The sequence below is a fragment of the Yinghuangia aomiensis genome (genome assembly GCF_039542225.1).
In the GTDB taxonomy this organism is placed as follows: domain Bacteria; phylum Actinomycetota; class Actinomycetes; order Streptomycetales; family Streptomycetaceae; genus Yinghuangia; species Yinghuangia aomiensis.
This window is the reverse complement of the sequence record NZ_BAABHS010000019.1, coordinates 113886-170201: the sequence shown is the minus strand read 5'-3', so window position 1 is coordinate 170201 and position 56316 is coordinate 113886. Positions and strand designations below refer to the sequence as shown.

The 56316-nt window shown below is 71.1% G+C and carries 56 protein-coding genes and 1 tRNA gene (2 of these 57 running past the window's edge); 35 read left to right on the top strand and 22 right to left on the bottom strand.

What is annotated here, in order from left to right; genetic code table 11:
- A protein-coding gene (locus tag ABEA93_RS42175) for a PP2C family protein-serine/threonine phosphatase (protein ID WP_425585096.1) crosses the window boundary here: on the bottom strand, positions 1–261 show its 5' portion. Its footprint begins 369 nt before the window's first position; the window shows 261 of its 630 coding nt (coding positions 1–261); the start codon lies at positions 259–261; its stop codon lies off the left edge, out of view.
- 813 nt (positions 262–1074) lie between these two features.
- Between ABEA93_RS42175 and ABEA93_RS25865 the strand changes: the two genes are divergently transcribed.
- Positions 1075–1833 (top strand): GntR family transcriptional regulator, encoded by a 759-nt coding sequence (locus tag ABEA93_RS25865; RefSeq protein WP_345678165.1) that lies wholly within the window; start codon positions 1075–1077, stop codon positions 1831–1833.
- A 59-nt stretch (positions 1834–1892) separates the two neighbouring features.
- On the opposite strand, the gene ABEA93_RS25860 is transcribed toward ABEA93_RS25865, so the two are convergent.
- The 3 genes from ABEA93_RS25860 to ABEA93_RS25850 are packed head-to-tail and all read right to left on the bottom strand — an operon-like array spanning position 1893 to position 4484.
- Positions 1893–2357, bottom strand: coding sequence for a cytidine/deoxycytidylate deaminase family protein (locus ABEA93_RS25860; protein ID WP_345678164.1), 465 nt, complete (start codon positions 2355–2357; stop codon positions 1893–1895).
- Positions 2354–3004, bottom strand: coding sequence for a RibD family protein (locus tag ABEA93_RS25855; protein ID WP_345678163.1), 651 nt, complete (start codon positions 3002–3004; stop codon positions 2354–2356). The genes ABEA93_RS25860 and ABEA93_RS25855 overlap by 4 nt, the downstream gene beginning before the upstream one ends.
- A gap of 55 nt (positions 3005–3059) precedes the next feature.
- Positions 3060–4484, bottom strand: coding sequence for a helix-turn-helix domain-containing protein (locus ABEA93_RS25850; protein ID WP_345678162.1), 1425 nt, complete (start codon positions 4482–4484; stop codon positions 3060–3062).
- Between the two features lie 428 nt (positions 4485–4912).
- Here ABEA93_RS25850 and ABEA93_RS25845 point away from each other — a divergent pair, with 428 nt between their 5' ends.
- The 18 genes from ABEA93_RS25845 (at position 4913) to ABEA93_RS25760 (ending at position 18326) form a co-directional block, all read left to right on the top strand.
- Positions 4913–5356, top strand: coding sequence for a hypothetical protein (locus ABEA93_RS25845; protein WP_345678161.1), 444 nt, complete (start codon positions 4913–4915; stop codon positions 5354–5356).
- A complete protein-coding gene (locus ABEA93_RS25840; protein ID WP_345678160.1) occupies positions 5353–5550 on the top strand; it encodes a hypothetical protein in 198 nt (65 codons plus the stop codon). The genes ABEA93_RS25845 and ABEA93_RS25840 overlap by 4 nt, the downstream gene beginning before the upstream one ends.
- 127 nt (positions 5551–5677) lie before the next feature.
- Positions 5678–5995 (top strand): hypothetical protein, encoded by a 318-nt coding sequence (locus tag ABEA93_RS25835; protein WP_345678159.1) that lies wholly within the window; start codon positions 5678–5680, stop codon positions 5993–5995.
- A 126-nt stretch (positions 5996–6121) separates the two neighbouring features.
- Complete coding sequence (locus ABEA93_RS25830; protein ID WP_345678158.1) at positions 6122–6634, top strand: hypothetical protein; 513 nt, start codon at positions 6122–6124, stop codon at positions 6632–6634.
- Positions 6635–6739: 105 nt separating this feature from the next.
- A complete protein-coding gene (locus tag ABEA93_RS25825; RefSeq protein ID WP_345678157.1) occupies positions 6740–7612 on the top strand; it encodes a DUF2637 domain-containing protein in 873 nt (290 codons plus the stop codon).
- Positions 7612–7929, top strand: coding sequence for a WhiB family transcriptional regulator (locus tag ABEA93_RS25820; protein WP_345678156.1), 318 nt, complete (start codon positions 7612–7614; stop codon positions 7927–7929). The genes ABEA93_RS25825 and ABEA93_RS25820 overlap by 1 nt, the downstream gene beginning before the upstream one ends.
- 35 nt (positions 7930–7964) lie before the next feature.
- Positions 7965–10283, top strand: coding sequence for a cell division protein FtsK (locus tag ABEA93_RS25815; RefSeq protein ID WP_345678155.1), 2319 nt, complete (start codon positions 7965–7967; stop codon positions 10281–10283).
- A 141-nt stretch (positions 10284–10424) separates the two neighbouring features.
- Positions 10425–10709, top strand: a complete 285-nt coding sequence (locus ABEA93_RS25810; RefSeq protein ID WP_345678154.1) for a hypothetical protein — start codon at positions 10425–10427, stop codon at positions 10707–10709.
- 26 nt (positions 10710–10735) lie between these two features.
- Positions 10736–10999: a hypothetical protein gene (locus ABEA93_RS25805; protein WP_345678153.1), complete on the top strand. Its 264-nt coding sequence runs from the start codon at positions 10736–10738 to the stop codon at positions 10997–10999.
- The gene (locus ABEA93_RS25800; RefSeq protein WP_345678152.1) at positions 10996–11646 is read left to right on the top strand and encodes a hypothetical protein; all 651 of its coding nucleotides are present in this window, start codon (positions 10996–10998) and stop codon (positions 11644–11646) included. Before ABEA93_RS25805 ends, ABEA93_RS25800 begins: the two co-directional genes overlap by 4 nt.
- A 31-nt stretch (positions 11647–11677) precedes the next feature.
- Positions 11678–12385, top strand: a complete 708-nt coding sequence (locus ABEA93_RS25795) for a DNA polymerase III subunit beta family protein (RefSeq protein WP_345678151.1) — start codon at positions 11678–11680, stop codon at positions 12383–12385.
- Between the two features lie 18 nt (positions 12386–12403).
- Positions 12404–12679, top strand: coding sequence for a hypothetical protein (locus ABEA93_RS25790; RefSeq protein WP_345678150.1), 276 nt, complete (start codon positions 12404–12406; stop codon positions 12677–12679).
- Between the two features lie 27 nt (positions 12680–12706).
- Complete coding sequence (locus tag ABEA93_RS25785) at positions 12707–12907, top strand: hypothetical protein (protein WP_345678149.1); 201 nt, start codon at positions 12707–12709, stop codon at positions 12905–12907.
- Between the two features lie 87 nt (positions 12908–12994).
- Positions 12995–13474: a hypothetical protein gene (locus ABEA93_RS25780; RefSeq protein WP_345678148.1), complete on the top strand. Its 480-nt coding sequence runs from the start codon at positions 12995–12997 to the stop codon at positions 13472–13474.
- Complete coding sequence (locus tag ABEA93_RS25775) at positions 13471–15045, top strand: DNA cytosine methyltransferase (protein WP_345678147.1); 1575 nt, start codon at positions 13471–13473, stop codon at positions 15043–15045. Before ABEA93_RS25780 ends, ABEA93_RS25775 begins: the two co-directional genes overlap by 4 nt.
- Positions 15042–15965 carry a hypothetical protein gene (locus tag ABEA93_RS25770; protein WP_345678146.1) on the top strand — a complete coding sequence of 308 codons (924 nt, stop codon included), beginning with the start codon at positions 15042–15044 and terminating at the stop codon, positions 15963–15965. Before ABEA93_RS25775 ends, ABEA93_RS25770 begins: the two co-directional genes overlap by 4 nt.
- 1 nt (position 15966) lies before the next feature.
- Complete coding sequence (locus ABEA93_RS25765; RefSeq protein WP_345678145.1) at positions 15967–16326, top strand: hypothetical protein; 360 nt, start codon at positions 15967–15969, stop codon at positions 16324–16326.
- Positions 16323–18326 (top strand): DUF3987 domain-containing protein, encoded by a 2004-nt coding sequence (locus ABEA93_RS25760; protein ID WP_345678144.1) that lies wholly within the window; start codon positions 16323–16325, stop codon positions 18324–18326. The genes ABEA93_RS25765 and ABEA93_RS25760 overlap by 4 nt, the downstream gene beginning before the upstream one ends.
- 379 nt (positions 18327–18705) lie before the next feature.
- Here the strand turns inward: ABEA93_RS25760 and ABEA93_RS25755 are convergent, their stop codons facing one another.
- Positions 18706–19134 (bottom strand): hypothetical protein, encoded by a 429-nt coding sequence (locus tag ABEA93_RS25755; RefSeq protein WP_345678143.1) that lies wholly within the window; start codon positions 19132–19134, stop codon positions 18706–18708.
- A 252-nt stretch (positions 19135–19386) separates the two neighbouring features.
- Here ABEA93_RS25755 and ABEA93_RS25750 point away from each other — a divergent pair, with 252 nt between their 5' ends.
- Both ABEA93_RS25750 and ABEA93_RS25745 read left to right on the top strand, forming a co-directional pair.
- Positions 19387–19623, top strand: a complete 237-nt coding sequence (locus ABEA93_RS25750) for a helix-turn-helix domain-containing protein (protein ID WP_345678142.1) — start codon at positions 19387–19389, stop codon at positions 19621–19623.
- The gene (locus ABEA93_RS25745; RefSeq protein WP_345678141.1) at positions 19607–20785 is read left to right on the top strand and encodes a site-specific integrase; all 1179 of its coding nucleotides are present in this window, start codon (positions 19607–19609) and stop codon (positions 20783–20785) included. Before ABEA93_RS25750 ends, ABEA93_RS25745 begins: the two co-directional genes overlap by 17 nt.
- A 77-nt stretch (positions 20786–20862) precedes the next feature.
- Here the strand turns inward: ABEA93_RS25745 and ABEA93_RS25740 are convergent.
- A tRNA-Pro gene (locus tag ABEA93_RS25740) sits at positions 20863–20936 on the bottom strand.
- A gap of 226 nt (positions 20937–21162) precedes the next feature.
- Positions 21163–22059: a metallophosphoesterase gene (locus tag ABEA93_RS25735; RefSeq protein ID WP_345678140.1), complete on the bottom strand. Its 897-nt coding sequence runs from the start codon at positions 22057–22059 to the stop codon at positions 21163–21165.
- A 178-nt stretch (positions 22060–22237) separates the two neighbouring features.
- On the opposite strand from ABEA93_RS25735, the gene ABEA93_RS25730 reads away from it, so the two are divergent.
- Complete coding sequence (locus tag ABEA93_RS25730; RefSeq protein ID WP_345678139.1) at positions 22238–22693, top strand: GatB/YqeY domain-containing protein; 456 nt, start codon at positions 22238–22240, stop codon at positions 22691–22693.
- Positions 22694–22911: 218 nt separating this feature from the next.
- Here ABEA93_RS25730 and ABEA93_RS25725 read toward each other — a convergent pair whose 3' ends face one another.
- Positions 22912–25236: a transglycosylase domain-containing protein gene (locus ABEA93_RS25725; RefSeq protein WP_345678138.1), complete on the bottom strand. Its 2325-nt coding sequence runs from the start codon at positions 25234–25236 to the stop codon at positions 22912–22914.
- A gap of 356 nt (positions 25237–25592) precedes the next feature.
- Between ABEA93_RS25725 and ABEA93_RS25720 the strand changes: the two genes are divergently transcribed.
- Complete coding sequence (locus ABEA93_RS25720) at positions 25593–25919, top strand: WhiB family transcriptional regulator (RefSeq protein ID WP_345678137.1); 327 nt, start codon at positions 25593–25595, stop codon at positions 25917–25919.
- A 292-nt stretch (positions 25920–26211) separates the two neighbouring features.
- Here the strand turns inward: ABEA93_RS25720 and bagB are convergent, their stop codons facing one another.
- The 4 genes from bagB to ABEA93_RS25700 all read right to left on the bottom strand — a co-directional run bounded on the left by bagB (position 26212) and on the right by ABEA93_RS25700 (position 30765).
- Positions 26212–27429, bottom strand: coding sequence for an ATPase BagB (bagB, locus tag ABEA93_RS25715; RefSeq protein ID WP_345678136.1), 1218 nt, complete (start codon positions 27427–27429; stop codon positions 26212–26214).
- The gene (gene bagA / locus ABEA93_RS25710) at positions 27426–28439 is read right to left on the bottom strand and encodes an ATPase BagA (protein WP_345678177.1); all 1014 of its coding nucleotides are present in this window, start codon (positions 28437–28439) and stop codon (positions 27426–27428) included. The genes bagB and bagA overlap by 4 nt, the downstream gene beginning before the upstream one ends.
- Before the next feature lie 120 nt (positions 28440–28559).
- Positions 28560–29864 (bottom strand): kynureninase, encoded by a 1305-nt coding sequence (gene kynU / locus ABEA93_RS25705; protein ID WP_425585094.1) that lies wholly within the window; start codon positions 29862–29864, stop codon positions 28560–28562.
- A gap of 10 nt (positions 29865–29874) precedes the next feature.
- Positions 29875–30765, bottom strand: a complete 891-nt coding sequence (locus ABEA93_RS25700; RefSeq protein ID WP_425585093.1) for a tryptophan 2,3-dioxygenase — start codon at positions 30763–30765, stop codon at positions 29875–29877.
- 176 nt (positions 30766–30941) lie between these two features.
- On the opposite strand from ABEA93_RS25700, the gene ABEA93_RS25695 reads away from it, so the two are divergent.
- The 5 genes from ABEA93_RS25695 to ABEA93_RS25675 all read left to right on the top strand — a co-directional run bounded on the left by ABEA93_RS25695 (position 30942) and on the right by ABEA93_RS25675 (position 34033).
- On the top strand, positions 30942–31409 hold the full coding sequence (locus ABEA93_RS25695) for an Lrp/AsnC family transcriptional regulator (RefSeq protein WP_345678135.1): 468 nt from the start codon (positions 30942–30944) through the stop codon (positions 31407–31409).
- Between the two features lie 10 nt (positions 31410–31419).
- Complete coding sequence (gene sp36 / locus ABEA93_RS25690; protein ID WP_345678134.1) at positions 31420–31587, top strand: Sp36 family protein; 168 nt, start codon at positions 31420–31422, stop codon at positions 31585–31587.
- Positions 31584–32057 carry a RidA family protein gene (locus ABEA93_RS25685; protein ID WP_345678133.1) on the top strand — a complete coding sequence of 158 codons (474 nt, stop codon included), beginning with the start codon at positions 31584–31586 and terminating at the stop codon, positions 32055–32057. The genes sp36 and ABEA93_RS25685 overlap by 4 nt, the downstream gene beginning before the upstream one ends.
- Positions 32058–32156: 99 nt before the next feature.
- Complete coding sequence (locus ABEA93_RS25680; RefSeq protein ID WP_345678132.1) at positions 32157–33002, top strand: NUDIX hydrolase; 846 nt, start codon at positions 32157–32159, stop codon at positions 33000–33002.
- 203 nt (positions 33003–33205) lie between these two features.
- Positions 33206–34033: an MBL fold metallo-hydrolase gene (locus ABEA93_RS25675; protein ID WP_345678131.1), complete on the top strand. Its 828-nt coding sequence runs from the start codon at positions 33206–33208 to the stop codon at positions 34031–34033.
- A 57-nt stretch (positions 34034–34090) separates the two neighbouring features.
- On the opposite strand, the gene ABEA93_RS25670 is transcribed toward ABEA93_RS25675, so the two are convergent.
- The gene (locus ABEA93_RS25670; protein WP_345678130.1) at positions 34091–34765 is read right to left on the bottom strand and encodes a Crp/Fnr family transcriptional regulator; all 675 of its coding nucleotides are present in this window, start codon (positions 34763–34765) and stop codon (positions 34091–34093) included.
- A 285-nt stretch (positions 34766–35050) separates the two neighbouring features.
- Here ABEA93_RS25670 and nth point away from each other — a divergent pair, with 285 nt between their 5' ends.
- The 3 genes from nth to ABEA93_RS25655 all read left to right on the top strand — a co-directional run bounded on the left by nth (position 35051) and on the right by ABEA93_RS25655 (position 37965).
- Positions 35051–35854, top strand: a complete 804-nt coding sequence (nth, locus tag ABEA93_RS25665; RefSeq protein ID WP_345678129.1) for an endonuclease III — start codon at positions 35051–35053, stop codon at positions 35852–35854.
- Positions 35851–36663, top strand: coding sequence for an NUDIX hydrolase (locus tag ABEA93_RS25660; RefSeq protein WP_345678128.1), 813 nt, complete (start codon positions 35851–35853; stop codon positions 36661–36663). The genes nth and ABEA93_RS25660 overlap by 4 nt, the downstream gene beginning before the upstream one ends.
- 111 nt (positions 36664–36774) lie before the next feature.
- A complete protein-coding gene (locus ABEA93_RS25655; RefSeq protein ID WP_345678127.1) occupies positions 36775–37965 on the top strand; it encodes a MarP family serine protease in 1191 nt (396 codons plus the stop codon).
- Positions 37966–38285: 320 nt separating this feature from the next.
- Here ABEA93_RS25655 and ABEA93_RS25650 read toward each other — a convergent pair whose 3' ends face one another.
- The 7 genes from ABEA93_RS25650 to ABEA93_RS25620 all read right to left on the bottom strand — a co-directional run bounded on the left by ABEA93_RS25650 (position 38286) and on the right by ABEA93_RS25620 (position 47825).
- Positions 38286–39206: an alpha/beta fold hydrolase gene (locus ABEA93_RS25650; RefSeq protein WP_425585092.1), complete on the bottom strand. Its 921-nt coding sequence runs from the start codon at positions 39204–39206 to the stop codon at positions 38286–38288.
- 143 nt (positions 39207–39349) lie between these two features.
- Positions 39350–39769: a phage holin family protein gene (locus ABEA93_RS25645; RefSeq protein WP_345678125.1), complete on the bottom strand. Its 420-nt coding sequence runs from the start codon at positions 39767–39769 to the stop codon at positions 39350–39352.
- A 106-nt stretch (positions 39770–39875) separates the two neighbouring features.
- Positions 39876–41402, bottom strand: a complete 1527-nt coding sequence (gene nhaA / locus ABEA93_RS25640) for a Na+/H+ antiporter NhaA (protein WP_425585095.1) — start codon at positions 41400–41402, stop codon at positions 39876–39878.
- A gap of 72 nt (positions 41403–41474) precedes the next feature.
- Positions 41475–42149 (bottom strand): organomercurial lyase, encoded by a 675-nt coding sequence (merB, locus tag ABEA93_RS25635; RefSeq protein WP_345678123.1) that lies wholly within the window; start codon positions 42147–42149, stop codon positions 41475–41477.
- Complete coding sequence (locus tag ABEA93_RS25630) at positions 42146–43018, bottom strand: GNAT family N-acetyltransferase (RefSeq protein ID WP_345678122.1); 873 nt, start codon at positions 43016–43018, stop codon at positions 42146–42148. Before ABEA93_RS25630 ends, merB begins: the two co-directional genes overlap by 4 nt.
- Before the next feature lie 135 nt (positions 43019–43153).
- Positions 43154–45163 (bottom strand): acetate--CoA ligase, encoded by a 2010-nt coding sequence (acs, locus tag ABEA93_RS25625; protein WP_425585091.1) that lies wholly within the window; start codon positions 45161–45163, stop codon positions 43154–43156.
- A 238-nt stretch (positions 45164–45401) separates the two neighbouring features.
- Entirely contained in the window at positions 45402–47825 is a 2424-nt protein-coding gene (locus ABEA93_RS25620) for a SulP family inorganic anion transporter (protein WP_345678120.1), read from the bottom strand.
- A 473-nt stretch (positions 47826–48298) separates the two neighbouring features.
- Here ABEA93_RS25620 and ABEA93_RS25615 point away from each other — a divergent pair, with 473 nt between their 5' ends.
- Positions 48299–49609: a polysaccharide deacetylase family protein gene (locus ABEA93_RS25615; protein ID WP_345678119.1), complete on the top strand. Its 1311-nt coding sequence runs from the start codon at positions 48299–48301 to the stop codon at positions 49607–49609.
- 79 nt (positions 49610–49688) lie between these two features.
- Here the strand turns inward: ABEA93_RS25615 and ABEA93_RS25610 are convergent, their stop codons facing one another.
- Positions 49689–50690 carry an ATP-binding protein gene (locus ABEA93_RS25610; protein WP_345678118.1) on the bottom strand — a complete coding sequence of 334 codons (1002 nt, stop codon included), beginning with the start codon at positions 50688–50690 and terminating at the stop codon, positions 49689–49691.
- 211 nt (positions 50691–50901) lie between these two features.
- Here ABEA93_RS25610 and ABEA93_RS25605 point away from each other — a divergent pair, with 211 nt between their 5' ends.
- Positions 50902–51738, top strand: a complete 837-nt coding sequence (locus ABEA93_RS25605; RefSeq protein WP_345678117.1) for a Fic family protein — start codon at positions 50902–50904, stop codon at positions 51736–51738.
- A gap of 470 nt (positions 51739–52208) precedes the next feature.
- Here the strand turns inward: ABEA93_RS25605 and ABEA93_RS25600 are convergent, their stop codons facing one another.
- A complete protein-coding gene (locus ABEA93_RS25600; RefSeq protein ID WP_345678174.1) occupies positions 52209–53027 on the bottom strand; it encodes an HAD family hydrolase in 819 nt (272 codons plus the stop codon).
- 935 nt (positions 53028–53962) lie between these two features.
- Here ABEA93_RS25600 and ssd point away from each other — a divergent pair.
- Both ssd and ABEA93_RS25590 read left to right on the top strand, forming a co-directional pair.
- Entirely contained in the window at positions 53963–55069 is a 1107-nt protein-coding gene (gene ssd / locus ABEA93_RS25595) for a septum site-determining protein Ssd (RefSeq protein WP_345678116.1), read from the top strand.
- A gap of 774 nt (positions 55070–55843) precedes the next feature.
- A protein-coding gene (locus ABEA93_RS25590) for a TadA family conjugal transfer-associated ATPase (RefSeq protein ID WP_345678115.1) crosses the window boundary here: on the top strand, positions 55844–56316 show its 5' end (the start). It continues 664 nt past the right edge of the window; the window shows 473 of its 1137 coding nt (coding positions 1–473); its start codon is at positions 55844–55846; its stop codon lies beyond the right edge, outside the window.

Sequence of the window (56316 nt, the reverse complement as noted above, 5' to 3'; positions counted from 1 at the left end):
GAAGATCCCATAGGAACACATCGCCATCCAAAGTTCGGACAGGTCGAGCAAAAGCAGATTGACGCGTTCCAGGACCTGGTGGGGCTCCATGCCCATAGAAGCAAATGCGCGGAGACCGGCACGAAGCTGCCCCATAAGGAGCACTGCGCTCACACCTCGTCCTGCAACGTCACCAACAACCAGCCCAGTGCGCCCGTTTGACAACGGGATTACATCGTAGAAGTCCCCACAGGGACCGCTGACGCCAACCTTGTATGTCATGGAAACCGACAAGCCCGGAGTTGGACCCATGGTGGAGTGCAGGAGAGATCGCTGCATCATGGTCGGCATCGAACGCGCATGGTTCGCGGTGTTGCGAAGGTATTCAAGTTCGCGGACGTCAATGAGAGCAGATTCGTGATCGAGCGCCGGTGCGGCGGGATCCGGCGCAGGGGGATCCGCTGCCGCTACTGCTACAGCACTCCACAAATCCTTGAAGCGATCGTGAGCTTCCTCCGGGCTCGTATTCCTCGTGCGGCTGGCCAGTATTTCAACGAGGACCTCCAGGGTGGACCACTTAGGCAGCCTTGGTTTAGTGAAAGCGTTATGGATGGTACTTGTGGATAGACCAGGCCCGCGCCCGGCCAACCGATGCATCACGTCCAGGCTTGGCTGGCCAGCCCACAAATGCAGGTCATGAAGAGCCTCATTGAGGTTCTTAAGAGGACCAACCGGAAGATCTGGACGTTGAAATCGTCCCGGACTCCCCATGCGACTCCCCCTCGCGCTCCTGAGCATCGTCGTGTATTTGGTTCCGGTACTCATCCTGCTCCCCGGCTGAGCCGCGGTGGACGGTTTTGGATGACCAGCCACGGATATGTACAGCGAGCCACAGACGTGGAAGAAGCGCCTGAGCGCAGCACGCAGGAAGGACGCACGTGGTGGCCGAGCGGCTACAGAGAGCGCCTCCCTGGCACTCGACCTGGGCACCCCTGGCCAGGGCCCTAGTCGGCGGATCCCACGACATGCCTCAACCATTGACTATCTCTAGAGTCAATGGTGAAGGTTGACGTTGGAATACACAGTGGAGGTGTCGTGGGCAGTCGCCCTCAGACCAAGGGCACGAAGTACGGAGAGATCTCCGACGACCTGCGCGAGCGGATCGTGTCCGGCGAGTACCCGCCCGGGGCCCAGATCCCAGGCGAGGACGACCTTATGTCGGAATGGGGTGTCGCTCGCGAGACTGCCCGGAAGGCTCTTCAAGTGCTGCGCAACGAGGGCCTGACCGAGGTGCACCGTGGGGTCGGCATCTTCGTGCGGTCGTTCTCACGCATTCGGCGCGACGCTGTCCGTCGGCTGTCGTCCGAACAGTGGGGCGGTGGGCGATCGATCTGGGATGCGGACGTGGCTGAGCGCGCCCTCGATGTTGAGGGCGTGGCAGTTGACGAGGTCAAGGCGCCCGAGGACGTGGCTCGTGTGCTCGACCTGGGCCCGGATGCCATGGTCTGCCGCCGGTCCCGCCGCTACGTCGTGGACGGGACACCCGTCATGACCGCCGTTTCGTACCTGCCAGCGGACATTGCTGCGGGCACAGCCATCGCCGAGCCGGACCCGGGCCCCGGCGGCATCTACGCCAGGCTTGCCGACCTGGGATTCGCTCCGGCGGAGTTCCGCGAGGAAGTCGTGTCCCGGATGCCTCGCCCCGCCGAGGTCGAGAGCCTGCGCCTCGATGTCGGCACCCCGGTCATCACGATCGCGCGCACCGCGTACGCCGCGGATGGGCGGGCGGTCGAGTTCAACGACATGACCCTCAACGCCGCCGCATACGTCCTCGATTACCGGTTCTCTGCCTGACCCCGAACGCCGAGGGCCCCCGACTCGCCAAGTCGGGGCCCTCGGCGTCTCGCGTCGTGTTAGCCGATGCCGGGCAGGTGGCCGTTGACGGCCGCAGCCTGAGCGGCCAACTCGGGCACTTCGACGACCTCGCGGCCGTCGTCCGTGAGCAACTCAACGCCCCGGCAATCCGCGACGAACAGACTCGGTTCGGTCCACGCGATGACGACCCGCCGGATCGGCGAAGCGAGGATGAGCTGAGTGCACGTTCGCGGCCGGCTGCGGCGTTCGGTGCACGGCTCCAGAGTGCTGTAGATCGTGGCCCCGTCAAGGCGTGGATCGTCGGGCGCGACCTTTGCGAGTGCGCTCTCTTCGGCGTGGACGTGGAGGTCCGTCTCGCGCGAGTACCCGCGGGCGATCTCCGTCCCGTCGGCCGCGACGATGATGGCGCCGACGGAGAACGCTCCCTCCGCCGGCGGGCACTTGCGGGAAAGCTCAATGGCTTCGGTCAGCCATCGGACGTCTTCGGCAGTCGGCTTGCTCATGCGCCCAGCTTGGCCTTTGTCGGGATGTAGCGCACGAGCACCACGTCACCGACCGTGGTGACCTCGGCGACCCGCATGCGGTCGCGGAAGGTGTTGATGAAGGTTCCGTCGTTGACGAACCGCGGTCCGCCGCCACCGACGAAGATGGGGGCAATGGCGAGCTGAATCTCGTCCGCGAGTCCCTCGGTGAGGAATCGCGTGTGCACCTGGCTGCCGCCCTCAACCATGAGCCGACGGATACCGCGCGTGCCGAGGTCGTCGAGCATGATGCCGAAGTCGAGCGTCTCCCCTGTCGCCACCACGTCCGCGCGGTCGCCGAGGTTCGTCTTGACCTTCGTCAGCGCGCGGTCCGGGCAGTAGACGACCCGCTCGCCGCCCGTGTTGAAGAACTTCAGCTCGCCGTCGAGGTCGCCGCTCCCGGTCAGCGTCACCTTCAGCGGGTACTCAGGCAGCCCTCGCGCCACGCGGGCGGCGCGGCGCTCCTCTGAGTTCACGAGCAGCCGCGGATTGTCCCGCCGGATCGTGTTCGAACCGATCAGGATCGCGTCGCAGCTTGCGCGCACCTCGTCGACGCGGTCGAAGTCCTCGGCGTTGGACAAGAGAAGGCGTTCCGGCGTCGGGTCGTCGATGTAGCCGTCGACGGACATGGCGCAGCTCAGCAGTACGTACGGGCGCTCGGTCATGGCTGGTTAATCCCCCTGCTCAGGCTTGGTGAACGATCGAAGCATCGAAGCTCTCACGGAATTCCCCGACGGCGGGGACACCCGACCAAGCAGCGAGCGACGTGTCCAGCGTGACGAGTTCGCGGACGATCCTGGCTGACTGCGTGTCCGCGGCCACCGCGAGAGCCTGCATGCCGATGGCGGCTGCCTGCTCGGGTTCGCCGCATCCGGCGAGCGCCGCCGCCTCACGGGCGAGATAGACGCCCCGGTCTCGGTGGAATCCGGCAGGCAGCCGATCGATCTCGGCGCGGAAGGCTTCGGCCGCTTTGGCGTGCTGGCCGAGGTCTGCGAGGCAACGCGCGCGTTGCACTTCGATGTACGGCGCGTCCAGCCAGACGCCCCACGGCGACGACGGGTCATCGTCCAGCCGCGTCAGCAAGGTTCGGGCTTCGTCCAGCGAACGCAGGCACCCGTTGGTGTCGCCGCGGAGCGCGAACCCGTGAGCCGCGTAGGTGGCGCAGACGGCCTCAAGGCGGCTTCGGGGACGCACAAGCCCCGAGGCCGCTTGCGCCATGTCGAGAGCCATCAACGGGTCGCGGGCGTCCCCGGCGAGCTGGCTCTTGCGCGCCATGACGTACGCCGCCAACTCGTGGTCGCCCGCAGTGTGTGAGAGTTCGAGGGCGCGGTCCGTCCAGTACTGCGCCGTCCGCAGCTCGCCCGCGTCCTGGTACAACCAACCTGCGAATTCCGCGTATTCGGCGTGCACCTTGGCGAGCGCCCGGCCATCAGCTCCGGTGTGTTCCTGGCGAAGCTGGTAGATCACGTTCAACTGCGCTTCGACCGTGGGGATCACGGGTCGCGGGCCCATCATGTTGTCGCTGTCGATGAGGACCATGCGGAGCTGGTTGAGGTGTTGGACCGGGTTGGCGTTGGCGGCACGATGGACGACCGCCGGCGCGGGACTCACCTGGGGAGCACCAAAGGCGGCAGGTGCAGCCGCTGCTGCGGCACCCAAACCCATGCCCATGCCGATGAATGCGCGGCGAGGCAGAGACACGTAGACGATCCTTCCGTCGGCTGTCCGGCAGGGGAGAGTGACCTCCTCATCCGACGGTCCCGGGTCGAAGCCGACGACGTCCAGCGTGGCCACGCTGCTGGCCACATGGCCCGACGAACTGGCCACATGGCCACGGCCGTCCCCGCCTGCTTCGGCCCGCTCGATCTTTTCCCAGAGACGCCATAAGGCTTCGTTGGCACCGAGCGCGTCATCGCATGCGCGAGCCATTGCCGCCGACGGTTTGCGTTCCGCGCGTTCGACTTTGGCCAGGTAGCTGGCGTTGTACCTGACGAGTTCACCCAGCTTGGTCAGGGACATGCCACGGCGGTCGCGCCATGCCCGAAGCTCCGAACCCCAGTGCGCCAAGGGCGATGCATCCGGTGTCAGGTCTCTCCGCCGCTGCCCCACTGCGCCTCCCCGTGGCGTCTATGTGGCCAGCGCGGCAGGCCATGTGTACAGCGTTCCGTGCAGCCTGCCGCGGCAATACAACTGGTCGTGCACAACCGATCACAGGCTAGCCGGATCGCTGGCGGCATTGGCTCAAAAGGGGGCGCGAAATGTGCGGCAACCGCGGGAGCACGCCTGTCACTTCAAGCGGTAGTTGCCTCGCCTGCGGCGCCACTCACCGGCGCGCACGACGCAGGTAGCCAACACGCGAGCGACTACCTCTAGAGAAACTCTTGCGCAGTCCACGGCGGGCGTGTATCTCTAGAGGTAGTCGCCGGGGCTTGCTCCAGGAGACACAAAAGAACCCCGACGGATTCGGGTTCCTTGGCGTTCCAGCGCCTTGGAAACCCCCGCCGGGGTCTGCATCGACCACCTGCTGAGGAGACACGATGCACGTTCAGACTACTGACCGATCCCCTGAAGGGCGTGCCGCCCTGGTCGAGGGGCTCCGGAAGCTCGCGGACTGGCTGGCGGAGCACCCGAGCGTCAAACTGCCGCTCTACATGCCGGACTTCACGGTGTACGTCGGCTCGGCGGAGTACGTCGAGGCGTTCGCCGAGACGTTCGGCGTCGCGGTCGCGTCGGAGTTCACGGCGCCGGACAAGGAGAAGACCTGGGCGTCGCTCCCGTTCGGCCCGGTGAGTTACGACGTCCTCACGTACACCACGGTGACGGACTTGGACCGGATCCAGCGGCTCGCCGAGCAGTACGGCTTGGAGGTTTTCCCGAAGTCGTCGACGCCCGAGCTGGTCGAGGTGCCCGTCGGGCTTGCCGGGGACGTCGCCGCCCTGGCCGACAGCCGCGACTTGCGGTGTCGGGACGTCGTCCGGTGAGCCGGCCGAACCAGGCACGCGTCCACGCGCAGGCCGTCAACGACTTCGAGGCCGCGCACGGCTCGCCGGACACCTGGCAGCCGTGGGAGCGCGAGCAGTTCCCGCGCTTCGTCGCCGCCCGCGAGGCCGCGCTGATGAAGGCGGACGTGACCGATCCGGAGTCGATGCCGGGTCGGGTCGGCGTCGCCCGCTAGTCGGCTGCCCTTCCGCATTCAGGTTCCGCCCCTGGCCGCCGCGCGTCCGCGTCGGCCGGGGGCAGGTCCCGCACATCCCACACAGATCCATTTCCTGCGCCTTCGTGAAGTTTGAGGGGATTCTTCGATGAAGCTCGCAAAGCTGGGTGGCCTGCGCGAAGGCATCGCGCGCACGTTGGACACGATCGCCAAGGTGGCGATCTGGATCGGGTTCGCCGGCATGTACGTGTGGCTCGGCTACCTCATCTACCTCGGCGCTCACGGCGCCCGGATCACCTTCGGCGACGCCGTGCCGATGCTCGCCTCGCTCGGTGCGGGCTACGCCGTCGCCGAGTTGCTGATCTGGCTGTCGCCGATGGTCTGCCCGTGGATCGACGTCGACTTCGAGGATTTCGACGTGTTCGGCGACCTGGAGGACGACCCCATGGCGTGGCTGGACGACTAGCCGTCGGCCCCATTCGCCCCGGGACGCATGCGAGTTCGCGTGTCGGCCCGGGACGGGTGAGGACGCCGGATCGTCCGGATGCCCCGTCCGACCGCTGCCAGGACCACACGACCGCAGGAGCCTGACATGTCCCTTACCACCACCGCGCTCGCGACGCCGGAGCCCGAGCCGAACCCGTTCCCGGGCCTCGGCTGCCTCGCCGTCTCGAACTCCCGCGGCCACGGCGACAGCGCCGACGCCGGCGCCGAGGCACTGCTCGCCGAGATGCGCGCGGAAATGTTCGCCGAGAACTCCCTGGGCCTCGACACGCTCGACCGCTTCCAGCTCTGGCGGGGGATGTGGACCGGCTACCCGTCCGTCCCCGCGCTGGGCCTGGCGCCGTCCGCCGTGACGCTGCTGGACGGCGGCCTGTGGCTGCACCACACCGCCGAGGCGCACATCGAGGGCGAATTCGGCGTGCCGCTGCCCGTCGGCTCGGTGCTCACGCTGGTCGGCCCGTGCGGCTGCGGCGGCGTGTTCGCGCACCGGGTCGACGACGTCTTCGCGCTGATTGCGCTGGTCGACCTGGTCTCCCGCGCGGGCGATATGCCGCTGTGCGCGGAGTGCTGGGACGCGCCGATCCCGTTCGACCTCGCCTGACTGCGGTGGGAGGTGGCCACCGCCACTGAGCGGTGGTCACCTCCGAACGGCCGCTCCATCCCTCTCGCCTCGCCACCGCACCTCGGACCAAGGAGAGCACTCGTCATGTCCTCGACCACCGCCCACGAACCGCCCGCGCGGGACTGGCTGTTGGGCTTCGGCATGGCCGTGGTCGTTGCCGCGGCCGCCGTCGCGTCGTTCGCCGCGCTGCGAGACCTCGCGATGATCACCGGGTGGCACCCGCGGCTTGCGCCGTTGCTGCCGCTGTGTGTCGACGCGTACGCGATGGTCGCGACGCGGGTGTGGCTGGCGAAGTCCACCCGCAACGAACGCGCCCGCCGGTGGGCGAAGTGGAATGCCATTGGCGCCATTGCCTGTTCGGTCGCGGGCAACGCGGTCGACCATGCCTTGCGTGGTGGCGCGCTGTGGCCGCTGGCCGTCACGGTTTCGGCGGTTCCGCCGATCGTGCTCGGCTTGCTCGTCCACCTCGCCCACCTGCGCGGCCTCGCCGGGGCCCCGGCGACCGACATCGCCAAGGCCGAATCGGCAGTAGCGGAGCCCGCGATGCTGCCCGCAGTCTCGGCGCCCGACGTGCCCTCGGCACCCGCTACGGCGCCGAAGTCGGCACCGGCGCCGCGCCGCGCGCCGAAGCCTCGACCGGCTCCGGCCGTCTCGGCGCCCGAGCGGGCGAAGCGAGTTGGGCCGCACGAACCGGCGATGCGCGCGTTGTGGGACCGGGAACGTGCCGTCGGCCGCACCCCCACCGGGGCTGATCTGAACCGCGCCGCCGGTCTCGACCCGGACGCCAGCACCGGCCGCAAGGCCCGACGTCGTTGGCTCGCCGAGAACCCGGTCGTCGCCGTTCCCGCCCTTCCCCCGGTCCCCGCTGACCCGGCACCGGTCCCGACCGAGACCGACCGCCCCGCGCTGCCCGTTCCCGTCCTGCTGCCCGAAGCCACGACCGAGGAGGTCGCCTGATGCTCGCCACGGTTCCCACCACGCCGCGCGGATGGCGCGCGCTGTCCGCCTGCGCCGACGCCGATCCGGACCTGTTCCACGCCCCGGACGACGAACGCGAACCCGCGCGCTGGCTGCGCGAGACGGCTGCCCTCACCGTGTGCGCGGCCTGCCCCGTCCGCGCGGCCTGCCTGGCCGCCGCCGAGGCGGAGCGCGACCAGTACGGCGTCCGCGGCGGCACCACCCCGGCCATGCGCGGCTGGCGCGCCAACGGCGAGCCGATCCGCGACGGCCGGCCGTACTACCGCACCGTCCGCACCGCGCCCGCCGCCGCCTGACCGCTCATCGAGTGCACGAGAGGAGTACGCCGCTCATGGCTCCGTCGAAGACGACCGGTACCGGGATCGCCCTGGTTCCGGTACCCGACCCGGAAGGCCCCCCGGTCTCCGGCGACCACGTGACCGACACCGCGGCCGGTCTCGGGACCGGCCCCCTGCCGGTCCCGCCGCCCGGTCCCGGACCGGTCCTCACCGCCGTTCCCGACTCGGCGACCGACACCGGACCCGAACCAGCCCGGCGGACCGGCGACCGGGACGCGAACCGGTCGTGGGAAATCGAGCTGCCGGGCGCGGACACCGAGGACGACGCCGGTGCCGCCAACGGCTCGTCGGTCGACCTGCCCGCGAACTTCTACCCGCCGTCCATGGCCGAGCAGATGAAGGCCAAGGACGCCGCCCGCAAGCCCGTCATCCCGGACTGGCTGACCGTGTCCGAGCAGCGTCAGGCGCTGCTCAAGTGGACGGTCGACCACTACACCCACACCGGCGCCTACCACGCCGTTCGCGCGCCCTGGTACGCCTCGAAGCTCACCGCCTACGCCCCGCGCGGGGTGTGGCGGTGGCTCAACGGCCTGCGCCGGTGGGTGTTCGACGCCGAGGGGCAGCCGCTGCGCGCCGCGGCGGTCGCGAACAACGACGCCGACCAGTACTTCAAACTCACCAAGTCCCGGGACTCCCGGGTCCGAGCCCGGGGCACCATCACCGGTCTCGGCGCGGTCGCTGGCGGTCTCGTTGCCGCCGCCGCGGCGATGGCGGTCCCGGGATCGGTCGAGGCGCTCATGTGCGCGGCCGGAGTGACTGCCGCCGGGTTCTCCGGGGCCCCGGCGGACCGGCCGATCGTCGAGGGCGCACAGGTCAAGTTCCGGTACCGCAAGCTCACCTCGGACATCGTGGAGCGGGCGTTCGAGGCCGCCGGTCTGACGACCGCCAAGCTGGGGATCTCGTTCCCGCGGCCGATCGTCCAGGACGGCGACGGATGGCGGGTCGTGGTGGACCTGCCGTACGGGAACACGTTTGCGCAGGCGGTCAGGGCACGCGACAAGCTCGCGTCCGGGATCGACGTCGCCGAGACGCAGGTCTTCTTGGACCCGGACCCGTCCAGTTCGCGGCGGGTGTCGATGTGGGTTGCAAACCAGGACCCGTTGGCCGTCTCGCCCGGCCGCACGCCGCTGTTGGCGATGGATCGGGTGGACTTCTGGGAGCCGTTTGCGTGGGGCGTTGACGAGCGCGGAAACGACGTCATGGCGTCGATGCTGTGGCTGTCGATGCTCATCGGCGCGGTACCGCGGCAGGGCAAGACGTTCTCCGCGCGCACCATCGCGCTCGCGGCGGCGCTGGACCCGTGGGTGCGGCTGTACGTGTTCGACGGCAAGGCGTCGCCGGACTGGCGCGGCTTCAAGGGCATCGCGCACCGCACGGCGTTCGGTGTCGTGCCGTACGACGGCACCGACCCGGCGGCGCACGTACTCGCGTCGCTGGAAGAGCTGAAGGCGGACGTCGAATCGCGGTACCACCGGCTGTCCGAACTCCCGGTGCACATCTGCCCCGAGGGCAAGCTGACCCCGGCGATCTCGCGGGACCCGAAGTACGACATGCCGCTGACCCTGATCGTCGTCGACGAAGTGCAGGAGTACCTGCAACACCCCATCCACGGCAAGCGGATCCTCGAACTGCTCGTCTTCCTGGCCCGGGTCGCGCCAGCGGTGGGCGTGGCGGTGCTGCTGTCGACGCAGAAGCCGGACGACAAGGCCTGCCCGTCCGTGCTCCGCGACCAGTGCCAGGTGCGGTTCGCGCTACGGGTCGGCTCGTACCACGTGTCCGAGACGATCCTGGGCGCCGGCTCCTACCCCGAAGGCTTGGATGCGTCACGGCTGCTGCGCTCCCACAAGGGCGTGGGCATCCTGCGCGGCATGAGCGACGAAGCCGGGATCGTCCGCACGTACCTCGCGGACGGCGGCGACGCGCACACCATTCTCGCCCGCGCCCGCGCGCTGCGCGAGGACACCGGCACCCTGTCCGGCGACGCAGCCGGCGAGCGGACAGCGACCGAGGGCGCGGCGACGGTGCTGGAAGACGTTGCGATGGTCATGCCGCGCGGCAAGGACGCGGCGATGTGGTCCGACGACATCGCCGACGCCCTCGCCGAACTCCGCCCCGACGTCTACGGCGCGTGGGCCGATCTGGAGGACACCGACAAGGCCCGCCAAGTCGGCTCCGCGCTCAAGCCGTTCGGCGTCACGCCGAAGCCGATCGGCCGAAGGGTCGACGGCAAGACCGTTACCCGGTACGGCGTCCGCGGCCAGCAGATCCACGAAGCGATTACTCAGCGCAACGGAATCAACGCCTCCGACTGACTTCGAGGGCGCGCTAGCGCTAGCCGGACGCTCCGCTAGCGCTAGCGCACCCGCTAGCGCGCAAAAGCAACCCTGATCAGCGCGCTAGCGGTTAGCGAGCGCAACGCTCCCGCCTGCGAAAACCCCGGAAAGGGACGGGTCATGACCCTCGCCGCCACCGCTATCGCCCTCATCGTCGCTGTCACTCTCGGTTACGCCTTCCTGTGCTGGGTTTCGCCGTTCGCGGCGTGCCGCGCCTGCGACGGCACCGGCAACCGCGAGCCGTTCAGCCTCCTGCGCGCGCTGCTCGGCAGGCCCGAGCCGCGCCGCAAGCGCCGCCGCATACGCACCAAGTGCCGCCGCTGCCGGGGTACCGGCGCCCGCCTGCGCATCGGCCGGCGGATCCACAACAACAGCCGCCGTCTCCGGCACGACGCCACCCGCTGACCCCCGGCCCCGCGAAGGAGGCCCCCGTGAACCACATCCTCGACACCGCCAACGGCTTTTTGCTCGTGATCGGCGGGCTCTACCTCCTCTTCTGCCGCTTCTTCCCCTACGCGACCTGCCCCGGCTGCGAGGGCACCGGACGCCCCATCCCCGGCGCGAGCTGCCGCCGCTGCGGCAACGCCGGCGTGGTGCTGCGTCGCGGCCACCGCGCGTTGCACCGCCTCGCCCGCCTGGTCGCCCACATCGTCCGCGTTCACCGCGAAGGCGCCCGCCGAAAGGAATACCGGTGACCCACCCCGACCCGATCCGACCGCCCGAAGTCCGTTCCCTCGGCGCCGTGATGTGGGACTACGCCCCGCGCGCGCTCCCCGGCCTGACCACCACGACCGTGCTCATCGCCGCCCGCTGGTGGAACAGCGAAGGCGCGGAAGGCTCCTGGGAGTCCGCCGCTCTGATGGGCGCGTTCGCCTTCGGCGGGTTCGGTGTCGCCGCGCTCGGCGACGACCGCACCACCACCACGGTCGGCCTGTCCGTCGCCGGCGCCGCGGCGACGGCGGGGGCCGCCGCGTACAGCGAGGGCCTCGCCCTGCCGGTGCTGCTGTGGCTGCTCGCCACCGTGCTCGTCTACGCAGTCGCCGCCCGCCGCTGGCGTGACGAGCGACGCGAAACCCTCGCGTTCGACCGCGACTCGACCGTCCGCCGCGAGACGTACGCCCACACCGAGACCGTCGAGGCGATCCGGGCCCGCGCCGCCGTGGAGACCGCCGCCGCGCAGGCGTACGCCGTGCAGTTGGCCGACGCCTACCGCCAGCGTGCCGCGCTTGACGGGGTCGGGCTCGCCCTCGACCCCACACCGATCCTCGACCGTGCCCGCCACCTGCGCGCGCTGCCGCCGGCCGACGAGCCCGACATGCCCCACACCGACGACGCCGCCTGACCACACAACGACCCCAACCCTGGAGGAACCCGTGCTGGACATCGACGACTTCCGCACCATGCTCGACCAAGTCAGCCCGCACATCGGCACCGACGACTCCACGCCCGCGCTGTGCGGCGTGCGCATGGAAGCCTCCAACCGCGGCCTGCTGCTGGTCGCGACCGACCGCTTCACGCTCGCGATGTCGCGCAACCCCGAGCCCAGCACGCACCCTTGGGCCACGTTCCTGACCGCCGCCGACGTTAAGGCGTACAAGGCGCTCGCGGTCGCGAGCCGCACACGCGCCGCCCGGATCGGCATGGTCGAGGGCGCTCTGATGATCAGCGTCGGCGAACACGCGATGGCGCTGCCCGACCGATCCGGCCTCGCCGCCGATTTCCCGGGTTGGCGGCGCATCGTGCGCGACGCGGTCGAAGCCGCGCCGAACCTGACCGCCCCTATCACCCTCGCCCCGCGCCTGCTCGCGCGCTGGCACACCCACATCCCCGCGTGGCGCACCACGCACCGCGGCCTGACGGGCACTGTCCCGGCCGGCCCCGACCGCGGCGGGGCGCTGACGGTGTGGAGCGGCGGACCGAACAAGCCCATCGTCGTCGCCCGCGGAGACCACTTCCTCGGCGTTCAGATGCCGATGCGCCACGGCGACGACCACGCCGGGCCCGTGGCCAACGTCCGCGACGCGTGGCAGCACGCCCTCACCGAACCGTCCCCGTCGTCGACCATCGCCGACGCGGCCTGACACAAAGGAACCCCTCTCATGCCCGCCGCCACCCCGCCGCCGACGACGCCCGGCGTCCCCGGCACGGAGGGATCCGTCGACGTCGGCGGTCCGGTCACCATGACCGCCGGTGTCCTCCTGGTCCTCTTCCTGATCTGGCTCGTCCAGCGACGCAACGGCTCCGCCGGCGTCGCGGTCGTCGCGTTCACCGCCGGAACCTTGCTCGCCGTCACGCAGATCGGCCAGACCTTCGCCCGCCTCGGCTCCACCGTCGTCAACAGCGGCGTGCAAGCCGTCACCCAAGTCTTCACCTGATCCACCAACACCGCGGAGGAACCACACATGAAGCAATTCGACGATTTCGACGACGAACCCGATGACGATTTCGACCACGAGCCGAACGACGAGTGGCGTCACGGCGAGTGCGACCGGTGCGCCATGAGCCCGGGCGAGGTCATCGAGCCCTTCGGCATCTGCTGCGCCTGCTCCAGCGGCCTCGGCGCCCCGCCCGACGAATGCGTCTGCGGCCCCGACGCCGACTGAATCCGCCCGGGACGGCCGTCCCTCCCGCCAAGAAGCGAACGGCCGTCCCGGTCCCCGAACCCTCATCAGAGAACGGAGACCTCCAGCATGACGCGAACCCGCGCCAGGAAGTCCACCGCACCCGAAAACGCCACCCGAAAGCCGGACCCGACCGCGGCCACCTTGCTGTCCGGACTTGGCGCCGTCCTGGGCGCCGTCCACTGCGAGCGGCGCGAGCAAGACGCCAAGTTCGCCGAGCAGAACCACCCCGACGGAACCGCGGACGCCGACTCCATCGAACGCGCCATCCGGGCCCGGGAAACCTGCGAGCAGGCAGCCCGGCTCGGCACCCTCACCTGGGCCGACATCCTCCAGGAGGAGGTGGCCGAGGCCCTCGCCGAGGACGACCCGGCCGCGCTGCGCGCCGAACTCGTCCAGGTCGCCGCCGTCGCGGTCGCGTGGATCGAGGCCATCGACCGGCGCACCGTCCGCCGCGTCGAGGCCGCCCTCACCCACCTGCGCGCGCACCCCGACCCGCGCATCGCCGCGTTCGGCGAGCGGATGACGGCGAAGTGGGGGACGCGATGAGCCTGACGTTCACCGACCTCTTCTGTGGAGCGGGCGGTTCGTCGACGGGTCTGGTTGCCGCCGGATTCGAGCTGAAGCTTGCCGCGAACCACTGGGCTCGCGCGATCGAGACGCACGCGGCGAACCACCCGGGCGCGGAGCACCTGTGCGTCGACGTCGACCACTACGACATGCGCCGGCTGCCGCGCACGGACGTGCTGTGGGCGTCGCCCATCTGCACCGAGATCTCGCCCGCGGGCGGTCGCCGCCGCCGTCGGCACACCAAGGGCCAACTCGACCTGCTCGAACACGGATCCGTCTCTGAAGCCGGGTGGGAACGCACCCGCGCGACCGCCTACGACGTCATCCGCGCGACCGAGGTGCACCGGTACAAGGCGGTGCTCTGCGAAAACGTCCTCGAATTCGCCGCGGACTGGCCGCTGTTCGACTGGTGGCGCGAAGGCATGGCACGCCTCGGCTACCGCTCACAGGTTGTCTCCGCGTCGTCGGCGCACCTGTCCGGAACGGGCAACCTGCCCGCGCCGCAGTGGCGTGACCGCATCTACGTGGTGTTCGTCCGCGAAGGCATCCCCATGCCCGACCTCGCGCCGCGCCCGCCCGCGTGGTGTGTCCCGTGCGGCGAGCAGGTCGACGCCGTCCAGTCATGGCGCAACGGCCGCACGATCGGCAAATACCGGCAGCAGTACGACTACCGCTGCCCGAACACCGCCTGCCGCCACGCCCTGGTGGAGCCGTACGTCCGCCCCGCCGCGTCCGTCATCGACTGGACAGACCTCGGCGCCCGGATCGGCGACCGCACCAAGCCGCTCGCCGCATCCACGATGGCCCGCATCCGCGCCGGCCTCGCCCGGTTCCCCGCCACACGGTCGGTGCTCACGGTCAACCACGCCGGACACGACGGCCGCCCCTACCCCGCCGACGCGGCGCCGTTCGCGGCCCGCACCGCGAAGATCGGCGAGGGACTGCTCGTGCCCAACGGCGGCCAGTGGAACGCCGAGACCACGCACACCGGCGACCCGATGCGGACGCGCATGGCCAACCCCAAGGGCTACGAAGCTTTGGTGGCCCTGCCGTTCGTCGTGGAGTTCCGGCGCAACGCCACCGCCGAGCCCGTACACGCGCCGCTGGCGACCGTGACCGCGGGCGGCAACCACCACGGCCTGGTCATGCCCGACTCGGCGCACGGCGCGTTCTACGTCAATAACGCACGCCCGCAGGACATGGCTCGCCCGGTCGCCGACCCGTTCGGCACGGCGACCGCGACCGATCACCACGCCCTGGTCGTCCCCTACCGGCGCGGTCACGCCAAGCCCGCCGCCGAGCCGATGCTCACCCTCGCCACCGTCGATTCCGCCGGACTCGCCAGCTCCGAAGGCGGCTGTGCCGAGGTCGACGTCGAGGACTGCCACTTCCGCATGGTGCAGCCGCACGAGCAGCTTCTCGCCCAGCGCTTCCCCGCGACGTACGAGGTCAAGGGCAACAAGGGCGAACGCACCATGCAGGCGGGCAACGCGGTCTCCGTCAACGCCGCGCACTGGCTCGGCACGCGGCTCGCGGAGGTGCTGGCATGACCGCGACCCCACGCGTACTTTCCCTCGGGGCTGGTGTGCAGTCCACAGCACTTCTCCTGCTGTCGGCCGAAGGCGTCATCCCGCGGTACGACGCAGCGATCTTCGCGGACACCGGATGGGAACCGGCGGCGGTGTACCAACACCTGGATCGCATTGACCGCGACATCGCGGGCCCCGCCGGGATCCCGATTCTGAGGGTGTCGAACGGCAACATCCGTGACGACGCGCTCGACTCAGGGCACCGGTTCGCGTCGATGCCGCTGTTCGTCCGTAACCCCGACGGCACCGGCGGTCTCGCGCGCCGGCAGTGCACGAACGAGTACAAGCTGAAGCCGATCAAGGCCGCGGTCCGCGCCGTGCTTGGGGCGAAGGAACGCGCGGACGGCAAAGCCGGGCGGGCCCCCAAGGGCCGTTACGTGCACCAGTCCATCGGGATCAGCACGGACGAGTTCGAGCGGGCAAAGGACGCGGACGTGTCCTATGCCCGCAACGTCTTCCCGCTGCTGGACCTGGGGATGAGTCGGAACGACTGCCGGCGCTACCTCACTGCCGCCGGACTTGAGGACACGCCCAAGAGCGCGTGCATCGGCTGCCCGTTCAGCGGCAACTCACGCTGGCGAACCATGCGCGATGAGGCGCCGAAGGAGTTCGCGGACGCGGTCGCGTTCGACCACGCCATCCGCCACGGCGGCGCTGGCGCCAATGCCAAGGGCAAGACCCTCCGCGGCACCGCCTACCTCCACCGGTCGATGGTGCCGCTCGACAAGGCACCCATCGACCGGGTGACGCGGGGTGAATGGAAAGACCGGCAGGTCGACCTGTTCGACGCCGTCGCCGACCAGCTCATGGAAGACGGCGACCCGGACGGATGTTCCCCGTGGGCCTGCCGCTCTGGGGCCCCGATCGATGAGGCGAAGTGAGATGCCGATCCGTCCCGAGAATCAGGACCGCTACCCGACGAACTGGCCGCAGATCTCGTTCGCGATCCGCGAGGAACGCGCCCGCTGGCGGTGCGAGTGCGTCGGGCAATGCCTGACCGGCCACTTCACCCGCTGCGAGGCCCACCAGGGACGCCCGCACCCACGCACCGGGACGAACGTCGTCCTCACCGTCGCGCACCTGGACCACACGCCGGAGAACTGCGACCCGGACAACCTCCGCGCCATGTGCCAGGCGTGCCACCTCGCCTACGACACCACCCACCACCAGCTCACGCGCGCCGAGGTCCGACACCGCAACCTCGCCGACGCCGGGCAGACCAGCCTCCTGGAGCTGCTGTGACCGCAATCCCGTTCGAACGCTCCGACCGCGGCGAGCCGGACACCGACCGGCTCGCCCCGGGCGGGGTCCCGCACGACCCGCACGCCGAGCAATGCGTCCTCGGCGCGGTCATGCTCAGCCCCGCCGCCCTCGAAGCGGCCAGCTCCGAACTCACCGGCGAACAGGACTTCTACCGGCCCGCGCACGCCGCCGTTTGGCGCGCCCTGGTCGAACTCTCCGCGGCCGGCGAGCCGGTCGACATCGTCGCCGTCATCGCCTACCTCGCCGACGCCGGAATCCTGGAACGCGTCGGCGGCCCGCTGTACCTGCACACCCTCATCAACACCGTGCCGAGCGCGGTGAACGCCGGGTACTACGCGCAGCGCGTCGCCGACCTCGCACGACGCCGACGCCTGCGCGAAGCCGGAGTCCGCGTCGTACAAGCCGCCGAGGCCGACGACCCGGATGCCGAGCAACTCGCCCGCACCGAACTCGCCGCCCTCGCCGACGACGGCGACCGCTGGCCCGACCCCCTGCCGGTCCCCGGTACCCGTCACGTCCCGCGATTTCCCACCGACGCACTGCCCGGCTGGCTCGGCGCGTACGTCGTCGCGGTGGCCGAAGCCACGCAGACCCCGCCCGACCTCGCCGGCTGCCTGGCCCTGGCGTGCCTGTCGACCGCCGCGGGCGGGCGCGTGCACGTTGACGTCACTGACACGTGGACGGAGCAGGTCAACCTGTACACCGCAGTCGCGCTGCCGCCCGGCAACCGCAAGTCCGGTGTCTTCGGCCTGATGACCGGCCCGCTCTGGGAAGCCGAACAGGCCCTCATCGACGACGCCCGGCCGCAGCGCGCCCAAGCCATCGCCGAGCAGCGCATCGCCGAAGCCACCGCCGAGAAGGCCGCCGCCAAGGCCGCATCCGCGAACGGCGACATCCGCGACGACCTGACCGCCGAAGCTGTCGACCTCGCGCAAAAGGCCGACACCATCACCGTGCCGCCCGAGCCACAGCTCATCGTCGACGACGCCACCCCCGAAGCCATCGCAACCCTGCTCGCCGAGCAGGGCGGGCGCGTGGCCGTGCTCTCCCCCGAGGGCGGCATCTTCGACATCATCGCCGGCCGCTACTCCGCCAAGCCCAACATGGACGTGTTCCTCAAAGGGCACGTCGGCGACCCCATCATGGTCAACCGCCGCGGACGCAAAGAGCGCGTGCCCCGGCCTGCCCTGACCATCGGACTCGCCGTCCAGCCCGCCGTGTTCCGCGAGATCGGCAAAGTCGAGGCGTTCTCCGGCAAAGGACTCTTGCAGCGGTTCCTGTTCTCCCTGCCCGAGTCCCTGGTCGGCTACCGCAAAACCCGCCCGAACCCCGTCCCGCCCGCAGTCCGCGCCGACTATCGCCACCACTTGGCGGCCACCGTCCTCACGTTCGCCTACCTGACCGAGCCCCACACACTCACCCTCGAAACGGCCGCCGAGGCCGCGTTGTTCGCCTACGCCGAGGAACTCGAACCCCAACTCCGGCCCACCGGGACACTCATGCACATCGGCGAATGGGCCAACAAGCTCGCCGGAACCACCGCACGAATCGCGGGACTCCTGCACGTCGCACGCCACTTCCGCGACGGCTACGCGCGACCCATCGCCGCCGACACGATGAACGCCGCAATCACCCTCGGCAGGTACTTCACCGGGCACACCCTCGCCGTCGCCGACCTCATGGGCACCGAAACCGGCACCGACCGCGCCCGCGCCGTCCTCGACATCCTCGCCACCCACCCCACCCGCGACATCACCCGCCGCGACCTGTTCACCGCCCTGCCCCGCCGCGACTTCCCCAACGTCGCCGCCCTCGACCCCGCCCTCGCGCTCCTAGTCGACCTCGGATGGATCCGCGTCCTGCCCGCCCCCGAACGCCGAGGCCGCGGACGCCCCACCGTGCGCTACCGCATCCACCCGCACGCGCAGACCCCGCCGCAAAAAACACAAAAAGCCGAAGATCACGGGGCGAGCCCCTGACCTGCGGAAACAGCGCCCGACCAGCCCGCACCCGGCTTTCGCAAAAATCCCGCAGAAATCCCGCAAAAATCCCGGGCCCGCCCCACGCGGGCCCGGGACACCCTCACCCCGGCACCGCACCGGCGCATGACGGCCGCCATCCCGCGGCGCGGCCGACGCCCAGCACCGACCGGGCGCCCGACCCACCGCCCCGATTTTTGCGGGATTTCTGCGGGATTTTTGCGGAAGCCCCGGACGCGACAAACCCGCAGGTCAGAGCACTCATCCGATTTTTGTGTTTTTTGTCCAGCGCGCAGCTCACAGCAGGAGGCACACCCAGTGACTGAGCACTTCAGATGGCGGATGAGCGTTGGAGTCGGCGGGCCGATCGCCCGATCGCCTACTTCCCAAACCCTCGGCGGATCTCCTCGGCGAGGGCCCCATCCTCTTCGCTCAGACCCAGGTAGGCCCACGAGATCCCGGCATCGGCGAGCGCCTCGGCGATGGTGGCCCTCCCGGGGTACCGGGCTTCGACAGCGTCTAGCTCAGCGGAGCGTTCTGCGATCCGTTTCATGGACTCGTCGCGAGCTTCGGCGGCAGCCGCTTCATCGACCCTCGCACGTGCTTCCTCCATGGCAAGGCGGGCGTCGGCGATGTCTCCCTTGAGGAGATCCAAGGCCATGTTCACAACCTCCGGCCCTTCCAGGTCAGGCCGTTCCGCGTGGATCCGGCGGAGCTTTGCCTCCAAGCGGAGCAAGGCACCTTCCGGCAGCATGTCGCGCACATTGTCCAGGGCCTCGCCGAGTTGGGCGTCGTACTGGTCAGTCATGACCAGCACGCTAACGCTGCCCGCAATCCGCCACAGCTACTTTGCGAAGCCGACGCCCCAGGCGGGCCAAGCGCCCAGTCCCACCCATGAAGATCCGGCTCCGCGGCGCCGAAGACGAGTACCGCGCCACCGCCACAGCCATCGCCGAGGCCGGCGAAGTCCTCGACACCAGCTGCCCCTACCCGGATCGGCCCAGTCCCGGCTCGTCCGCGTCTACCTCACCGTCAATCCGCCGCAGGAAGGGGACACAGCATGGCCACAACCACGATTGAGCACGATGCCCTGTTCGAAGAACTGCGTCTCTACACCGTCAGGGACGTCATGGTCTTGACCGGACTCGGCAAGACGGCCGTCTTCGAGTTGCTCCGGAGCGGTCGCCTGCGGTCCGTGCGGGAGGGGCGCGCCCGCCGCATCCCGGCGGCGGCCATCCGCGAGTACATGAGCCTGCTGACCAAGGAAGCGGAGGGGAACGTTGGCCGAGCGGCGTAGCCGAGGCGACGGCGGGCTTCACTGGGACGAATCGCGGAAGCGCTGGATCGCCTCGGTCACGCTCGGCTTCGACGGGCGCGGCAAGCGGATCGTCAAGAAGGGGAGCGGCCGGACCAAGACCGAGGCCAAGAACAAGCTCAAAGAGGTTCTGCGCGACCACGAAGACGGGTTGGCTATCGCGCCCGAGGGATTCACGGTCGCGAACGCCGTCCGCGACTTCCTCGACCACGGGCAGGGTGACGTCTCCGACAGCACGAAGGCGAAGAACCTCAGCCTGTGTGAGAACCACGTGTTCCCGCTGCTGGGTGCGTACAAGCTTCGCGACCTGACCGCAGGCCACGTAGACAAGTGGCTCGCGGACCGGGCGCCCAAGCTCAGCACGCGGAGTCTCCAAGCCGTCCACTCGATCCTGAACCGCGCCATCAAACGGGCCATGGCACGGGACAAGGTCAAGCGGAACGTGGTCGCGCTCTGCTCGATTCCTGCGGGGCGGGCCGGCCGACGCTCCAAGTCGCTGACACTGCGACAGGTCAAGGCGGTACTCAAGTCCGCACGTCGGCACCGGATGTACGCCTACGTTGTGCTGGCGTTGGTGACCGGGGCCCGGACTGAGGAACTACGCGCTCTGTTGTGGGACAACGTCGATTTGGTCGGCGACCCGAAAGCGGACCCGCCCGTCCCGCCGCACATCGCGGTGTGGCGGTCGGTCCGCGTGGGCGGCGACACGAAGACCCGCAAGTCCCGTCGCACGTTGGCACTTTCGACCCTCGGCGTCCAAGCGCTCATGTACCAGCGTGAGCAACAGGGTTGGGAACGCGTCGCGGCGGGGGACAAGTGGAAGGAAGCCGGCGTGGTCTTCGCTACCCGTCTCGGCGGTGAGATGGACGCGTCCAACGTGCGCCGTGACTTCCGGAACGCCATCAAGGGCGCGCCTGAGATCAACCCCAACGATTGGACGCCGCGCGAGCTGCGACACAGCTTCGTCTCGTTGCTGTCAGACAGCGGCATGTCGGTGGACGAGATTTCCAAGCTGGTCGGGCACAGTAACTCGACCGTCACGGAGGAGGTCTACCGCCACCAGATCCGCCCGGTCATCCAGACCGGCGCGGTGGCCATGGACGGCATCTTCGGCGACGACCCGGAGGTGAATCCGAAGCCTTAGTCACTCAGTTAGACACTCAGCAACGCCAGAGGCCCGATCCGCTGTGCGGACCGGGCCTCTGACCTGCTGCTCAAACGTCGGGGTGGCGGGATTTGAACCCACGACCTCTTCGTCCCGAACGAAGCGCGCTACCAAGCTGCGCCACACCCCGTTTGATGCGCGTTTAGCTTAGCGGACCCGGGGGCTCAGGCGAAATCCGGTTTAGCGGGACGGGAACGTGCAGGTCAGGGCGAGGGGAGGGGTGGCGACGGGGGAGGGCGGAGGAGCCGCTCGAACGGCCGAAGGCGGGCCGAGTAGCGCACGTCACACCCTTCCCTCGCCGGCCGGTGGCGGCGCCCCCCGTCAGCCCGCCACGGACCCGCCGGACTGGCTCCGCCTTACCCCGCCGTCAGCGTCATCAGCGTCGCCTCCGGCGGGCAGGCGAAGCGGAAGCGCGCGTACCGCGACGTTCCGCAGCCCGCCGACACGTGGAGGTAGGTCTCGTTGCCGCCGGACGCGTAGCGGGAGAGGCCCTTGGCGCGTTTGCGGTCGAGGTCGCAGTTGGTGGCGAGGGCGCCGTAGAAGGGGACGCAGACCTGCCCGCCGTGCGTGTGGCCGGCGATGACGAGGGGGTAGCCCTCGGCGGTGAAGGCGTCCAGGGCGCGCAGGTAGGGGGCGTGGACGACGGCGACGGACAGGTCCGCCGAGCGGTCGGGGCCGCCGGCCACGAGTTCGTAGCGGTCGCGGTCGATGTGCGGGTCGTCGAGGCCGACGAGTTCGATGTCGCAGCCGTCGAGCTTGAGGCGGCCGCGGGCGTTGTTGAGGTTCTCCCAGCCGGCCTGGTCGAAGCCGTCGCGGAGTTCCGTCCACGGGTTCTCGGGGCCGTGGGTGCGGGTGCCGTCGTCGCGGCGGAGGTAGCCGGTGGGGTCCTTGCGGCGGGGGCCGAAGTAGTCGTTCGAGCCGAAGACATAGGCGCCGGGCAGCTCCATCAGCGGCGCCAGGGCGTCGAGGGTCTCCGGGACGGCTTCCGGGTCGGAGAGGTTGTCGCCGGTGTTCAGCACGAAGTCCGGGCGCAGCGCGGCGAGTCGGCGCAGCCAGTCCTGCTTCTTGCGCTGGCCCGACACCATGTGGATGTCGGACACGTGGAGCACCCGCAGCGGGCGCATGCCTTTCGGGAGGACGGGCACCTCGACGCGCCGCAGCCGGAACGACCGGGCTTCGTAGGCGGAGGCGTAGGTCAGGCAGGCGGCCCCGGTGGCGGCGATCCCCAGCGGCAGCGCAAACTTCGTTCGCATTCTTCCCATGGTTCCAGAGCCGGGCCGCGGGAGGGAGCCGCCGGGTGTTCCGGTTGTGTACGAGTGCGGCCGCGGCGCTCGTCCCTTCCACCGCAGCTCGTCCCCACCGACGGTCCCGAAAAACGGTTGTGCCCAAAACCCGTGAGATGCCCTGCGGGGCGGCTGCGACACTGGGGGCATGAGTACCTTCAAGAGCCGCCTCCAGAACGACCTCACCGAGTCCATCCGCGCGCGGGACGAGCTGCGTTCCTCGACGCTGCGGCTGACGCTGACCGCGGTGACGAACGAGGAGGTCGCGGGCAAGGAGGCCCGGGAGCTGTCCGACGGCGAGGTGCTGAAGATCGTCGTCCGCGAGGCGAAGAAGCGCCGTGAGGCCGCCGAGGCGTTCGACCAGGGCAACCGTCCCGAGCAGGCCGCGCGCGAGCGGGCGGAGGGCGAGATCCTCGCCGAGTACCTGCCCAAGCAGATCGACGACGCGGAACTGAAGAGCATCGTCGCCGCGGCGATCGCCGAGCTGGGCGTGTCGGGCCCGTCGGCGATGGGGCAGGTCATGAAGGCGGTGCGGCCGAAGATCGGCGACCGCGCGGAGGGCGGCCGCATCGCGGCGGAGATCAAGGGACAGCTCGGCAGCTGAGCGCATGCCGCGTTGGCACAGCGCCGCAGCCGAGCGCGAGCCGCGCGGGCACGGCCGGGCAGCCGGGCGCCCGCCGCCCCGGGCCCACGAAGGACCCGGGGCCGGGCCGCGCACGTCCGGGCACGAGAAAGCGCCGGTGGGATTCCTCCCACCGGCGCTTTCGCCGTTCCGCTCGACCGACCGCCCGCGGCTATGGCCTTGCCGCGGGCGGTCGGGGGTCACCCGCCCGTGGTCGTGTCCTGCGTCCGCGGGTTGCCCGGCAGTTGCGGGAAGCCCGGGAACGTCGGGGTGGTCGGCTCCGTCGGCTTGTCCGGCTTCCCGGGCTTGCCGGGCTTGTTGTCGCCGGGCTTGTTCTGGTCCGGCTTGCCCGGGTCCGGCGTCGCCGCGTGCTGGTCGACCTGCGGCGGGATCGCCCCGTCCGGCGGCGCGGTGAAGCTGATCTTCTGGGCACCGGCCAGCGCGCCGGTCATGGCGTTCTTCCAGATCGGCGCCGGGATGCTGCCGCCGAAGACCTGGTAGACGCGCTTGCCGCCGATCATGATGCCGCCGTCCGGCTCCATCGTGGTCGGCTTCAGCGGGTTGCCGACCCACACCGCGGTGGACAGCTGCGGGGTGTAGCCGACGAACCAGGCGTTGGTCTTCTCGTCCGTGGTACCGGTCTTGCCGGCGTTGTCGCGGTCGCTCAGGCCGGCCTGCTTGCCCGTGCCGCTCTCCGTGACGCCCGCCAGCAGCTGGTTGATTATGTCCGCGTTCTCGGGCTTGATCAGCTGGTGGCAGTTGGCGCTCGGCGGGGTGATCTTGGTGCCGTCCAGCCGCGAGACCTCGGTGATGGCGACCGGCGAGCAGTACTTGCCGCGCGCCGCGAAGGTCGCGTATGCGTTCGCCATCGCCAGCGGGGTGACGGTCTCCGAGCCCAGGGTCAGCGACGGGATCTCCTGCAGCGGCTTGCCGTCGCCGCGGGTGACGCCCATGCTCTGCGCCATCGTGGAGACCGGGCAGATGCCGACCTGCTGTTCGAGCTTCACGAAGTACGTGTTGACCGAGAGCTTCATCGCCGACTGCATGTCGAAGGTGCCGAACTCCGACTCCGACTCGTTCTTGAGGCCCTGCTTGCCGTCCCACTCGGCCGGCTTGACGCTGCCCGTGCAGGTCTTGAAGGACTGGTCGCTCAACTTCACGACCGACGACGTCGTCGTGTCCTTGAAGTCGGGCTTGATCCCCGCCTCCAGCGCCGCCGCGGCGGTGATCGGCTTGAACGTCGACCCCGGCTGGAAGCCGAGTGCCGACCCGCCCATCGACGACCCCACCGAGTAGTTGATCGTCGTCTCGTTGGCGGTGTCCTCGAACCCGTACGGCCGGCTCTGCGCCATCGCCTTGATCTGCCCGGTGCCCGGTTCGACCATCACGACCGCGTCGGCGACGCTCTCCTTCTGCAGCACGCCCTTGGTGGCCGCGCTGTACGCCGCCTCCTGCATCTTCGGGTCGAGCGTGGTCTTGATCCGTAGACCGCCCGCGCGCCAGAGCGCGTCGCGCTCGTCCTTGGTCTTGCCGAACGCCGGGTCGTTGCGCACCACGTTCTTGACGTAGTCGCAGAAGAACGACGAGCCGTTCGTGTTGTTGGCCGCGATGCAGCCGTTGGTGAGCGGCTGGACCTTGAGGTTCAGCTCGGTCGCCTTGGCCGCGTCCACGTCCTGCTGGGTGGCCGAGCCGACCTCGACCATGCGCTGCAGCACGGTGTTGCGGCGGTCCTTGGCGGCCTGCGGGTTGCGGATCGGGTCGTACTTCGTCGGCGCGTTGACGATGCCGGCGAGCAGCGCGGCCTCGGGCAGCGTGAGGTCCTTGGCGTGCTTGCCGTAGTAGCGGTACGCCGCCGCCTCGATGCCGAACGCGCGCTGGCCGAACGGGATGATGTTGAGGTAGCGGGTCAGGATCTCGTTCTTGCTGAAACGCTGCTCCATCCCGATCGCGTACTTGAGTTCCTTGATCTTGCGGGACAGCTCCTGCTTGGTGGCGTCCGCGACCTTGGCGGGGTCGTCGCCGGCCAGCTCGACGAAGATGTTCTTCACGTACTGCTGGGTGAGGCTCGACCCGCCCTGCGTCTCGCCGCCGGACTGGTTCTTGACCAGCGCGCGCAACGTGCCCTTGAGGTCGATCGGACCGTGCTCGTAGAACCGCGAGTCCTCGATCGCCACTATCGCCTTCTTCATGACGTCGGCGATCTGGTCGTAGTTCACGATGATGCGGTAGCGGTCGTAGACCGTGGCCAGGGTGTTCCCCGAGCTGTCGTAGATGTACGACGGCTGGGCGAGGAACGGAGCCTCCAGCTCGTTCGGGAAGTCGTCGAAGTTCTCCGCGCCGGCCTTCGCCGCCAGGCCGAGGCCACCGACGATCGGCAGGGCGACGCCCGCGAGCAGCGCGCCCGCCAGAACAGCCGCGCCGACGAACGCCGCGATGCGCCCGGTGAAGCCTATGAACGACGGGGGGCGTAGCGGTCCGCGACCTGAGGTGCCAGGGCGGGACTTGCCGGAGGGGGTTGGGGCCATGCGGCAAAGACTACGTGGCGAAACTTGCCGCACGGCGGAGGTACTTCACCTAGTCTGTAACAGCAGCCGGGGGACAGCTCCCACCAACCCGTTCACTCGTACGAGTGAATTCGGGCCAACGCGGGAGGTTCCCGGCAACCGGACCGGGGTGCCGTGTCGAGGCAAATCCACAGGTCGCGCAAGGGTTTTCACCCGCATGGGTGGGCTCATATTCGCGCATAGTCCGTCCGGGTCATGGATGACCGCCCAGTAGGGGCTGTTGCGCGGGCCCGTCTTTTCGTAGCGTCCTGTTTGGCAACGGGATTTCCCGTCGCCGCCGTAGGGGGAGCCTCGAATCGGGAGAGGACGGCACCAGCATGAGCTGGGTTACCGACTGGAACGCACTGGCCGCGTGCCGCGCCAGCGATCCGGATGAGCTGTTCGTGCAGGGGGCGGCCCAGAATCGCGCAAAGGCCGTATGCACCGGATGTCCGGTGCGTACCGAATGCCTGGCCGACGCCCTCGACAATCGGGTCGAGTTCGGGGTCTGGGGAGGGATGACGGAACGCGAAAGGCGGGCTCTGCTCCGCCGGCGGCCGACCGTCACCTCGTGGCGCAGGCTCCTGGAGACCGCGCGCGAGGAATACGAGCGGGAAATCCATGCGGATTATCCGGAGAGCATCGGTCTGCGCGCGGCAGGCTGACGGTTCCCCGGGACAACATCCCGCCGCCCGGAATATCCGGATAGCGGGTCACATCGGAACATCGGCCGCACACCGTGGCGGCAGACGCGCCGGCTGAGCACCATCGCACGCACCATCCGCCGGTCCGCCGAGCTTGGGAGTCAGGCCCCGGCTCGGGGACCGGGGTGGAGCGTCGGCCGACCGCGTCCGCCGGTGCCCCCGGTGCCGCGGGCGGTACGCGTATGCCCACGGCGGGCAGGCCGGCCGGTCAGCCAGTTCGGCCTGTTCGGTCTGTTCATGCGGTTCAGGCTGTTCACGCCAAGTGTCCGCCGATGCTGCGCAGCCCGTCGAGGTCGTGCACGTCGCCCGGCAGCGCCGGCACTTCGACCACCGGCACGTCCGGGTGGATCGACGTGAAACGCGTGCGCACGCGTTCCTCGCGGCCGATCATGCGCAGCCGTTCGGCATGCAGGGTGAGGAGTCCGGCGACGAGCCGGAGGTCGTCGGCCGACGGGGCGTCGTCGGCGGGTTCCACGTCGTCGTCGTAGGTGTCTTCGTCGTACGCGCGCTCGTACAGCGTTTCCGCGGCGGCCATGCTCCGCTCCGCGGAGAGCTGCCCGGCGCCGGTGCCGTGCACGCGGTTGAGCACGAGGCCGGCGAGCGGCATCGACTCGGCGTCGAGGCGTTCCACGAAGTAGGCGGCTTCGCGCAGCGCGTCCTTCTCCGGGGCGGCGACCACCAGGAACGCCGTGCCGGGGGCCTGGAGCAGTTTGTACGTGGCGTCCGCGCGCTTGCGGAACCCGCCGAAGGTGGTGTCGAGCGCGGCGACGAACGTCTGGATGTCGGTCAGCAGGTGCGCCCCGACGACCTTGTTGAGCGCCCCGGTCATCAGCCCCATGCCCGCGGACAGGAACTTGAGCGCGCCGCGTCCGCCGACCTTCGCGGGCGCCGACAGGATGCGGATCAGCCGCCCGTCGAGGAACGAGCCGAGGCGCTGCGGCGCGTCGAGGAAGTCGAGCGCGGAGCGGGACGGCGGGGTGTCGACGACGATGAGGTCCCAGTCCCCGCCGCCGTGCAGCTGGCCGAGCTTCTCCATGGCCATGTATTCCTGCGTGCCCGCGAAGCTGGACGACAGCGACTGGTAGAAGGGGTTCTCCAGGATCTGCCGGGCGCGCTCGCGGTCCGCGTGCTGTTCGACGATCTCGTCGAACGTGCGCTTCATGTCGAGCATCATGGCGTGCAGGCTGCCGCCCTTGGTCTCGTCGACGCCGCCCACCCGGCGCGGCGTGTTGTCGAGTTCGGTCAGCCCCATCGACTGCGCGAGCCGGCGCGCCGGGTCGATGGTCAGCACGACGACGTCGCGGCCGCGTTCGGCGGCGCGCAGGCCGAGCGCGGCGGCGGTCGTGGTCTTGCCGACGCCGCCGGAGCCGCAGCACACGACGATGCGGGTCGCCGGGTCGTCGATGAGCGGGTCGAGTTCCAGCTGCCGGGCGGAGAACCCGGTCCGACGGGACTTCACCGTGCCGGTCATGCGACCCCCTGTTCGCGCAGTGCCTCGGCGAGCCGGTAGAGCCCGCCCAGGTCGACGCCGTCGGCGAGCAGCGGCAGCTCGTACATGGGCAGGCCCAGGGCGCGCACCGTCTGGCGTTCCTCGGTCTCCAGGACGATGCGGCCCGCGTGCTCGTCGGCTTCCGCGAGGAGTGCCGCGACGAGCGTCTTGGTGGGGCGTACGCCGGCCGCCCGCAGCCCGGCGTCGAGCAGGTCGGGGGTGAGCCGCCGGCCGGTGTCGGTCTCGTCGTCGACCTGGAGCGGCGGCCGCGCCATGTTGACCACCACGCCGCCGACGGGCAGCCCGGTGGCGCGGAGTTCGGCGACGCCGTCGACGGTCTCCTGGACGGGCATCTCCTCCAGGAGGGTGACCAGGTGGACCGCCGTCTCGGGGGAGCGCAGCACCCGCATGACGGCTTCGGCCTGCGCGTGGATGGGACCGAACCGGGCGAGCCCGGCGACCTCGGTGTTGACGTTGAGGAAGCGCGAGATGCGGCCGGTCGGCGGCGCGTCCATGACCACCGCGTCGTAGACCCACGAGTTGTCGCCCTTGACCCGGCGGCGCACCGCTTCACACGCCTTGCCGGTCAGCAGGACGTCCCGCAGGCCGGGCGCGATGGTGGTGGCGAAGTCGATCGCGCCGAGCTTCTTCAGGCCCTTACCGGTGCGGCCCAGGTGGTAGAACATGTCGAGGTAGTCGAGGAGCGCTTCCTCGGGGTCGATGGCGAGCGCGAACACCTCGCCGCCGCCCGGCGCCACCGCGATCTTGCGCTCCTCGTAGGGGAGTTCCGCGGTCTCGAACAACTGGGCGATGCCTTGCCGCCCCTCGACCTCGACCAGCAGCGTGCGGTGCCCGTCGTGGGCGAGCGCCAGGGCGAGCGCCGCCGCGACGCTGGTCTTGCCGGTCCCGCCCTTGCCGCTGACGACGTGGAGGCGGACGCCCTCCCAGTCGGAGTCGGGGCCGCCCGCGCGGCGGCTGTCGTGCTGGGTCACCTGGCTCACACTGTCGAGACTAACCACCCCGCGGCACGCCAACCGCCGGTGGTCCGCGCGGGTGACGGGTTTCACGCGGCCGGGCCGGGCCGCGCCCGCCCCGGCCCGGTTCGGCCCCGCTCAGGTGACGGTGTTGCGCACCGTGTACTTCGGATCGCGGTGCGCGCCGGACGCCAGCACGTCGCCGAGCGCCTCGGCGGCGGCCACGACGTCGGCGAACGACACGTACAGCGCGTTGAACCCGAACCGCAGGATGTCCGGCGGCCGCACGTCCCCGATCACGCCGCGGTCCACGAGCGCGGCCATGACCGCGTGCGCCTCGGGGTGCCGCACCGCGACCTGGCTGCCGCGCCGGGCGTGCGGCCGCGGCGTGGCGACCGCCAGCCCCAGCTCGTCGGCGCAGGTGATGAAGAGGTCGGTCAGGGCCAGGCTCTTGGCGCGCACCGCGGTGATGCCCGCCTCGCCGAACACGCCCAGCGCGGCCTCCAGCGCCAGCATGCCCAGCAGCGGCGGCGTCCCGATCCGGGCCCGCGCGATGCCGTCGGCGGGCCGGTAGGCGGGCTCCATCGCGAACGGGTCGGCGTGCCCGTGCCAGCCGGTGAGCGCCGGGTCGAAACCGGCCTGGAGCCGCCGGGCGACGTACAGGAACGCGGGAGAGCCCGGCCCGCCGGACAGGTACTTGTAGGTGCAGCCGACCACGAAGTCCAGGTCGAGCGCGTCCGCGTCCACCGGGACGGCGCCGACCGTGTGGCACACGTCCCACAGCACCAGCGCCCCGGTGTCGTGGGCGGCCGCGGTGATTCCGGCGACGTCGCGCAGCTCGCCCGTGCGGTAGTCCACGTGGTTGTACGCGGCGACCGCCACCCCGGTGCCCTCCGCCCGCAGCACCTCCGCCGCCTCCGCGGCCGGGACCCGCCGCACCTCGGCGCCGCACAGCCGGGCCGCCGAATCGGCGAGGTAGGCGTCCGTCGGGAAGGTGTCCGGGTCGGCGAGCAGCACGCTGCGGCCCGACCGCGCCCGGAGCGCCGCCACCAGCGCGTTGAACAGGTGCACCGACGTCGAGTCGCCGCACACGACCTGCCCGGGCGCCGCGCCGATCAGCGGCGCGATCGCGTCGCCGACCCGGGTGGGCGCGTTCCACCAGTCGTGGGTGTTCCACGACCGGATCAGGTCGGTGCCCCACTGGCGGTGCACGACGTCGTCGACCACGGCGGGCACGTCGTCGGGCAGCGCGCCGAGCGAGTTGCCGTCCAGGTAGACGACGCCGGGCGGCAGCCGGAAACGGTCGCGGAACCCGGCCAGCGGGTCGCGCGCGTCGAGGGACGCCGCATAGGCGCGGGACGTCCCCGAGGTCTCGCGGGCGTCGTTGCCGGCGTGTTCGCGAGCTTGGCCGCGGGCTTCTTCGCGGGAGGTGTGAGGCAGCACGGTCCAGTTCCTAGACGACGGAGGTGCGCATGGTCCAGAGGTCGGGGAAGACCCGCAGCCGCACGGTGCGCTCCAGCCACTCGGCCCCCGACGAGCCGCCGGTGCCCGGCCGGTTGCCGAGCGCGCGCAGCGTCGCGGCCAAGTGCCGCTCGCGCCAGCGGGTCCAGCGCTCCGATATGTCGGTCAGCGCCTCGCCGAGGTCGCGCAGGTCCGGGTACGCGGTGCCGGTCGCGTAGACCTCCGCCCACGCACGCTCGGCGTCCGGGTCGGACTCGTGCGGGCGCAGCCGGGCGGCCGGATCGGCGGGCGGCAGCGGCAGACCGCGGCGGCGCAGCACGTCGAGCGCCGCGTCGTACAGGCTCGGCGCGTGCAGCACCGCGTCCAGCTCGGCGTGCACGTCGGGCACGCCCTCGTACGGAAGCAGCGCCGCCGGACGCTTCAGCCCCAGCAGGAACTCCAGCTCGCGGTACAGGTGCGACTGGAACCCGGACGCCTCGCCCAGCGCCTCGCGGAACGCGGCGAACTCGGCGGGCGTCAGCGTCGCCAGCAGGTCCCACGACGCCACCAGCACGTCCGCTTGCCGCACGCTGCGCCGCAGCACCCGGGTGGCCTCGGCGACCTCGTCCGCCTCCAGCAGCCCGCGCGCCGTCGACCACTCGTGCTTGAGCAGCGCGAACAGCAGCTCCATGACCTGCGACGCGACGAGGAACGACACCTCGGTCGGCTCGTCGGTGCGCGGCGTCTGGAGGCTCAGCAGACGGTCGAGGCCCACGTAGTCGGCGTACGGCGGCGCGCCCGCGTACGAGCTGCGCGGTGCCTGGGGCGCGCTCTCGGCGCCGGAGCCGCCCATCGGGCACACTCCGGCCGGCTCCGTACCCGCGGCGGTTGCTGCGCGTGCCATCACCGTCCACACCTCCCTCACGCCCCCGCCGGTTCCCTGTGCCCCATATGCAAGCGTGCGATGCCGCCGCGCGGAATGGACGCCGAGCGGCACCGCCGTCCGATCGTCTTACGATCCGAAGGAGAAACCCGCAGATCGTTCACGAACGGAAACCCGATCCGAAAGGACGCCGCCCAATGCCCCACGACGTGGCCCTGGATGCCGCCGACCGGCGGCTCCTCGCCGAACTCCAGAACGACGCACGGCTGTCGTACAACGAACTCGCCAGACGGGTGAACCTGAGCGCGCCGACCGTCGCCGACCGGGTCCGCCGCCTGGAACGCGCGGGCGTCATCACCGGCTACCACGCGCACGTCGACCCGGCCGCCGCCGGCCGCGCCGTCATCGCCCTGGTCCGGATGAACTGCTACGGCCCGCGCTGCCTGCTGCGCCGCGACGCCGACGAGGTCCGCGACTGGCCCGAACTGCTGCAACTGCACCGGGTCACCGGCGACGCCTGCTGCGAACTCATGGTCGCGACCGCGAGCATGCACGACTTCCAGGCGCTCATCGACCGCCTCGCCGAGCACGGCACGCCGTCCAGCACGATGGTCCTGTCGAGCCCCGTCCCGTGGCGCGCGGTCGCCGCCCCCGACCCGCGTTAGAGTCCCGCCCATGAAGAAATGGGAATACTTCACCGCGCCGCTGCTGATCCACAACACCAAGCAGATCCTCGACACGTTCGGTGAGGACGGCTGGGAGCTGGTGCAGGTTGTGCCGGGCCCGAACCCGGAGAACCTGGTCGCCTACTTCAAGCGGGAGAAGCAGGTGAAGGGGGCGTGACCGACGCGTTCGTGCACCCCGAGGACCGGCTCGCGCAACTCGGGCTGACCCTGCCGGGCGTCGCCGCGCCGGTCGCCGCCTACGTGCCGGCCCTGCGCACCGGCAACTACGTGCACACCTCGGGCCAGCTGCCGATGGTCGAGGGCAAGCTCCCCCAAACCGGCAAGGTCGGCGCGGAGGTCACCCCGGAGGACGCCAAGAAGTTCGCGGAACGCTGCGCCCTCAACGCGCTCGCCGCGGTCAAGGCGGAGATCGGCGACCTCGCCCTCGTCCGCCGCGTGGTCAAGGTCGTCGGCTTCGTCGCCAGCGACCCGGGCTTCACCGGCCAGCCCGCGGTGATCAACGGGGCGAGCGAGCTGCTCGGCGCGGTCTTCGGCGACGCGGGCAGGCACGCCCGCAGCGCGGTCGGCGTCGCGGTGCTGCCGCTGGATGCGCCGGTCGAGGTGGAGTTGCTCGTCGAGGTGGTCTGACGCGGGACCGGCCGCTGATCCGGCCATCTGCGGATGGTCGGATCAGCAGGCAACCTGACGGTCTGTCGGATCGATGCGGTGCCGCGTAGCATCCGCCGCATGACACTGCCCGGCATGCCCGCGTCCTGGACCGACCGCGCCCGCGCGATCCTCGACGGCGACCTCGTCCCCGCCGAACCGCGCCGCGCGGCGACCGTCGTCCTGCTGCGGGAGCGGCCGGGCGGGCCGGAGGCCTACCTGCTGCGCCGGCACGCGGGCATGAAGTTCGCCGCGGGGATGTACGCGTTCCCGGGCGGCGGAGTCGATCCGCGGGATGCCGACCACGCGGTGGCGTGGGCGGGGCCGAGCCCGGAGGAATGGGCGGACCGGTTCGGGACGTCGGCGGCCGAGGCGCGGGCGATCGTCGCCGCGGCGGTGCGGGAGACGTTCGAGGAGTCCGGCGTGCTGCTGGCCGGGCCCGGGCCGGACTCGGTGGTCGCGGATACGACGGGGGACGACTGGGAGGCCGATCGGGCCGCGCTGGTCGACCGGTCGCTCGGCTTCACCGATTTCCTCGAGCGGCGGGGCCTGGTGCTTCGGTCCGACCTGCTCGGCGCGTGGTCGCGGTGGATCACGCCGGAGTTCGAGGACCGCCGGTACGACACGTGGTTCTTCGTGGCGGCGCTGCCCGAGGGCCAGCGGACGCGGGACGTGTCCGGCGAGGCGGACCGGGTGACGTGGGCGCGGCCGGAGAAGGCGCTGGCCGGGCTCAAGGCGGGGGAGCTGGGGATGCTGCCGCCGACGATCGAGACGCTGCGGAACCTGGCCGGGTTCGCCGGGACGGCGGAGGCGTGCGCGGCCGCGGAGGGGCGGACGTTGGCGCCGATCATGGCGCGGCCTCGGTTTGAGGGGGAGCGGTTGGTTATTGAGTGGCCGGGGATTCCGGACCCGTTCGGGACCGCCTGAGTTCCGCCCTTACGGGCCCTCCCTCCTCCCACCACGGTCGGTTGGAGTTCGCGTCGGCAGCCCCTCCCCCGCCCCCTCCGCCATCAAGCCGACCCCGCGGACCCGCTCGACGCCCCCACCCTCGCCCACGGGCCCCCGCCCTGTCATCCGCCAAATCCCCACCCTGTGGATAACCGTTCACAACGACAGAACACACTTGCTCCATGGACTCCTTCCGCATCCCCGGCGATCCGCGCCCGGTCGTGGCCGGTCCCGCCACCGCCCGCGCGACCTGTGTCCTGGCCCCCAACCCCAGCCCGATGACCCTCGACGGCACCAACACCTGGCTGCTCGCCGAGCCGGCCGCCGACCGTGCCGTCGTCGTCGACCCCGGCCCCCTCCACGAGGGCCACCTCGCCGCCGTGCTGGCCGCCGCCGACGAGCGCGGCGTCCGCATCGCGGAGATCCTCCTCACCCACGGCCACCCCGACCACTCCGAAGGCGCGGTGCGGCTCGCCGAGCTGGCCGGCTGCGGTGTCCGTGCGCTCGACCCCGCGCACCGCCTGGGCAGCGAAGGCCTCGTGGGGGGCGACGTCGTCACGGCGGGCGGCCTCGAACTCCGCGTCCTGGCCACCCCGGGCCACTCGTGGGACTCGCTCTCGTTCGTGCTGCCCGCCGACGGCGTCGTGCTCACCGGCGACACCGTCCTCGGCCGCGGCACCACCGTCGTCGCCCACCCGGACGGCAAGCTCGGCGAGTACCTCGACTCGCTGGCCCGGCTGCGCGCCCTCGTCGAGGCGGGCGGCGTCGACCGCGTGCTGCCCGCGCACGGCCCGGTCCTCGACGACGCGCGCGGCGTGATCGAGTTCTACCTGGAGCACCGCGCACAACGCCTCGCCCAGGTCGAGGCCGCCGTCGCGGCCGGCGACCGGACGGCCCGCGAGGTCGTCGAACGCGTGTACGCAGACGTCGACAAGAACGTCTGGTGGGCCGCCGAAATGTCGGTCCGCGCCCAACTCGACTACCTGAAGGAACGCGGCACCGTCGGCTGACGGCAAACGGCCGGGCCCGCGGCAGCGGACCCGGCCTTCAAGCCGTCGGGGCGACTCTCAGCGCGACCGGCGCGACAGCCGCTCCACATCCAGCAGCACCACGGCACGCGCCTCCAAGCGCAGCCAGCCGCGGCTCGCGAAGTCGGCGAGGGCCTTGTTGACCGTCTCACGCGACGCGCCGACGAGCTGCGCCAGCTCTTCCTGCGTCAGGTCGTGCGCGACGTGGATGCCTTCCTCGGCCGGGACGCCGAAGCGACGCGACAGGTCCAGCAGAGCCTTGGCCACGCGGCCGGGGACGTCGGAGAACACCAGGTCGCCCAGGCTCTCGTTGGTCCGGCGCAGACGGCGGGCTATCGCGCGCAGCAGCGACAGCGCGACCTTCGGGCGGCCGTTGAGCCACGGCTGCAGGTCCTGGTGGCCCAGGCCCAGCAGGCGCACGTCGGTGAGCGCGGTCGCGGTCGCGGTCCGCGGGCCCGGGTCGAACAGCGACAGCTCGCCGAACATCTCACTGGGGCCGAGCACCGCGAGCATGTTCTCGCGGCCGTCGTTCGAACTGCGGTGCAGCTTGATCTTGCCTTCGATGACCACGTACAGCCGGTCGCCCGGGTCGCCCTCGTGGAAGAGGGAGTCACCGCGTTCCAGCGAGACCTCGGTCATGGAGGCACGCAGCTCGGCGGCGTCCTCGTCTTCGAGCGCCGCAAACAACGGCGCCCGCTGCAGAACGTCGTCCACGAGGGGTCCCTCCTTGCCGGTCCGGATCACCCGATCGGAGCCTGGCGGTCAAACAGTGCGATCGGTCACAGTCTGACGCACGCGGATCGGGTTTGGTCACGCGGGTGTCCTGAGTCACGATCCGGTGGCATCCGTTCGTGTCGGGACATATCCCCCCGGTGATCAGGTGTATGCGCTGGGTCGCGTACACGTTGCGCGGGGATTACCCCGGATCGGCCGTCGGCACGCCGAGCGGCCCATCCGTGTGCCCCACATATGTAGCACCCGCCTGCGTACTCTGGCCGAGTGCCTAGCAAAAAGCCCGAGTCGCAGGTCGCCAAGGTTCGCCGTGCCCGCCGGATCAACCGGGAGCTGGGCGAGCTGTATCCCGGAGCGCACTGCGAGCTGGACTACGAGAACGCCTTCCAGCTGCTGGTCGCCGTCGTGCTGTCCGCGCAGACCACGGACCGCAGCGTCAACAACGTGACCCCCGCGTTGTTCGCGCGGTATCCGGACGCCGAGGCGCTCGCCCAGGCCCAGGCCGCCGAGCTGGAGGAGATCATCCGCCCGACCGGGTTCTTCCGGGCGAAAGCGCGGTCGATCACCGGCCTCGCCCAAGCGCTGTGCGACAAGTTCGGGGGGCAGGTCCCGCGCAAGCAGGCCGATCTCGTGACGCTGCCGGGTGTGGGCCGCAAGACCGCGAACGTCGTCCTCGGCGAGGCCTACGGCGTCCCCGGAATCAGCGTGGACACCCACTTCGGGCGGCTTTCCCGGCGTTTCGGCTGGACCGCGGAGGAGGACCCGGTCAAGGTCGAGCACGAGGTCGGCGCGCTGTTCCCGAAGAAGGACTGGACGCTGCTCTCGCACCGGGTCATCTTCCACGGCCGCCGGGTCTGCCACGCCCGCAAACCCGCCTGCGGGGCGTGCGGGATCGCGGCGCTGTGTCCGTCGTACGGCGAAGGCGAGACCGACCCGGAGAAGGCACGCAAGCTCCTCAAGTACGAACTGGCCGGACAACCCGGCCAACGCCTCAAGCCACCGGCGAAGCCGGTGCTCGCGACCGGGGCCGCACCCGACGACGGGGCGGCACCAAGGGAGGGGACCGCATGACGGAAACCAGCCACCGCAGCGCACACACCCACGGCCCGGACGGCCCCGACCGGGACGACCGCACCACACCCGCAGGGCCCGCCGAACCGGCCTTCATCCCCGCCGAGGACCTGCCCGGGTGGCTGCGCCCGGTCGCCGAGGCGGCCCGCACCGTGCGCCCCGAGCAGCTCAGCCGCTTCCTGCCGCCCGCCGAGGGAGGCCGCCAGTCCGCCGTGCTCGTGCTCTTCGGCGAGGGCCCCCCGGAAAGCGGAGACGGGCCCGACGTGCTGCTGCTCCAGCGCGCCAAGACGCTCCGCTCGCACGCCGGGCAGCCGGCCTTCCCGGGCGGCGCCATCGACCCCGGCGACACCGGCCCGGTGGCCGCCGCGCTGCGCGAGGCGAACGAGGAGACCGGCCTCGACCCGTCGTGCGTCCGGGTGTTCGGCACCCTGCCGCCGCTCTACATCCCCGTGAGCAACTTCGTGGTGACCCCCGTGCTGGCCTGGTGGCGCGAGGCGTGCCCGGTCGCGCCGGTGGACCCGGCCGAGGTCGCGCGCGTGGTCCGGGTGCCGATCGGCGACCTCGCCGACCCGCGGAACCGGGCCCGGCTCAAGCACCCGAGCGGGCACCTCGGCCCGGCGTTCCTCGTCGACGGCATGGTCGTGTGGGGGTTCACCGCGGGCCTGCTCGACCGCACGCTGAGCCTCGCGGGCTGGGAACGCCCGTGGGACCACGCGAACGAGGTCGAGCTGTCCGAAGCCGAGTGGCGTCTGGCGCGCCGCGGCTACGACCCCTACGAGGAGACCGCGGCCGACCCGGCGGACTCGTGACGGCCCGGCCGGCAGCCCGCCGTGTCGCGGAAGCGTCACGCCCGGTCGACGACTTCGACCGCGCCGCCGCCGCTGCGGACAACAGAACCGCCGCCGTGAGAGCGTGACACGGTGAACGTCCTGGACCTGATCCTCATCGTCGCCGCCGTCGCGTTCGCGGTCTCGGGTTACCGGCAGGGTTTCATCGTCGGCGTGCTGTCGTTCGTCGGGTTCCTCGGCGGCGGTGTGCTCGGCATGTGGTTCGTGCCGTACATCCTGGAGCACTTCGATCCGGGGCTGGGACCGTCGATCGCGGCGATCTGCGTGGTGCTGGTCATGGCGACGCTCACCCAGGCCATGGCGACGTCCGTCGGCGGCCGGCTGCGCCGGCAACTGACGTGGCAGCCCGCCCGCGTGGTGGACGCCGCGGGCGGTGCCGTGGTGAGCGTGTCCGCGCTGCTGGTCGTGGTGTGGCTCATCGGGTCGTCCATCGCCGGGTCGTCGATGCCGACGGTCTCCCGCGAGGTGCGCGGGTCGCAAGTCCTCGGCGGTGTGCAGAAGGTGCTGCCGCAGGGCGCCGACACGTGGTTCTCGTCGTTCAGCAACCTGCTGGACAGCAACGGATTCCCGCAGGTCTTCAGCCCGTTCGTGCACGAGGACATCCCGCAGGTGCCGCCGCCGGACGAGAAGCTCCTCGCCTCGCCCGCGGTGCAGAGCAGCCGCGACAGCATCGTCAAGATCGTGGGCACCGCGAAGAGTTGCGGCAAGGTCATCGAAGGCTCGGGCTTCGTGTACGCGCCGGGCCGCGTCATGACCAACGCCCACGTGGTCGGCGGCGTACGCAAGCCGACCGTGCAGATCGGCGGCGAAGGCAAGCAGTACGAGGCCGACGTCGTGCTGTACGACTGGCGCCGCGACATCGCCGTGCTGTCCGTTCCCGGACTGCCCCGGACGGTCCCGTCCCTGCAGTTCGAGTACAAGGTGCAGCCCGGCTCCGACGCGTTGGTCATCGGCTTCCCGGAGAACGGCTCGTTCCACGTCGAAGCCGCCCGCGTGCGCGCGCAGATCAAGGCCGGCGGCCCCGACATCTACAAGCGCGGCACGGTCAGCCGCGACGTGTACTCGCTGTACGCCAAGGTCCGCCAAGGCAACTCGGGCGGCCCGCTGATCGCGCCGGACGGCAAGGTGTACGGCGTGATCTTCGCCAAGTCCCTCGACGACGAGTCGACCGGGTACGCGCTCACCGCCGACGAAGTCCGCGAGGACATCGAAGCGGGCATCAAGAACACCAAGGCGGTGGACACCCAGGGGTGCGCCCTGTGAGGCGGCGCGCACCGCGAGGCGGTGTGCGCCGTGCGCACCGCGCGGCGCGCACCACCCGGTGCCGTCTCGGCCGTCTCTAGTGCGGAGCGCGTATCCGCAGCGTGAGCCAGCGCACGCGCCGGCGCAGTATCGCGACAAGCCCCGCGAAGTGCCCCGCGCGGTCAGGGGATGTCCACCGGTACGCCTCGCTCATGCCGGGGCGCCTACCCCGGGTCTTCAGCGGATAACCGCGCCATGCCATGCGGTCAGGATTTCACGCCCCACCGTCGTCCGGGTTTGTCGAGAACTGCCAGGATTTTCCCCATGGTTGATCACATTGCTCAACGCTCGGGTTCGGGATCCTTGAGCCAGCCCAGCAGTTCGTGGGTGAACGTCTCCGGCGCTTCCTCGTGCGGGAAATGCCCCACGCCGTCCAGCAGCCGCCAGCGGTACGGGGCTTCGACATACCGTCCGGAACCTGCCGCCGTACGCGGCAGGATCGCGCCGTCGAGCGAGCCGTGCAGGTGCAGCGTCGGCACTTCCACCGGAGTCTTCATGCGCGCCGCGTACTGCAGGCCGTCGGGCCGCGGCAACGACCGCACCAGCCACCGGTAGTGCTCGGCCGCGCAGTGCGCGGTGCCCGGGATCAGCATGGCGCGCCGGTAGCGGTCCGCCGTGTCGCGGTCCGGCCAGCCGGGCGCCGCCCAGCGCTTGAGGAGCCCTTCGACCATCGCCGCGTCGTCCCGCACGAGCTGCCGCTCGGGGATCCACGGGCGCTGGAACGCGAAGATGTGCGACGCGGCGGCGATCTGCTTGCGGTCGGACAGCAGCGCGCCGCGCAGCCGCCGCGGATGCGGCATCGACACCGCGACCAGACGCCGCACCAGCTTGGGCCGCAGCACTGCGGCGGTCCAGCCGACGAACGCGCCGAGGTCGTGTCCGACGACGGTGGCGTCGGGTTCGCCGAGCGAGCGGATGACGCCGGTCACGTCCAGCGCGAGGGTGATCGGGTCGTAGCCGCGCGGCGGGTGGTCGCTGCCGCCGTAGCCGCGCAGGTCCATCGCCACCGCGCGGAACCCGGCCCGGGCGAGCGCCTCCATCTGGTGCCGCCACGCCCACCAGAACTCCGGGAAGCCGTGCAGGAGCAGGACGACCGGGCCCTCGCCGAGTTCGGCCACATGGAAGCGCGCACCGTTCGCGGAGATGTCCCGGTGGGTCCACGGGCCGTCGATGTTGACCGCTGAACTCTCGGGAACCGTCACACCAGCAGACTCGCACATATCCGCCGCGGACCGGCGGAGCCGGGGCTGCCCGACACGTCACACCCGGCACACCGCGCACCCGCGCCCGGGTCCGCCGCCGGAACGCGGCGGCGGACCCGGGCGCGGAAAACCCCTGGCGGCGGCTAGCCGACGGTCTTCAGCGTCGCCACGGTCTCCTGCGTGGTGCGGATCGTGCGCTCCGGCGGCCGGACCTTCTTGAACGACGAGACGCCGAAGAAGGCCAGCGCCCCGGCGAGGAGCAGGTAGGCGCCGCCGACGATGAGGAACGACCAGCCGAGGCCGAGGCCCAGCGCGTGGATGCCGTACGCGATCGCGACGCTCAGGAACGGGAACGCGAAGAACGCGAGGGCGCCGGCCGCGATGAACGCGCCGCTGCCCTTCGCGACCTGGATCGCGCTGACCTTGACCTCGCTCTTGGCCAGCTCGATTTCGCTGCGCACCAGAGTGGACATGTCGCGCGTGGCGTCCGAGAACAGCTCGCCGAGGGAGCGCTGGTTTTCGACGGGCACATCCTGCGGGCGAGGCCTCTCGGTGCCTGCCATGCTCACTCTCCTTGTCCTGGTTTCCGGCGGCGGTCCGGCCGCTCGGGGCTTGCCGGGGCAGGTGCTGCCGGTGTGTAGCCCCGATCATGCCCTGCCCGCGCTCCGGCTATCCACCGGGGCGCGGCGTACGGGTGTGGCGGACGGGAAATTCGTCGTCCGGCCCGTCCTGCTGCCTCTCCTGCTGCCCCTCGGCCTGCCCGTCCGGCTCCTTGCCGGGCCGTTCGTCCTGCTGGTAGCAGTCCGGGATGCCGTCGCCGTCCTCGTCGCGCTCTTCGTCGGCGACGAGGTCGCGGTACTTCCGGTCGCGCAGCCGCAGCGCGATCGCCGCGGCGGTGGCGGCGAGGAGCGAGCCGACGAGGACGGCGGCTTTGGCTTCCTCGGTCATGCCGGGGTCGTCGGCGAACGCGAGTTCGCTGATGAGGAGGGAGACGGTGAAGCCGACGCCGGCGAGCATGGCGAGGCCGAGCACGTCGGCCCAGGCGAGGTCCTTGTTGAGTTCGGCGCGGGTGAACCGGGCGGCCGTCCAGGTGCCGCCGAACACGCCGACGGCTTTGCCGAAGACGAGTCCGACGACGATGCCGAGCGGGACCTTGTCGGTGAACACGTTGCCGAGTGCGCCGCCGGACACCGCGACGCCCGCGGACAGCAGGGCGAAGAGCGGCACGGCGATCCCCGCGGAGAACGGCCGGATGACGTGTTCGAGGTGCTCGGCGGGCGACCGCTTCTCGTCCGGGTCGGGGGTGACGCGCATCAGCAGGCCCATGGCGACGCCCGCGACGGTGGCGTGGACGCCGCTCTCGTGCACCAGTGCCCAGATGACGACGGCGAGCGGCACGTAGAACCACCAGCCGCGGATCCGGAAGCGCTGGAGCACGAAGAAGACCACGAGTCCGGCGACGGCGAGTCCGAGCGCGGCGAAGTCCACCGACGACGTGTAGAAGATCGCGATCACCATGATGGCGAGCAGGTCGTCGACGACGGCGAGGGTGAGCAGGAAGGCGCGCAGCGCGGACGGCAGGTTCGTGCCGATGACGGCGAGGACCGCGAGGGCGAACGCGATGTCCGTCGCGGTGGGGATGGCCCAGCCGTGCAGGTCGCCGCCCGAGGCGTTGACGGCGACGTAGAAGACCGCGGGCACCGCCATGCCGCAGACCGCGGCGACGACCGGCAGCGCGGCGGCCGAGGGGGTGCGGAGTTCGCCGACGACGAGTTCGCGCTTGAGTTCGATGCCGGCCACGAAGAAGAACACCGCGAGGAGGCCGTCGGCGGCCCAGGTCGCGAGCGAGAGGTCGAGGTGGAGGGCCTCGGGGCCGACGCGGTAGTCGCGGAAGCTCTCGTAGGCGTCGCTCCACCCGGAGTTCGCCCAGATCAGTGCGGCGACGGCGGCGATGAGCAGCAGGGCCCCGCCGACCGTTTCCTGGCGCAGCGCGTCGGCGACGAAGTTGCGCTCGGCGAGCGTCGACGGCCGCCGCAGAAAAGTACGCCGTATTGCGGAGCGCACGAAGGAGTCCTCCTGGTCGCCGGGGTCCGCAGGCGTATACCGCCGTGGGGACCGGACAAAACGGCGGCGCGTATGCGTCACCGCGTGCCGACCAGGCTTCCCGGCATGCCGCGGCGGGTGACCGCGGCCCATGTCGAGGGGACCCGGAGAGTCCACCCCGACGGCCGCAAGTATATCGACAAGATTTTTCCTGTCCGGAGCGGATCAAAGCCCCCAGAAGGGACCTTCGAGGCCGGCGTCGCGGAAGTACGCGGCGGCTTCCGCGGGTTCGCGGCGGACGTAGCCGTGGTCGAGGCGGCCGGCGTACCAGCCGCGGGCGAGGCGCCACAGCGTCGGCAGGTCCATGACGTAGCCGCGCGGCTGTCCGGTGGCCTTGAGCCAGGCGGCGACGCAGGAGGGGCGGCAGAACAGCCGCTGGTTGCCGCAGGTGTGGACGACGTCGTCCCACATGTGCGCGGTGGGCACCAGGAAGTGCGCGACGTGCGGTCCCGGGGGAGGGGCGGTGCCGTCCACGACCCACGCCAGCGGGGCGCCGCAGCCGGGGCAGCGGGTGGCGACGAGGACCTCGGGCTCGCCGGGGACGAGGTGCGGGACCGCGAAGGCGTCCCAGGCGCAGCCGCCCCACCACAGGGTGTGCGCGCCCATGACGGAGAAGCCGAGCGGGATGGACGCGAAGGGGTGGGCCATGAGGATGGCGTCGTCCGGGCCGAGGACGAGGTGGCGTTGCCGGTGCAGCATGTGCAGTCCGGCACGGACGTCTCCTTCGGGGATGCCGAGCCGGTCGGCGAGGTCGGCGGCCGCGGGTGCCCGGCCGGTGCGGGCGAACGCGTCGTACACGGCCACCCGGAGGTCTTCGGTGCCGGGCCCGTCGGGGATCACGTGGGGATCTCCTCGTCTTCGTGGGTGGGGAACCCGACGATGACCCGGTCCTCCACAGGAACGAAGCCGATGCTCTGGTAGACCGAGTTGCTCGTGGGGTTGGCGAGGTCGGTGAACAGCAGGACCGTGTCGGCGCCGTCCTTGAGGGTGGCGGCGGCCCGGGCGGCGGTGACGGCGGCCGCGTAGCCGCGGCGGCGCAGGTGCGGGGGCGTGTAGACCTGGGCGATGCGGGCCGCCCCGGCGACGGTGGCCGAGACGGCCGCCATCGAGACGATCCCGCCGTCGGCCTCCCACACCACGTACTCGCCGCGGGACAGCTTGAAGGCGACGATGCCGGGGACGTCCTCGGCGATCTGCTCGGTCTCGTCGCGGAAGGCGTGGAGGAACGCGACCAGGGTGTCGGTGTCGCGGGCGGCGGCGAACCGGGCCCGGCCGACGGGTGCCGGGTCGGGCGGGGTGAGCGTCCCCAGGCGGTACAGGCGCTGCCGTTCCACTTCGCGGACGAGCGATCCGGTCCGTGCCGTCCACGCGTCCGTGAACACCTCGGCGTCCCGGTCGCGGGCATTCAGCGACTTCACGGGATGCCCGGCCGCGACCAGTGTGTCCGCGAGTGATTCGGCTGCGGACTCCGGGAGTTCGGCGACGAGCAGCGGGAACGGCGGCGTGTGCACGAACGCGCCCGTGGTCCGGGCGTTTCCGTCGGTGTGCCAGCCGAACAGCGGTGTCCCGTAACCGAATGCGGCGAGGCCGCGCGAGCGCAGGGCCTCCAGCACCGTGAGGCACCCGGTGTTCGAGACCGGGTTGCCGATCACCAACTCGCGTGCGGCGGACTCGAACACGTCGAGATCGCCGGTCAGATGCCATGTCATCGCATCATCGTCGCGGACCGGGACGCGCGGGGCGAGGACTATTCCGCGACAGGTCCGGACGTGCCGCGGCCCCGGACCGGAACAACCGGTTCGGGGCCGCGGCGGCCGGCCCGTGCGGCGGGCGCGGGCACGGGCTCAGTCCTCGGAGGCCGCCGTGGGCAGCTTGGCCTGGATCAGCGACATCACGGACGCATCGGTCAGCGTCTGGACGTCTCCCAGCTCACGGTTCTCCGCCACGTCGCGCAGCAGGCGGCGCATGATCTTCCCGGAGCGCGTCTTCGGCAGCTCCTCGACGATCATGACCTTCTTGGGCTTGGCGATCGGGCCGAGCGTGGCGCCGACGTGGTTGCGCAGCTCGTCGACGATCCCCGGCTCCTCCGCGGCCGACCCGCGCAGGATGACGAACGCGACGATGGCCTGGCCGGTGGTGGCGTCCGCGGCGCCGACGACCGCCGACTCGGCGACCTTGGGGTGCGACACGAGCGCGGACTCGACCTCGGTGGTCGAGATGTTGTGGCCGGACACCAGCATCACGTCGTCGACGCGGCCGAGCAGCCAGATGTCGCCGTCCTCGTCCTTCTTCGCGCCGTCGCCCGCGAAGTACAGGCCCTCCCAGCGCGACCAGTAGGTGTCCTTGAACCGCTCGTCGTCGCCCCAGATCGTGCGGAGCATCGACGGCCACGGCTCGTTCAGCACCAGGTAGCCGCCGCCGCCGTTCGGCACAGGCGCCGCGTTGTCGTCGACGACCTCGGCGGAGATGCCCGGCAGCGCGCGCTGCGCGGAGCCCGGTTTGGTCGCGGTGACGCCCGGCAGCGGGCTGATCATCATCGCGCCGGTCTCGGTCTGCCACCACGTGTCGACGATCGGGCAGCGGTCGCCGCCGATGTTCTTGCGGTACCAGATCCAGGCCTCGGGGTTGATCGGCTCGCCGACCGAGCCGAGGACGCGCAGCGACGACAGGTCGAACTTCGCGGGGATGTCGTCGCCCCACTTCATGCAGGTGCGGATCGCGGTGGGGGCGGTGTAGAGGATCGACACGCCGTACTTCTGCACGACCTCCCACCAGCGGCCCTGGTGCGGGGTGTCCGGGGTGCCTTCGTACATGACCTGGGTGGCCCCGTTGGCGAGGGGTCCGTAGACGATGTACGAGTGGCCGGTGACCCAGCCGATGTCGGCGGTGCACCAGTAGACGTCGGTCTCCGGCTTGAGGTCGAACACCGCCCAGTGCGTGTACGACGCCTGCGTGAGGTAGCCGCCTGAGGTGTGCAGGATGCCCTTCGGCTTCCCGGTGGTGCCCGAGGTGTAGAGGATGAACAGCGGGTGTTCGGCGTCGAACGCCTCGGGGGTGTGTGTGTCGGACGCGTTGCCGACGGCGTCGTGCCACCACACGTCGCGGCCCTCGGTCCAGGCCACGTCCTCGCCGGTGCGGCGGACCACCAGGACGTTGCGCACGTCGGGGCAGGACGCGAGCGCGTCGTCGATCGCCGGCTTGAGCGCGGACGGCTTGCCGCGCCGGTAGCCGCCGTCCGCGGTGATGACCACGCGGGCGTCGGCGTCCTGGATGCGCGAGGCGACGGCGTCCGCGGAGAACCCGCCGAAGACGACGGAGTGCGGGGCGCCGATGCGGGCGCACGCCAGCATCGAGACGACCGCCTCGGGGATCATCGGCAGGTAGATCGCGACCCGGTCGCCCGCCTGCACGCCCATCTCGGTGAGGGCGTTCGCGGCCCGGGAGACCTCGCGCTGCAGCTCGGCGTAGGTGACCGCGCGGCTGTCGCCGGGTTCGCCCTCCCAGTGGATCGCCACGCGGTCGCCGAGGCCGGCTTCGACGTGCCGGTCGACGCAGTTGTACGCCACGTTGAGTTTGCCGTCGGCGAACCACTTGGCGAACGGCGCGTTCGACCAGTCGAGCGTCTCGGTGGGCTCGACGGCCCAGCTCAGCCGGTCGGCCTGGGCCTTCCAGAAGCCGAGCCGGTCGGCGTCGGCCTCGTCGTACGCGGCGGCCGTGACGTTCGCCGACTCCGCGACGGCGGGCGGCGGCGGGAACCGGCGCTCCTCCCGCAGCAGGTTGGACAGCGCGTCCCGGGTCTCGGGGGTCTCGTTGCTCACGCCATTTCCTCCGTCGTACAGGCTTTTGCGTGACATGTTCTATCGGCGTTCCGATGCATCTTCTATCGCCTGTAGCGAATCAGTGACCCGGCGCGGCTGACAAGAGGGGTCCGAAAATTGGTTTAGACCTCTTGCGGGTGGCCGGCGGGTGTGCGGCGAGGGGGCGAAAACGGGTGAAACGGCGCCGCGCCCGCCCCGGATCGGGACGGGCGCGGCGCGACCGGCGAGGACCCCGGGTGACCGCGGTCCGGGACGTTGTCCGGGGTCGCCCGGGTCAGACCGGGACGGTCTGCGGGTGGCCCGGCTCGGGAGGTGCCGCCTCCGCGGCGGCGTCCCGGTCGGCGGCCTCCCCGGTGGGCGCGTCGACCGGCTCGAACCGGCCGGTCGCCGTGTCGTGCACGTACATCTGCGCCCCGGCCAGGTCGAAGTACAGGCCGAACAGCCGCAGTTGGCCGTCCTCAACGGCCCGGTGCACGACCGGGTGACCGAGCAGGTTGTCGAGCTGCTGCAGCACGTTGGCCAGGCACAACTGCTCGGCCGGCGGCGGTACGCGCCCGGACAGCGTGGGCGCGGGCCGCTCCGCGAACCGCGCCAGGCTCGGCACGCCGTGCGCGAGCCAGCGGCGCAGGTGCGGGGTGGGCTCCGGAAGCCCATGGTCGTCCGCGGCGTCCGCGGCGGCGGGGTCCGCGTCGCGGCTGTCGAGCAGCGCCGCCATCGCGCCGCAGCCCGAGTGCCCGCACACGGTGATGCTGCGCACACCCAGGACCGACACGGCGTACTCGATCGCGGCGCCGACCGAATCGTCGGCACCGTCGCCGCCCGTCGCATCCGCACAGCACGCCGCTGCGCCGCCGCCCGCGGTGCGCGGCGGCACGAAGTTGCCGACGTTCCGCACGGTGAACAGGTCGCCGGGCCCGCTCGCGGTGATCAGGTTCGGCACGATCCGCGAGTCCGCACAGGTGATGAACAGCTGAGCCGGGTTCTGGCCCTCGATGGCGAGCCGCTCCAGGAACGGCTGGACGAGCGGTGCGGTCCGCAGCTGGAACTCCCGGGTCCCGGCCACCAGCGGGTGCGCGGGCGGGCGGCCGCGCCGCGGCTGGAGGCGCTGCCAGTGCCACCACGGGGCGAACCAGCGCGGCGACGGGGTGGGGCCGACGCGTCCGGCGCCGGGCTGGCCTTCCGCGGCGCGCACGTAGTGGTCGTCGTGGATCTCCTCGATCTCCACCTGGCCGCCGCGGGCGATGTACCCGGTGCGCCAGTTGTGCACGGTGTCGAACGCGGCGTGGTCGAGGTGGTCGACGGTCAGGTCGAGGACGACGTGCTCGCCGGGCGGCAGCTTGTCGAGCACGCGCGACAGGCGCGGCACCGACAGGAACGTCAGCGACCCGTGCACCTCGACGTGCAGCACGCCGTCGCGGACGGACGTCCGCACGGTGCTGCGGCTCAGCCGGAACAGCGCGGTCGCCGCGGCGACCAGCACGCCCAGCGCGACGCCTTCGAGGACCCCCGCGGCGACGACGCCGACGACCGTCGCGACGTAGGCCGGGAACTCGCGGTGCCGGTGCACGTGCCGGATGTGCGCGCGGTTCACCATCTGCAGGCCGACCACCATGACCAGTGCGGCGAGTGCGGCCAGCGGGATGCGTTCGACGACGCCTGCCAGCAGCCCGGCGAAGACCAGCACCCAGACGCCGTGCAGGACCGTCGAGGCCCGGCTTTCCGCGCCCGCGCGGATGTTCGCGGTCGTGCGGATCGCCCCGCCGGACACCGGGAAGCCGCCGAGCATGCCGGAGACCACGTTGCCGGCGCCCTGGGCGGTGAGTTCGCGGTCCAGGTCGGCGCGCTTGCGGTCGTGGAGCCGGTCGGTGGCCACCGCGGACAGCAGGGTTTCGACGCCGCTGACGACCGCGACCGTGACCACCGCGGTGATCAGGCCGGTGGTGCCGAAGCCGGTCGGCAGCGCCGGCAACGTGACGGCGGCGTGCGGGAGTTCGACGCGGCTCACGTCGAGCCGGAATCCCGCGGCGAACGCCGTCGCCAAGGCCACCGCGGCGAGAGGCGCGGGCGGTTTGCGCACGGGGCCGAGGCGTTCCGGCACCCACGGCCACGCGGCCAGGACCGCCACGGTCACCGCGCCGACCACCAGCTCCGGCGAATGCAAGGACGCCAGTTGCCCGGGGAGCTGGTGGAGGTTGGCGCGCGCGGTGCCGTCCGGCGACCCGCCCAGCACCACGTGGAACTGGGCGAGGGCGATGACGATTCCGATGCCGGCGAGCATGCCGTGCACGATCGCGGGCGACAGCGCGAGCGCTGCCCGGGCGACCCTGCTCAGCCCGAGCAGGATCTGCAGGACGCCGGCGAGCACCGTGATGGCGCACGTCACGCGCCACCCGTAGGTCGGGATCAATCCGGCGACGACGACGGTGAGTCCGGCGGCGGGTCCGCTGATCTGCAGCGGAGCACCGCCGAGGGTGCCGACGACGATTCCGCCGACGACGGCCGCGACGATGCCCGAGGTCAGTGGGGCACCGGCGGCCAGGGCGATGCCCAGCGACATGGGGATCGCGATGAGGAAGACGACGAACGAGGCGCCGAGGTCGGGGCGCAGCTTCCCGAGGCGGGAGCGGCGCGGAGGGGGTGCGGACGGCCGCAGGGCAGCGTGGTCCGCGGTGGGCGAAGGGGGCGCGGGGAGGGTCATATCCCGTCTCCTCGGTGGTCAGCCGCGGTCGCCGCGGGGCGGCGCGCGGTTGGTCAGGCGGGGACTGGCGGGGTGGCCGGAAGAGGGGCGCCTTGTGGGCAAAGCCCCAAGATTGCGCTAAGTAGTCTTTACGCTACCTTCAGTTTCTCATCGAGAAACGGTAAAAAGCCCATCCGAATGGGTGAAACAAACGGTTTGAGGCGGCCCGTGTCCTTCGCGGCGGGCGCGAGTTGACCATTGCGGCGGTGGGCGAGGCGCTTTCGAGCGGCAGCCGAGCAAGGACTGAAAGACTGCTGCGGATGTGTGTCTCGCTTCACATGCCCTGTCCGCTATGGATCGCTTTGGTCCGGGTAGGTGCGCGTGGTCGTTGGGAGGCACATGCAACCGAGCGGCCCTGTGGTGCGTGTGTTTTGACAGGTAGTCGCACCACATCCGTCCCGGACCGTGCGGTCCCGTCTGCTTTGAGGTGAACTGTGCGTTCTGTCCGAGGTGCCGCCGTCCTGGTCGTCGTTGCGGTACTGGCAGCCATAGGCTTCGTGGTCTTCGCGAAGAGCGGTGACGACAAAGGCGCCTCGTCGAGCAAGAACCAGAGTTCGGCCTCCGGCGATCCCTCGGGCACGCCGAGCGAGGGCAGCAAGCCGGGCAAGCCGATCGGCGACGGATCCACCAGCGATACCGGCCCGCAGCCGCACCAGCCCAAAGTCGAGAAGCTGAAGCCCGGTGAGAAACCGCCGCAGTTCGTGGTGTTCTCCTGGGACGGCGCGGCGGAGATGGACGGCGTCAACCTGGTCTCCCGGTTCCGCAAGGTGGCCCGCGAGAGCAACGCCAACATGACGTTCTTCCTCTCCGGCATCTACGTGCTCCCCGAGTCGCAGAAGGCCAAGTACCAGGGCCCGAAGCACGGCCCCGGCGCCTCCGACATCGAGTTCCTCTACGACAAGAACGAGCGCGCCACCATCACCCAGCTCGGCCAGGCCTGGCTGGAAGGCGACGAGGTCGGCACGCACTTCAACGGCCACTTCTGCAACTCGTCCACCAGCGGCAAGAGCTGGTCGGTCGACGACTGGAAGAAGGAGATCGACCAGGCCTACTCGTTCGTCGAGAACTGGCGCACCAACTCCGGCTGGACGGACATCCCGTCGCTGCCCTTCGACTACAAGAAGGAACTCATCGGCGGCCGTGCCCCGTGCCTGGAAGGCCAGAAGAACCTGATCCAGGCGGCCAAGCAGTACGGCTGGCGCTACGACGCCAGCTCGCCGGGCGGCCTCCAGGTGTGGCCGCGCAAGATGGACGGCCTGTGGGACCTGCCGCTGCAGTCGCTCCCGTGGCCGGGCAGCGCGACCAAGTCCCAGCTGTCGATGGACTACAACATCATGGCCGAGCAGACCAACGCGAACTCCAAGGCGCCGCAGTCGCAGTGGCCCGCACTGGAGAAGCAGGCGACGGACTTCTACATGGGCGGCTTCAACCGCGCCTACACGACCAACCGCGCCCCGCTGTTCATCGGCAACCACTTCGAGACGTGGAACGGCGGCGTCTACATGACCGCCGTCGAGAACACCATGCGCGCGGTGTGCAAGAAGGACGGCGTCCGCTGCGTCTCGTTCCGCCAGTTCGTCGACTGGATCGACGCGCAGGACCCGGCGGTCGTCGCCAAGCTCCAGGGCCTCAACGTCGGCACGGCGCCCGCCGACTGGGCGACCGTGACCGGCGGCAACGCCCCGGTGCCGCCGGCCGGCTCGGCGCCCTACACGCAGCAGCCGCCGGTGCGGAAGGAAAACTGACCGACGGTACGACAGCACCGGGCGGGTCCGCTTTCGCGGGCCCGCCCGGTGGCGTTTCCGGCGCTTGCCGCCGCGGTGGTCAGCCGCGGGGGGTCGCCGCCCCTTCGGCCTCCAGCGCCGCCGGGCCGAGCACGAACTCCGGGTCCACCTGCGCGGTCAGGTCCACACCCGCGCGGGCGTTCGCCCAGCTGTGCGCGTTCTTCACGTGGAACTCGACCATCTGCTCGGTGTAGCGGGCCCAGTCGCGGTTCGCGAACGTCGCGTCGACCGCCTCGCGCATCCGCTCCAACGCGGCGGTGTTGTCCGGCTCCAGCGCCGCGAAGTCCGGCGTACGGCCCTTCTCGACCTCGCGGACGAACTCCGACTGGCCCACCCAGGTCAGCAGGTCCGCACCCACGTGCTCGCGCAGGAACGCCAGGTCGTCCGGCCCCTGCACCTTGTTGCCCACCACCGCGAGGGCCACGCCCCAGTCGCGGGCGTAGTCGCGGTACTGCCGGTAGACGCTCACGCCCTTGCGGGTCGGCTCGGCGACCAGGAACGTCATGTCGAAGCGCGTGAACAGACCGGACGCGAACGCGTCGGAGCCCGCGGTCATGTCCACGACGATGTACTCGTCGCGGTCGTCGACCAGGTGGTTGAGCAGGAGTTCGACCGCGCCGACCTTCGAGTGGTAGCACGCGACGCCCAGGTCGCCTTCCTGGAACGGGCCGGTCGCCATGATCCGCATACCGCTGCAGCAACTGCCGACCGGGCGGCGGCAGGCGTCGTAGACCGGGTTGTCCTCGTCCAGCCGCAGCAGCCGCGACCCGCGGCCGGGCGGCGTCGTCTTGACCATCTCGTCCGCGGAGCCGATCCGCGGGTTGGTGCCGCGCAGGTAGTCCTTGATCAGCCCGAGGTTGCCGCCGAGCGGCGGGATCGCCGCGGCCTTCTCCTCGCTGAAGCCCAGGGCCACCGCGAGGTGCTGGTTGATGTCCGCATCCACCGCCAGCACCGGCAGCTGTGCCGCGCCGAGGTGGCGCACGAAGAGCGAGGAGAGGGTGGTCTTGCCGCTGCCGCCCTTGCCGACGAACGCGATCTTCACCGGTGCCGTCCTTCCAGTTGCCGCATCGCTGCCGCCTCCCGTCTTCTCGGGAGTGACAATCGTTTTCGACAAGGATCCTCCGTTGCGGTGCGTGTCCGCGTCAAGTCGGACGGTGATCGGCGCGACTGCTTCCGGCCGTTCCGTGTCCTGTCCGGCACTCCGGTGCGGGCCCGGCGGACCCCGGTGGCGCGGGGCGCGTAGGGTCGGCCGCGTGAGTACCGCATCCTCGGGCCAGGACCCGTTCGCCGCCGTCGCCGCGCTGCCCGGCGTGCCCGAAGCCGTCGAATCCGCCCGCAAGGCCGTCGACGGCCTGCTGCGGCACCGCACGATGCGCCGCAAGAGCCCGGAGATCAGCGCCGAGTCCGCCCTGCGCGGTGCCCGCGCGAGCGCCGCGCTGGAGGGCGCGGACTGGTCGCTGGAGGAACTCCGCCGCCGTACCGACTACTCGCGCGGCGCGGCCGACCGGGAAGCCGGCATCGTCGGCGGCGCGCTGCGGGTCTCCGCCGAGTACCCCACCCTCGTCGACGTGTGGCGGCGCAGTCCGCTCCAGGTCCTCGCCCGGCTGCACGTGGTGGCCGCCGCCGACGTGGTGGACCACGACGCGCTCGGCCGCCCCCGCCTCGCCGGCGAAACCGTCGAGGTGCGCCCCGACCCGGGGCCGCTGCCCGCCGCCGACGAGGTCACCGCCCGACTCGACGGCCTCGCCCGGCTCCTGCTGGCCCCCAGCGACGCCCCCGCGCTCGTCGTCGCGGCGCTCGTGCACGGCGAGATCCTCGCGCTGCAGCCGTTCGTCTGGGGCAACGGCCTCGTCGCGCGCGCCGCGCAGCGTCTTGTGCTCATCACCCGCGGCCTCGACCCCAAGTCGGCGGTCGTGCCCGAGGTCGGGCACCTCGACCTCGGCCCGGACACCTACGAGAAGGCCCTGCGCGGCTACGTCTCCGGAACTCCGGAAGGGGTCGCCGGGTGGATCGAACACTGCGCGGAAGCCGTCACGTTGGGCGCGCGTGAGAGCGTCGCGGTCTGCGAGGCGGTCATGCGCGGCATCTAGGCCGTTTCCGGCCGCCGTGCGCGAGCATCCCGCGTGAGCGATTTCCGGACACGAAAGGGGCGGCGTCCACGGGGGAGGGACGCCGCCACTCGGCACGTTCATCGGGGTACCAGTGCGTGCACCTTGGTGACGGCCGGCCCGGGGCCGCGAAGCCCCGGTCGTCCGGCGCGTGCGGCCCGTACGAGGGTCGGTCGCGCGTGGGTTCCCGGTGTCGTGCTGGGTCCGTAGGGCCGCCCGCCTCGGGAAGTGTCGCCACTTCTCCCGGCGGTCGTCTGCGGGCCGCTGATGCCTTTCTACTTCGTTACCGGTACACACGGAACCCTTCGCCCAAGATCTTTACCTTTTGGGCGGGTTGGTTCCGGGCGTGGTCCGCCCCGTCCCGGCCGGATTCCGGAGCTGTCCGGACGGTTGCGCACGGCGTGCGTTCCGCCGCGGACGTGTCCGGATCCGGCCGGTGGCGTCCAGGCGGGTCAGCGCCGGCGCTTGGCCGCGTACCAGACGAGCCCGGCGGCGGTGGCACCCGCGGCGATCGCCGTGGCCGCCAGCACCGACCGGGACGGCACGGGCAACGACGGGACGCGCTGCCGCAGTTGCACGGGCCGGTCGAACGTCAGAACCGGCCAGCCGCGCGCCACCGCCTCGCGGCGCAGCCCCCGGTCGGGGTTCACGACGTACGGGTGCCCGACCTCCTCCAGCATCGGCAGGTCGGTGACGGAGTCGCTGTAGGCGTACGAACGCGACAGGTCGTAGCCCTCGCTCGCCGCGAGGTCGCGCACGGCCGCGGCCTTGTTCTCCGCGTACGCGTAGAAGTCGATTTCGCCCGAGTAGCGGCCCTCCTCGACCACCATGCGGGTCGCCACCACCCGGTCGGCGCCCAGCATCTCGCCGATGGGCTCCACGACTTCCGCACCGGACGAGCTGACGATGACGACGTCGCGCCCGGCCGCGTGGTGCTCCTCGATGAGCGACGCGGCTTCGTCGTAGATGATCGGGTCGATCATGTCGTGCAGGGTTTCCGCGACGATCTCGCGCACCTGCTGAACGTCCCAGCCGCGGCACAGCGCGGACAGGTACTCGCGCATCCGCTCCATCTGGTCGTGGTCGGCGCCGCCGACGAGAAACACGAACTGCGCGTACGCGCTCTTGAGCACGGCACGGCGAGTGATCAGGCCGCCCTGGTGAAACGGTCTGCTGAACGCCATCACGCTGGACTTGGCGATGATGGTCTTGTCGAGATCGAAGAACGCTGCGGTCCGCTTGGCTCCGTGGTTTTCCACGTAGTCGAGGATAGGCGCCGCCATTCGGCGTAAACTCAGGCATGCGGGTTTGCCCGAGAAGGCTCTCGGGTACATCCTGGAAGCCACGGATCGTTCTGCGACCGTGCTAACCCGGTCCGACTCCTCCCCCCCCCCCCGAGTCGGCCGTGGAGACGACCCCCGCTCTCCCCCCCGGCGGGGGTCGTCGCTTGTCCGGCCGCGGGTCCGCGGCGATTCCTGCGGGGGTCCTACCCCACGGCGGTAGGTGCAATGCCTCGTTCCGGTTGAGTTCCGACGGGGGTTGGCGGCTGGGGTGCGGGCGGGGCTCCGGCTCCCTTGTCCGGGCGCCTGCCGCGGCTGCTTCGGCGGACCGCTCCGGGACTCCTGGCGCACTCGGCGTTCCCGGCCAAAACCACCGGCACGTCTGCCTCGTCGGGCTTCGGGACGCACATCCGCACCACCACACCCACGTCTGTCGGATGCTGTGCGCAGGGTCACGCGGCGCGAGGCCGCGGCGGCCGGCGGCGCGCGAGGCCCCGGACCTCGGACTCGTCCCCTCGTGGTGCCCAATTCCCTCCCTTGCCCCGCCCTGTCCCGATCCGCGACGTGCCGCGCGGCGGGGCCTTCGTGCGCCCGTGCGGTGCTGTGGATTCCGAAGGCGGGTGCGAGGGGGTGTCCGTACTTTGTGCCAACTTCCGGGGGGTTTCTTCGAGTTCAGGTGCCAATCGGGTGTGCTCCGGAAGACGGGTGTTTTCCGGTTCGCCGATCGCCGATAACCACTCGATCGCTACGCAACCATCCTTCGTACGAGTGATTTCGTTATCCACAAGCGGGAGTTATCCACAACTTTCCGATGGTTGCCGCTTCTCGGCCTCGCGGCTCGCGGCGGATCGGTCATGGTGGTGCTCGGTCCTTCCGGAGCTGCGCACAGGGGCGCGGCCGGGGACCGGAACCTCGGGGGAGTTCTCATGTCGGCACCTTCGCCTGTCTGCCCGCCGGGCCTCGGCCGGCCGCTCGTCGTCACCGCGGACGTGCGGCTGCTGGACGAGCTGCTGCGGATGTGCGCGGTGGCGAACGTCGAGCCCGAGATCGTGCCGCAACCGCAACTCGCGTGCGAGGGGTGGGTGGTGAGCCCACTCGTGGTGGTGGGTGCGGACCTCGCGGACGGCGTCGCGTCGTTCGGGCTGCCGCGTCGCAAAGACGTCGTGCTGGTCAGCGCCGATCTGGACGATGCGGACGTGTGGCGGCGCGCCGTCGTGGTCGGCGCCGACCACGTGGTCTTCCTGCCGGATGCCGAGGCGTGGCTGACCGACCGGTTCGCCGACTTGGCGGACGGCACCGGCGCCGCCGCGCTCGGGATCGCCGTGGTCGGCGCCCGCGGCGGCGCCGGCGCCAGCACGCTGGCCTGCGCGCTCGCCGTCACCGCGGCACGGGGCGGCGGGACCGCGGCGCTGGTGGACGCGGATCCGTTCGGCGGCGGCATCGACATCCTGCTGGGCGGCGAGGCCGAGCCGGGGCTGCGCTGGCCGGACTTGGCCGGCGCACGCGGCCGGGTGGACGGCGGCGCGCTGTCCGCCGCACTGCCGCGGCTGCACGGCCTTACCGTGCTGTCCTGGGACCGCGGCCCGGGGCCCGGCGTGCCCCAGGAGGCCACCCGGGCGATCGTGTCCGCGCTCCGGCGGCGCCACGACCTGACCGTGGTCGACATACCCCGCAGGCCGGACCCCGCGGCCGAGGAAGCCTTCGGCCAATGCGTGCTCGGGCTCGTCGTCATCCCCGCCGAACTCCGCGCGGTGGCCGCCGCGGTGCACGTCGCCGAGTGGTTGCGGCCGGTGGTGGCCGACCTGCGCGCGGTCGTCCGTGGACCTTCGCCGTCCAGGCTGCCTGCGGACGAGATCGCCGCGAACGCCGGTCTTCCGCTGGCCGGCGAACTCCGCCCCGAACCGGGACTGACCGAAGCCGTCGAGGAAGGCGCGGTACCCGGCGGACGCAAGGGGCCGTTGAGCCGGTTCTGCCGCGAGTTCCTGGCGGCGGAGGCTGCGGCGGTGGCGGCGGAGCGGGGGTGGGCGGCGTGAGGGGGGCTCCGGGGTGAGGGCGCGGGTTGTGTGTGGCGGTGGGTGGGGTGGCTTGGGTCGGCGTGGGGGTGTGGACGAAGGCGCCGATGCGTTGAGCCGGCGTTAGCGGCCATTCCCACCGCGAAAAGGCGCTCGATCTCGCGGTGTTCCCGCGGTGGCGTGGCTGCCCCGCTGCCCCGCTGACCCGCTGACCCGCTGACCCGTCGAACCGCGGCGGTTCCGGCGTCCGCGATCGGCTGGTGTGGGCACCGTTTGTCGGCGGTCTCGCCGACCTACGTCGGCCTCGTGCTGCCCGTGCTCGGCGATGCCGCAAGCAACCCGGGCACGGCAGAAGGCGGCACGCCGAGCGCCCGTCGGAACGTTCCGACGAATCTCCGCTGCAGCGCGGCGGAGATCGCGAATCTCCTGCGTGACCGCACGTGTGCGGGCGCGCTTCCTTCCAGCGAATCTCGGAGTCTCCCCATGACTGCTCTGCCCGGCCTCGTTCTGCCCGCTGCCATTCCCGTTCCCGTTGCCTCGGCGGCGGCTCCCTCCGGGCTTCGGCCATCGTGCGCGGCACCGGTCTTCCCCGCACGGTCCTTCGCCGTTCCGTCGTCACCCCCCGCGGCCGTCGGCCACGGGGCGGCGGGTGAGCCGCCCCCGGGTTCGGCACCGGCGCCCGGGTCGAATCCCGAACCGCTCGGCCGCCGACCGCCGAGGCCGGGCGCGCCGCCGCGGGTCGGTAGTCCGGTCTTCGCCGAAGCCGTCGCGGAACCCGCGCTCGATCCACAGCTTGTGGACGACGTCCGCGATCGGCTCGCGGCCGACGGTCGCGACCCCACCCACGCGGCGGTCGCCGAGGTACTCCGCACCGACGGCCGGGTCCTCGGCGACGCCACGGTCCTGGCGGTGCTCCGCACTCTGCGTTCGGAGATCACCGGCGCCGGACCGCTGGACGTCCTGCTGGCCGATCACGACGTCACCGACGTCCTGGTCAACGGCCCGGACGAGGTCTGGGTGGACCGCGGCGCGGGGCCGCAACGCGTCGCCGTCACGTTCCCGGACGACACCGCGGTGCGGCGGCTCGCGCAGCGCCTGGCGACCGCGGCGGGGCGCCGTCTCGACGACGCCGCCCCGTACGTCGACGCCCGACTCCCGGACGGGACCCGGCTGCACGCCGTCCTCCGGCCGGTCGCCGTGCGCGGCACCTGCCTGTCGCTGCGCGTGCCGCGCCGCATCGCGCTCGGCCTTGGCGACCTGGTCGCGTC

What these genes read in the sequence shown, in the direction of transcription:
- ABEA93_RS25860 (WP_345678164.1), bottom strand. Translation starts at nt 2,357, where the DNA reads ATGAGCAAGCCGACTGCCGAAGACGTCCGATGGCTGACCGAAGCCATT.
- ABEA93_RS25855 (WP_345678163.1), bottom strand. Translation starts at nt 3,004, where the DNA reads ATGTCCGTCGACGGCTACATCGACGACCCGACGCCGGAACGCCTTCTC.
- ABEA93_RS25845 (WP_345678161.1), top strand. Translation starts at nt 4,913, where the DNA reads ATGCACGTTCAGACTACTGACCGATCCCCTGAAGGGCGTGCCGCCCTG.
- ABEA93_RS25835 (WP_345678159.1), top strand. Translation starts at nt 5,678, where the DNA reads ATGAAGCTCGCAAAGCTGGGTGGCCTGCGCGAAGGCATCGCGCGCACG.
- ABEA93_RS25830 (WP_345678158.1), top strand. Translation starts at nt 6,122, where the DNA reads ATGTCCCTTACCACCACCGCGCTCGCGACGCCGGAGCCCGAGCCGAAC.
- ABEA93_RS25825 (WP_345678157.1), top strand. Translation starts at nt 6,740, where the DNA reads ATGTCCTCGACCACCGCCCACGAACCGCCCGCGCGGGACTGGCTGTTG.
- ABEA93_RS25820 (WP_345678156.1), top strand. Translation starts at nt 7,612, where the DNA reads ATGCTCGCCACGGTTCCCACCACGCCGCGCGGATGGCGCGCGCTGTCC.
- ABEA93_RS25815 (WP_345678155.1), top strand. Translation starts at nt 7,965, where the DNA reads ATGGCTCCGTCGAAGACGACCGGTACCGGGATCGCCCTGGTTCCGGTA.
- ABEA93_RS25810 (WP_345678154.1), top strand. Translation starts at nt 10,425, where the DNA reads ATGACCCTCGCCGCCACCGCTATCGCCCTCATCGTCGCTGTCACTCTC.
- ABEA93_RS25790 (WP_345678150.1), top strand. Translation starts at nt 12,404, where the DNA reads ATGCCCGCCGCCACCCCGCCGCCGACGACGCCCGGCGTCCCCGGCACG.
- ABEA93_RS25785 (WP_345678149.1), top strand. Translation starts at nt 12,707, where the DNA reads ATGAAGCAATTCGACGATTTCGACGACGAACCCGATGACGATTTCGAC.
- ABEA93_RS25780 (WP_345678148.1), top strand. Translation starts at nt 12,995, where the DNA reads ATGACGCGAACCCGCGCCAGGAAGTCCACCGCACCCGAAAACGCCACC.
- ABEA93_RS25775 (WP_345678147.1), top strand. Translation starts at nt 13,471, where the DNA reads ATGAGCCTGACGTTCACCGACCTCTTCTGTGGAGCGGGCGGTTCGTCG.
- ABEA93_RS25770 (WP_345678146.1), top strand. Translation starts at nt 15,042, where the DNA reads ATGACCGCGACCCCACGCGTACTTTCCCTCGGGGCTGGTGTGCAGTCC.
- ABEA93_RS25765 (WP_345678145.1), top strand. Translation starts at nt 15,967, where the DNA reads ATGCCGATCCGTCCCGAGAATCAGGACCGCTACCCGACGAACTGGCCG.
- ABEA93_RS25755 (WP_345678143.1), bottom strand. Translation starts at nt 19,134, where the DNA reads ATGACTGACCAGTACGACGCCCAACTCGGCGAGGCCCTGGACAATGTG.
- ABEA93_RS25750 (WP_345678142.1), top strand. Translation starts at nt 19,387, where the DNA reads ATGGCCACAACCACGATTGAGCACGATGCCCTGTTCGAAGAACTGCGT.
- ABEA93_RS25735 (WP_345678140.1), bottom strand. Translation starts at nt 22,059, where the DNA reads ATGCGAACGAAGTTTGCGCTGCCGCTGGGGATCGCCGCCACCGGGGCC.
- ABEA93_RS25730 (WP_345678139.1), top strand. Translation starts at nt 22,238, where the DNA reads ATGAGTACCTTCAAGAGCCGCCTCCAGAACGACCTCACCGAGTCCATC.
- ABEA93_RS25725 (WP_345678138.1), bottom strand. Translation starts at nt 25,236, where the DNA reads ATGGCCCCAACCCCCTCCGGCAAGTCCCGCCCTGGCACCTCAGGTCGC.
- ABEA93_RS25720 (WP_345678137.1), top strand. Translation starts at nt 25,593, where the DNA reads ATGAGCTGGGTTACCGACTGGAACGCACTGGCCGCGTGCCGCGCCAGC.
- bagB (WP_345678136.1), bottom strand. Translation starts at nt 27,429, where the DNA reads ATGACCGGCACGGTGAAGTCCCGTCGGACCGGGTTCTCCGCCCGGCAG.
- ABEA93_RS25700 (WP_425585093.1), bottom strand. Translation starts at nt 30,765, where the DNA reads ATGGCACGCGCAGCAACCGCCGCGGGTACGGAGCCGGCCGGAGTGTGC.
- ABEA93_RS25695 (WP_345678135.1), top strand. Translation starts at nt 30,942, where the DNA reads ATGCCCCACGACGTGGCCCTGGATGCCGCCGACCGGCGGCTCCTCGCC.
- sp36 (WP_345678134.1), top strand. Translation starts at nt 31,420, where the DNA reads ATGAAGAAATGGGAATACTTCACCGCGCCGCTGCTGATCCACAACACC.
- ABEA93_RS25680 (WP_345678132.1), top strand. Translation starts at nt 32,157, where the DNA reads ATGACACTGCCCGGCATGCCCGCGTCCTGGACCGACCGCGCCCGCGCG.
- ABEA93_RS25675 (WP_345678131.1), top strand. Translation starts at nt 33,206, where the DNA reads ATGGACTCCTTCCGCATCCCCGGCGATCCGCGCCCGGTCGTGGCCGGT.
- ABEA93_RS25660 (WP_345678128.1), top strand. Translation starts at nt 35,851, where the DNA reads ATGACGGAAACCAGCCACCGCAGCGCACACACCCACGGCCCGGACGGC.
- ABEA93_RS25645 (WP_345678125.1), bottom strand. Translation starts at nt 39,769, where the DNA reads ATGGCAGGCACCGAGAGGCCTCGCCCGCAGGATGTGCCCGTCGAAAAC.
- nhaA (WP_425585095.1), bottom strand. Translation starts at nt 41,402, where the DNA reads ATGGGCCGCGGTCACCCGCCGCGGCATGCCGGGAAGCCTGGTCGGCAC.
- ABEA93_RS25630 (WP_345678122.1), bottom strand. Translation starts at nt 43,018, where the DNA reads ATGACATGGCATCTGACCGGCGATCTCGACGTGTTCGAGTCCGCCGCA.
- acs (WP_425585091.1), bottom strand. Translation starts at nt 45,163, where the DNA reads ATGTCACGCAAAAGCCTGTACGACGGAGGAAATGGCGTGAGCAACGAG.
- ABEA93_RS25620 (WP_345678120.1), bottom strand. Translation starts at nt 47,825, where the DNA reads ATGACCCTCCCCGCGCCCCCTTCGCCCACCGCGGACCACGCTGCCCTG.
- ssd (WP_345678116.1), top strand. Translation starts at nt 53,963, where the DNA reads ATGTCGGCACCTTCGCCTGTCTGCCCGCCGGGCCTCGGCCGGCCGCTC.